The organism is Ignavibacteriota bacterium (assembly GCA_016716225.1).
Classification (GTDB): Bacteria; Bacteroidota; Ignavibacteria; order Ignavibacteriales; family Melioribacteraceae.
Genome location: JADJWT010000001.1, coordinates 3604976 through 3662646 on the forward strand (window position 1 = coordinate 3604976; position 57671 = coordinate 3662646).

Annotated in this window: 54 protein-coding genes (2 of these 54 running past the window's edge); 16 read left to right on the forward strand and 38 right to left on the reverse strand. The window is 28.1% G+C overall.

Going from position 1 to position 57671, the window contains the following annotated elements:
* From IPM32_15620 to IPM32_15705, 18 genes are all read right to left on the reverse strand, one after another.
* On the reverse strand, positions 1–287 hold the 5' end (the start) of the coding sequence (locus IPM32_15620) for a hypothetical protein (protein MBK8946682.1). Its footprint begins 2551 nt before the window's first position; only the first 287 of its 2838 coding nucleotides appear in the window; its start codon is at positions 285–287; its stop codon lies beyond the left edge, outside the window.
* A 337-nt stretch (positions 288–624) separates the two neighbouring features.
* Positions 625–2148, reverse strand: coding sequence for a hypothetical protein (locus IPM32_15625; GenBank protein MBK8946683.1), 1524 nt, complete (start codon positions 2146–2148; stop codon positions 625–627).
* Between the two features lie 313 nt (positions 2149–2461).
* On the reverse strand, positions 2462–3091 hold the full coding sequence (locus IPM32_15630) for a DUF1801 domain-containing protein (GenBank protein MBK8946684.1): 630 nt from the start codon (positions 3089–3091) through the stop codon (positions 2462–2464).
* Between the two features lie 2 nt (positions 3092–3093).
* On the reverse strand, positions 3094–3477 hold the full coding sequence (locus IPM32_15635) for a DoxX family protein (protein MBK8946685.1): 384 nt from the start codon (positions 3475–3477) through the stop codon (positions 3094–3096).
* On the reverse strand, positions 3474–3953 hold the full coding sequence (locus IPM32_15640; protein MBK8946686.1) for an SRPBCC domain-containing protein: 480 nt from the start codon (positions 3951–3953) through the stop codon (positions 3474–3476). The genes IPM32_15635 and IPM32_15640 overlap by 4 nt, the downstream gene beginning before the upstream one ends.
* 14 nt (positions 3954–3967) lie before the next feature.
* A complete protein-coding gene (locus IPM32_15645; GenBank protein MBK8946687.1) occupies positions 3968–4288 on the reverse strand; it encodes a helix-turn-helix transcriptional regulator in 321 nt (106 codons plus the stop codon).
* Positions 4289–4511: 223 nt separating this feature from the next.
* Positions 4512–5201 (reverse strand): DUF4386 domain-containing protein, encoded by a 690-nt coding sequence (locus IPM32_15650; protein ID MBK8946688.1) that lies wholly within the window; start codon positions 5199–5201, stop codon positions 4512–4514.
* 353 nt (positions 5202–5554) lie between these two features.
* Positions 5555–8398 (reverse strand): beta-galactosidase, encoded by a 2844-nt coding sequence (locus IPM32_15655; protein MBK8946689.1) that lies wholly within the window; start codon positions 8396–8398, stop codon positions 5555–5557.
* A gap of 157 nt (positions 8399–8555) precedes the next feature.
* Positions 8556–9641, reverse strand: coding sequence for a response regulator (locus tag IPM32_15660; GenBank protein MBK8946690.1), 1086 nt, complete (start codon positions 9639–9641; stop codon positions 8556–8558).
* A 34-nt stretch (positions 9642–9675) separates the two neighbouring features.
* Positions 9676–13014 (reverse strand): PAS domain S-box protein, encoded by a 3339-nt coding sequence (locus tag IPM32_15665; protein MBK8946691.1) that lies wholly within the window; start codon positions 13012–13014, stop codon positions 9676–9678.
* Positions 13015–13018: 4 nt separating this feature from the next.
* Complete coding sequence (locus IPM32_15670; protein MBK8946692.1) at positions 13019–14290, reverse strand: PAS domain-containing sensor histidine kinase; 1272 nt, start codon at positions 14288–14290, stop codon at positions 13019–13021.
* A 2-nt stretch (positions 14291–14292) separates the two neighbouring features.
* On the reverse strand, positions 14293–17310 hold the full coding sequence (locus IPM32_15675) for a PAS domain-containing protein (protein MBK8946693.1): 3018 nt from the start codon (positions 17308–17310) through the stop codon (positions 14293–14295).
* Between the two features lie 321 nt (positions 17311–17631).
* On the reverse strand, positions 17632–18102 hold the full coding sequence (locus IPM32_15680; protein MBK8946694.1) for a DoxX family membrane protein: 471 nt from the start codon (positions 18100–18102) through the stop codon (positions 17632–17634).
* A gap of 639 nt (positions 18103–18741) precedes the next feature.
* Positions 18742–20583, reverse strand: a complete 1842-nt coding sequence (locus IPM32_15685; protein MBK8946695.1) for a chorismate-binding protein — start codon at positions 20581–20583, stop codon at positions 18742–18744.
* Positions 20584–20671: 88 nt separating this feature from the next.
* Positions 20672–23701 (reverse strand): efflux RND transporter permease subunit, encoded by a 3030-nt coding sequence (locus IPM32_15690; protein MBK8946696.1) that lies wholly within the window; start codon positions 23699–23701, stop codon positions 20672–20674.
* 16 nt (positions 23702–23717) lie between these two features.
* Entirely contained in the window at positions 23718–24752 is a 1035-nt protein-coding gene (locus IPM32_15695) for an efflux RND transporter periplasmic adaptor subunit (GenBank protein MBK8946697.1), read from the reverse strand.
* Positions 24753–24802: 50 nt separating this feature from the next.
* A complete protein-coding gene (locus IPM32_15700) occupies positions 24803–26173 on the reverse strand; it encodes a TolC family protein (protein ID MBK8946698.1) in 1371 nt (456 codons plus the stop codon).
* 57 nt (positions 26174–26230) lie between these two features.
* A complete protein-coding gene (locus IPM32_15705) occupies positions 26231–26866 on the reverse strand; it encodes a TetR/AcrR family transcriptional regulator (GenBank protein MBK8946699.1) in 636 nt (211 codons plus the stop codon).
* A 139-nt stretch (positions 26867–27005) separates the two neighbouring features.
* On the opposite strand from IPM32_15705, the gene IPM32_15710 reads away from it, so the two are divergent.
* Both IPM32_15710 and IPM32_15715 read left to right on the forward strand, forming a co-directional pair.
* Positions 27006–27230, forward strand: coding sequence for a hypothetical protein (locus IPM32_15710; GenBank protein ID MBK8946700.1), 225 nt, complete (start codon positions 27006–27008; stop codon positions 27228–27230).
* Positions 27190–27633: a PIN domain-containing protein gene (locus IPM32_15715; GenBank protein MBK8946701.1), complete on the forward strand. Its 444-nt coding sequence runs from the start codon at positions 27190–27192 to the stop codon at positions 27631–27633. The genes IPM32_15710 and IPM32_15715 overlap by 41 nt, the downstream gene beginning before the upstream one ends.
* Before the next feature lie 30 nt (positions 27634–27663).
* Here IPM32_15715 and IPM32_15720 read toward each other — a convergent pair whose 3' ends face one another.
* Positions 27664–28512: a fructosamine kinase family protein gene (locus IPM32_15720; protein ID MBK8946702.1), complete on the reverse strand. Its 849-nt coding sequence runs from the start codon at positions 28510–28512 to the stop codon at positions 27664–27666.
* Between the two features lie 76 nt (positions 28513–28588).
* On the reverse strand, positions 28589–29074 hold the full coding sequence (locus IPM32_15725) for a low molecular weight phosphotyrosine protein phosphatase (protein ID MBK8946703.1): 486 nt from the start codon (positions 29072–29074) through the stop codon (positions 28589–28591).
* A gap of 87 nt (positions 29075–29161) precedes the next feature.
* Here IPM32_15725 and IPM32_15730 point away from each other — a divergent pair, with 87 nt between their 5' ends.
* The 3 genes from IPM32_15730 to IPM32_15740 are packed head-to-tail and all read left to right on the forward strand — an operon-like array spanning position 29162 to position 30745.
* Positions 29162–29605 carry a hypothetical protein gene (locus tag IPM32_15730; GenBank protein ID MBK8946704.1) on the forward strand — a complete coding sequence of 148 codons (444 nt, stop codon included), beginning with the start codon at positions 29162–29164 and terminating at the stop codon, positions 29603–29605.
* A gap of 9 nt (positions 29606–29614) precedes the next feature.
* Positions 29615–30085: a hypothetical protein gene (locus tag IPM32_15735; protein ID MBK8946705.1), complete on the forward strand. Its 471-nt coding sequence runs from the start codon at positions 29615–29617 to the stop codon at positions 30083–30085.
* Positions 30086–30088: 3 nt separating this feature from the next.
* A complete protein-coding gene (locus IPM32_15740) occupies positions 30089–30745 on the forward strand; it encodes a septal ring lytic transglycosylase RlpA family protein (protein MBK8946706.1) in 657 nt (218 codons plus the stop codon).
* Between the two features lie 63 nt (positions 30746–30808).
* Here the strand turns inward: IPM32_15740 and IPM32_15745 are convergent, their stop codons facing one another.
* The 10 genes from IPM32_15745 to IPM32_15790 are packed head-to-tail and all read right to left on the reverse strand — an operon-like array spanning position 30809 to position 38817.
* Positions 30809–31027 carry a hypothetical protein gene (locus tag IPM32_15745; protein MBK8946707.1) on the reverse strand — a complete coding sequence of 73 codons (219 nt, stop codon included), beginning with the start codon at positions 31025–31027 and terminating at the stop codon, positions 30809–30811.
* Positions 31028–31029: 2 nt separating this feature from the next.
* Positions 31030–32088 carry an FAD:protein FMN transferase gene (locus IPM32_15750; protein MBK8946708.1) on the reverse strand — a complete coding sequence of 353 codons (1059 nt, stop codon included), beginning with the start codon at positions 32086–32088 and terminating at the stop codon, positions 31030–31032.
* Positions 32057–32521, reverse strand: coding sequence for a CBS domain-containing protein (locus tag IPM32_15755; protein MBK8946709.1), 465 nt, complete (start codon positions 32519–32521; stop codon positions 32057–32059). The genes IPM32_15750 and IPM32_15755 overlap by 32 nt, the downstream gene beginning before the upstream one ends.
* A gap of 48 nt (positions 32522–32569) precedes the next feature.
* A complete protein-coding gene (locus tag IPM32_15760; protein MBK8946710.1) occupies positions 32570–32962 on the reverse strand; it encodes a DUF4870 domain-containing protein in 393 nt (130 codons plus the stop codon).
* Positions 32963–32998: 36 nt separating this feature from the next.
* Positions 32999–34234: an NADH:ubiquinone reductase (Na(+)-transporting) subunit F gene (nqrF, locus tag IPM32_15765; protein MBK8946711.1), complete on the reverse strand. Its 1236-nt coding sequence runs from the start codon at positions 34232–34234 to the stop codon at positions 32999–33001.
* 11 nt (positions 34235–34245) lie between these two features.
* A complete protein-coding gene (gene nqrE, locus IPM32_15770; protein ID MBK8946712.1) occupies positions 34246–34857 on the reverse strand; it encodes an NADH:ubiquinone reductase (Na(+)-transporting) subunit E in 612 nt (203 codons plus the stop codon).
* Between the two features lie 5 nt (positions 34858–34862).
* Entirely contained in the window at positions 34863–35483 is a 621-nt protein-coding gene (locus IPM32_15775) for an NADH:ubiquinone reductase (Na(+)-transporting) subunit D (GenBank protein MBK8946713.1), read from the reverse strand.
* A gap of 1 nt (position 35484) precedes the next feature.
* Entirely contained in the window at positions 35485–36276 is a 792-nt protein-coding gene (locus IPM32_15780; protein ID MBK8946714.1) for a Na(+)-translocating NADH-quinone reductase subunit C, read from the reverse strand.
* Positions 36263–37468: an NADH:ubiquinone reductase (Na(+)-transporting) subunit B gene (locus IPM32_15785; GenBank protein ID MBK8946715.1), complete on the reverse strand. Its 1206-nt coding sequence runs from the start codon at positions 37466–37468 to the stop codon at positions 36263–36265. The genes IPM32_15780 and IPM32_15785 overlap by 14 nt, the downstream gene beginning before the upstream one ends.
* Positions 37468–38817, reverse strand: coding sequence for a Na(+)-translocating NADH-quinone reductase subunit A (locus IPM32_15790; GenBank protein ID MBK8946716.1), 1350 nt, complete (start codon positions 38815–38817; stop codon positions 37468–37470). Before IPM32_15790 ends, IPM32_15785 begins: the two co-directional genes overlap by 1 nt.
* A 213-nt stretch (positions 38818–39030) precedes the next feature.
* Between IPM32_15790 and IPM32_15795 the strand changes: the two genes are divergently transcribed.
* Positions 39031–40494, forward strand: coding sequence for an aminotransferase class V-fold PLP-dependent enzyme (locus IPM32_15795; GenBank protein ID MBK8946717.1), 1464 nt, complete (start codon positions 39031–39033; stop codon positions 40492–40494).
* A gap of 6 nt (positions 40495–40500) precedes the next feature.
* Here the strand turns inward: IPM32_15795 and IPM32_15800 are convergent, their stop codons facing one another.
* Complete coding sequence (locus IPM32_15800; protein MBK8946718.1) at positions 40501–41085, reverse strand: hypothetical protein; 585 nt, start codon at positions 41083–41085, stop codon at positions 40501–40503.
* Positions 41086–41184: 99 nt separating this feature from the next.
* Between IPM32_15800 and IPM32_15805 the strand changes: the two genes are divergently transcribed.
* The gene (locus tag IPM32_15805) at positions 41185–41379 is read left to right on the forward strand and encodes a hypothetical protein (GenBank protein MBK8946719.1); all 195 of its coding nucleotides are present in this window, start codon (positions 41185–41187) and stop codon (positions 41377–41379) included.
* Here the strand turns inward: IPM32_15805 and IPM32_15810 are convergent.
* On the reverse strand, positions 41376–41810 hold the full coding sequence (locus IPM32_15810) for an FKBP-type peptidyl-prolyl cis-trans isomerase (GenBank protein ID MBK8946720.1): 435 nt from the start codon (positions 41808–41810) through the stop codon (positions 41376–41378). The two genes, IPM32_15805 and IPM32_15810, sit on opposite strands and share 4 nt — an antisense overlap.
* A gap of 140 nt (positions 41811–41950) precedes the next feature.
* Between IPM32_15810 and IPM32_15815 the strand changes: the two genes are divergently transcribed.
* Positions 41951–43321, forward strand: a complete 1371-nt coding sequence (locus tag IPM32_15815; GenBank protein ID MBK8946721.1) for a tetrathionate reductase family octaheme c-type cytochrome — start codon at positions 41951–41953, stop codon at positions 43319–43321.
* A gap of 26 nt (positions 43322–43347) precedes the next feature.
* Here IPM32_15815 and IPM32_15820 read toward each other — a convergent pair whose 3' ends face one another.
* Complete coding sequence (locus IPM32_15820; GenBank protein MBK8946722.1) at positions 43348–44721, reverse strand: MATE family efflux transporter; 1374 nt, start codon at positions 44719–44721, stop codon at positions 43348–43350.
* A 147-nt stretch (positions 44722–44868) separates the two neighbouring features.
* Here IPM32_15820 and IPM32_15825 point away from each other — a divergent pair, with 147 nt between their 5' ends.
* The 5 genes from IPM32_15825 (at position 44869) to IPM32_15845 (ending at position 49636) form a co-directional block, all read left to right on the forward strand.
* Positions 44869–45483: an FKBP-type peptidyl-prolyl cis-trans isomerase gene (locus IPM32_15825; GenBank protein ID MBK8946723.1), complete on the forward strand. Its 615-nt coding sequence runs from the start codon at positions 44869–44871 to the stop codon at positions 45481–45483.
* Position 45484: 1 nt separating this feature from the next.
* Positions 45485–46084, forward strand: a complete 600-nt coding sequence (locus IPM32_15830; GenBank protein ID MBK8946724.1) for a hypothetical protein — start codon at positions 45485–45487, stop codon at positions 46082–46084.
* Between the two features lie 80 nt (positions 46085–46164).
* A complete protein-coding gene (locus IPM32_15835) occupies positions 46165–47793 on the forward strand; it encodes a T9SS type A sorting domain-containing protein (GenBank protein ID MBK8946725.1) in 1629 nt (542 codons plus the stop codon).
* A 24-nt stretch (positions 47794–47817) separates the two neighbouring features.
* Positions 47818–49188 (forward strand): Si-specific NAD(P)(+) transhydrogenase, encoded by a 1371-nt coding sequence (gene sthA, locus IPM32_15840; GenBank protein MBK8946726.1) that lies wholly within the window; start codon positions 47818–47820, stop codon positions 49186–49188.
* Positions 49189–49198: 10 nt separating this feature from the next.
* A complete protein-coding gene (locus tag IPM32_15845; protein ID MBK8946727.1) occupies positions 49199–49636 on the forward strand; it encodes a DUF1232 domain-containing protein in 438 nt (145 codons plus the stop codon).
* Here IPM32_15845 and IPM32_15850 read toward each other — a convergent pair.
* Positions 49629–50378: a HAMP domain-containing histidine kinase gene (locus tag IPM32_15850; GenBank protein MBK8946728.1), complete on the reverse strand. Its 750-nt coding sequence runs from the start codon at positions 50376–50378 to the stop codon at positions 49629–49631. The genes IPM32_15845 and IPM32_15850 overlap by 8 nt on opposite strands.
* Positions 50379–50550: 172 nt before the next feature.
* Between IPM32_15850 and IPM32_15855 the strand changes: the two genes are divergently transcribed.
* Complete coding sequence (locus IPM32_15855) at positions 50551–50994, forward strand: hypothetical protein (protein MBK8946729.1); 444 nt, start codon at positions 50551–50553, stop codon at positions 50992–50994.
* Positions 50995–50996: 2 nt separating this feature from the next.
* Positions 50997–52370 carry a hypothetical protein gene (locus tag IPM32_15860; protein ID MBK8946730.1) on the forward strand — a complete coding sequence of 458 codons (1374 nt, stop codon included), beginning with the start codon at positions 50997–50999 and terminating at the stop codon, positions 52368–52370.
* A gap of 57 nt (positions 52371–52427) precedes the next feature.
* On the opposite strand, the gene IPM32_15865 is transcribed toward IPM32_15860, so the two are convergent.
* The 3 genes from IPM32_15865 to IPM32_15875 form a co-directional block, all read right to left on the reverse strand.
* Entirely contained in the window at positions 52428–52667 is a 240-nt protein-coding gene (locus IPM32_15865) for a hypothetical protein (protein MBK8946731.1), read from the reverse strand.
* A 139-nt stretch (positions 52668–52806) separates the two neighbouring features.
* The gene (locus IPM32_15870) at positions 52807–53445 is read right to left on the reverse strand and encodes a response regulator transcription factor (protein MBK8946732.1); all 639 of its coding nucleotides are present in this window, start codon (positions 53443–53445) and stop codon (positions 52807–52809) included.
* 1 nt (position 53446) lies between these two features.
* Entirely contained in the window at positions 53447–56617 is a 3171-nt protein-coding gene (locus tag IPM32_15875; GenBank protein MBK8946733.1) for a hypothetical protein, read from the reverse strand.
* 146 nt (positions 56618–56763) lie between these two features.
* Between IPM32_15875 and trxA the strand changes: the two genes are divergently transcribed.
* Positions 56764–57132, forward strand: coding sequence for a thioredoxin (gene trxA, locus IPM32_15880; protein MBK8946734.1), 369 nt, complete (start codon positions 56764–56766; stop codon positions 57130–57132).
* 85 nt (positions 57133–57217) lie between these two features.
* Here trxA and serA read toward each other — a convergent pair whose 3' ends face one another.
* Positions 57218–57671, reverse strand: partial view of a phosphoglycerate dehydrogenase gene (gene serA / locus IPM32_15885; GenBank protein MBK8946735.1) — the end only. Its footprint extends 791 nt past the window's final position; 454 of the gene's 1245 nt are visible here — the last part of the coding sequence; its start codon lies beyond the right edge, outside the window — the gene reads right to left on this strand; its stop codon occupies positions 57218–57220.

Here is a 57671-nt window from a genome sequence, read left to right on the forward strand (position 1 = left end):
CCACCGTAAGCAGCCAAATAAATTGTGCCATCTGGTGATTCCTTAATATCCATAATTTGTGATGCTGGAAGTCCGTTATAAACATTAAGATTTTTAAATTTATTTCCATCCCAAATGCTTAAACCGCCAAGAGTTCCAATCCATATAAATCCTTTGCTATCTTGGAATAAGGATGTAATTTCACCTTGAATTAATCCATCTTCAAGCGAAATTGAATTATGGATTTTTACTTGTGCAAATATTGTTTGAAAATAAATAATTACTAAAAGTATAAATAACTTCTTCATATTTTTATTTGCATGAATTATTTAGAATAAAGTAAATAAAATTATTCTAAATTGCTGTGATTTGACTTTACAAAATGAATAGCATTTCGCAAAAAATTGAGGTTGGGAATTAAGTAATTAACATAATCTGAAAATCACAAAATATTTTTTATGCTTAAAGTACATTTATTTCATCGTTTTTCGATTCTATAAAATCTCCGGTTGCTTGAATTTTATTTTTTGAATTACAATATATTTTTCAATAATATTTTGTCATTTATGATTTAATATTGATTATAATTATAAGAAATAATAAGTAAATTATTTTTTTTTGAAACATAAAAACCTCAATATTAAATTAAAAAGTTGTTAAAGATACACGCTTCCATCCAGCGTTTGTTTTTATATAAAAATAATTATCATCCCAACTTATATCTCCAACATTACCATTTATGTCAGTTGAACTTGTTGGAGTATAAGAATCTCTTAATCTTAATTGATTATATCCAGAAGAACCTTCTATATCTATTTTTGAAGTAGGAATTTTCGTAGATATACCAAGCTTTCCGTGAACTGCTACAAAATCAGTTGTAAAATCACCCCATATTAAAGGAGTATTACTATTCGAATTTTCGATATATAGTAAATTGCTTCCGGTTTCATGATATCCACACTGATATCCAATAAAAATATTTCCACTTTTATTGTGCTGTGCGAATTGTTTTCCAGCTTGATGACCAATAATTGTATTATTAGAACCTTCTTCATTAAAATAATTTGTCTCATTCCCAATACAAACATTGTTTGTACCAATTGTATTTTTATATTGGGATGCAAATCCAAAAGATGTGTTATTATTTCCCGAAGTATTTGAATAAAGTGAAAAAGTTCCACTTGCTGTATTATTTATGCCTATTGTATTAAATTTTAACGAAGCTGATCCGTTTGAAGTATTATAATTCCCACTTGTATTTGAATTTAGCGAGACGTAACCTACAGCTGAATTATGAATACCAATTGTATTGTTTAATAATGCAAAACTACCAATAGCAACATTAAAACCGGCAGTTGAATTAGAATAAAGTGCTTGATAACCAAGAGCAGTATTACTATTTCCAGAAACATTCGAATAAAGGCTTTCAAATCCAACAGCAGTATTTTGACTACCTATATTATTTGAATAAAGTGAACCAAATCCATTTGCTGTATTGTAAATACCGTTAGTATTACTTTTTAAAGAAGATACTCCAGTTGCAGTGTTATGATTTCCAATTGTATTTGAATTTAAGGACTGATAACCAATTGCAGTGTTGTTCCAACCAGATGTATTAGAGTATAAAGATTGAAAACCTAATGCAGAGTTAAAATAACCCGAAGTATTAGCAAAAAGTGAACTAACACCAAAAGAAGCATTATAGTTATCGCCATCATCACTATTACCTGAATTCAATCCAATAAATAAGCTATAATTGTCAGATTTTGCATCATCCAAATCATTAATTGTTGAAGAACTTCCACTGCCTAATTCCGTACCATTAAAAAATAGTGTACCATTATTGTTATATAGTTTGAAGTACGTATTTGTAGGTATCCCAGAACTCATTTGAAACGAACCAAAAGAACCTTCATCAACAAATCTGAAAAGTAAATTTGAGTTTTCATCTTTTAATACAACAGCATCACCGATTGCAGTTGGTAAATTTAATTTATCTGAATTTATTTTTTCTTCTATTTTATTTTTCTTCTCTTCTTGAGCTGAAATTTGAACGAATGAAAAAATAAGAATTATCAAAATTAAAATTGAGAAAGTAATAGTGTGATCATATTTAATTGATTCTTTTTTTCGAGTTATATAATATTTTAGTTTGAGATTTTGGCTCACTTCAACCTCTGATAAATTTATCAATTTTATTGATAAATTTATGTTTGAAAAAGACTCAACTCAACTACACAAAGGGGTAATATTAATTTCGATGTATTTTTAGATTGATTAACAAAAATTCGTTTGCATTGGTTGTGTTTAAAGATTGTTTTTATAAGAGAAATAATATTAAGAAGTACATATCGTTGAATTTTTCTTAAGTACAAATGGATTAAACATTATTTTAATTTCTAGAATTTTAGAAATATAATTTCAAACTTATTAATTTTTTAGAATTTAAAAAAATTTTCCTAAATAATTACAAAAGTTATAATTATTTGTAATTATCGTTTAATCCTTTTCCATTAAAAATATTTGGAGTACTTTTATCAATTCTTGATAATTTAGATTTAGCTTTTTTTGGTTGAGAAAAATAAATTAAATAACCACGTTGTCTACCGGGAGTTAACGAATAGAATGCATCTTTAAAACCGATAATTTCGTTAAATTTTTGTTGTAATTCTTCCGGAATTTTAAAATCAGAAGTTTGTTTAAATGTAACTTTTAAACCAGCTTTTTCGCATTCAATTGCTTCATAAATATATTCTTTTATTGTTGATTCAAGATTTACAATTTCTGTATAATTTGTAAATCTTATCTGTCTGGCGGTTTGGCTATTTTCTGTTTGCTGAATTAAAATTTTCCTTTTGTCTTTCAGTAAAACTCCTTTTGGAAATAAAAGAGCACAATAATTGTTAAATACATGCATTAAAACAATATTTTTATTTTCGTAAGTATAACACGGATGCATCCATTTAAAGTCTTCCGTTAGTCCGCATTCAAGTGCAATTTTTCTTAGTAATGTTAATTCACTTTGCCAATTATGAATTTTACATTCCGGTGTTCCGCCCAATTTGCATTGCATACAACCATCAATAAGATATTTATCAACTTTGATATTCATATTTAACCCTTAATTATTTTTATTTTTCGATCCTCAGTTCTGTAATACCAAGAAATTATTGTTAACAGTAATAAAAGAGTTGGACCAAAAAATTCAGCTAAAGTATCACCTACTGCAAAATGTGAAAATATTGCTCCAGACATTACAAAGAAAAATCCCGCATATGCCCATTCTTTAACCAAAGGAAATTTTGGTAACAGAATTGCCAACACTCCAAATATTTTCCATACTCCAATAATTGTTAAAAAATATTCTGAGTATCCTAAATTTTTCATTTTTATTACTTCATCTTCTAAGTGGATTATTTGTACAATTCCGGTTGATAACATTCCCAAACTAAGCCAAATTGTTGCAATCCAAAATATTATTTTGTTTTTATTTTTCATTGATTTGCTTCTTTCATATTGGTGAATAATTTTTCAATTCTATTGTGAGCCATATTTAACCCAAATGCAAATGGAAGTTTGAGAAGATTGTCTCTCTTTTCAACAGATTCAAAAATCGTATGAATTTTAAGTTTGCTTGATTCATTTGATATTTTTTCAAACTCATAAATTTCGAGTTGAACTCCAAACGGCATCGTATCCATTTCAAAAGTTCTTGAAATTTTTTTGTTATGAATAATTTCATGAAATACACCATTAGCTTGAAATGCAACTTTTCCCTTATCATCCAAAGTTTCAATTACATATCCTCCAAACTTTTTACATTCAAAATTTATAACTTTCGTTCCCATCCATTGTTCAATTAATTCTGGTTCAATGTAGGCTTTAAAAAGTAATTCAATCGGAATTTCAAATTCCCTATGGATAAACAATTCTTGTTTTCCATCTTGAGCTTCAATTTTTGTTTTTAATTCCATAATTATTCTTTCATTTATTTTGATTTATAGTTTTTCATTAGGTTTTCTAATTTATTAAATCTATCGTCCCACAATTTTCTAAATGGTTCAATAAAATCAGCTAATTCCTTAATTTTACTTGGATTAAGATGATAATAAATTTCTCTGCCATTTTTCTCATATCCAAGCAACTCACATTCAGTAAGAATTTGTAAATGTTTGGAAACTGTTGGTCTAGCTGTATTAAAATTTATAGCAATTGAACCAGCTGTCATTGTTTGGGTTGTTAACAATAATAATATTGCTCTTCTTGTAGGATCGGCAATTGCTTGAAAAATATCTCTTCGTAAATTCATTTTTTTTGTAAAATATTTATGTAGTTATATGACTACAAATATATATGAAGTTATTTAACTACGCAAGCACAATTTTACATTAAGCATTTTTTGATAATTTTTTTTTAAGAATTGAATGATAAAATAAATAAACGTGTTGTTCTAAAAATTATTTTAAGATATTAATAAATTAAAATTTGTAAATATGTGTATTGATAAGAAATTAATTTTCTTAAAAGTTAGATTAAATATTATCACTAACTTTTTCAATTTGCTTTTCCACATTAAAACCTTTTAAAATCAACCATACCGGGAATAAAAATAATTCCCAAATTCCTCCAATAATATAAAACATACTTCCGCTTCCATTTACAGTATCAATAATTCCCATTAAATCTAAAATTCCGCTTAAGAACAAAAACAAATAACCAATAATTCCCCACACTGATAAAAATCTTGGAATTAATTTTGTTTGGTAAAATAAATAACATAAAAATATGCTTCCCAATCCAAGAATTACCATTGCGATTTGATAAGTTAAATATCTCAATTTTACAAATAGATCAATCAAAATATTTGGATTTACGCTATTGGTGAAAATAACATCTTTACTAAAATTTATAATCAAATAATATATTACTGTTCCGATAAGTAACAGAACACACTCTAATATTCTAAAACTTAAGTAGGTTATAGCAATTACTTCACTGTATTTTTTCAATATTGGAAATAAGAAAATTGCAATGCCAACAATACCTATTGCCATTACTAAAATTAAAAGTGCTCCGAAATGTAAATAATTTTCGTTATCTAAAATATTTTCAAGTGGTGTTTTAAGAAGTGGTGCAACCAAATATGCATCTAACATGCCGGCAATAATTGTGATTATAAATAAAGAGCCAACTATTATTCCAATATTTTTATTTAATATCATAAAATTTCCTAAAATATTATTTAGAAATAAGTAAAAAATTCTATCCTTTCATTAATTATTGTATTTCAAATAAAATTAAATTTATAATTCTATAAAATTTGCATTCAAATAATTTTTTTTTCAAATGTGATAAGTTTTTGTTTTGTACAAATAATAATTAAACATTTCATTTAAATCAAAAATTACATTTTTTAATATTAAGGAATTGTTAATTATATGTTATCCATATGATATATTAACGTATTATTAAGATTAAATTTGTCTAGGAAGGATTTTGGGAAATTCTAATTCTCAATTAAAATTATACGATGATTTTTTTATTACAAATAATATTTTAAAATCTTACTAATTTTTCACTTGTTAAATAACTGTAAAATTTTATTTATTTGAATTTCATTCTTGGGATTAAAAAAATCACTTTTAGCATATTTTAACATACTTATTAATAACTGTTTCGCTTCAATTCTATTTTCCAAATTAGTGAGCAAATCAATGCCGGTAAGAATAATTTTTCCTTTACCAACTTTTGCTTCAACAATAAGTCCCAATGATCTTGCAGTAAACCAATCATCAATAATTCTAACAACGGGTTCAATATTTTTTCCTAGTTCACTTAATAATATTGCATTGGAATTACTCATTGCATCCCACCACTGAAAATTGCTGAAAGATTGCGTTGGAAACTCGTTCAGCAAAGGATGTTTAGGATTACATAAAATTCCTAAAGTGTTAGGAGGTTGATTATTGGTCCACGCTGTATTCCAAAATATGCTGGAAAATCCAACAGCAATATTTCCTCCCTTTTCATTTTTTATACTTCCCTTTTTAGGAGTTATTATAACCGTTCCGCCTTTTTCAATGTGAGTAAAAATTTCTTTATTAATTTCTTGAACAATTTTTATCTCACTATTTAAATCAATATTTTGTTTTTCAGGATAAACCCAAAAGTCCCAAGAATTTACATAATTGGCAACATTCACTTGGAGCTTATAAATTGCTGGCGAACTCAATTTATTAAGCTCATATTCTATTTTTCCAATTCCAAATGAATTTCCAATTTGGATAATATTTTTTTCAAATTTTCCATTTGCAATTTCTTTGTTTTGTAAATCAAGTATTTTCCATGTTGGAATTATATTTTCCAACGCGTTTGGTCCGAAATGAGCAACATCAATAGGAACATTTAAAGTTTCATTTGAAGTAAAAATAAATTTGGGAAATTTAGCAAGCGGTACTGTTGAATTGCAAAACTGGCTATATTCTTTTGATGATACATAACCCTTTTCATTCCAAAACGGATCTAAAACCCCAACCAATGCGGTTCCTTGTCCGGGAAAATCATGTAGATCTAATAACTGAAATCCTCCCATATTTTTAGTACGCAAGGCAGCTTCAATATCTGCTTTATAGCAAAGAGTTTGTAATTTTCCAGAGGCATAAAGAAATTCATCGGAATAATTTGATAAATTATTTTCATCTAAAAAAGATTTGAATATTTCAAAATTCTCGGGATACAAAACTCCATTATATTTTTTAATTTCTTTAAAATTGGGATATACGCACCATTGCCCTATTTCATGACTAATTATTGGTTTACTTTTTGAATTTATAATTTTTTCCCAATCATAATTAGATTTTGGTGGCTCAGAATTAATTATACTACTTAAGCCTGCTCCCCATAATTGAATTCTTGGTTCATAAGAACTTATAAAATCATTTTCTTCAATTTCCGGCCAGCCTGCAGCTCCCGCATAAAGTCTGCGATTATCAAACTTTTTCCAAAACGAAATTAATTTATTTAAATATTCGTTTTGATTATTACCTGCAGGTTCATTTCCGTAAAGTAGAAAACAAAACGATGGATGATTTCCAAACTCGTTTAAAATCCTTTTGCTTTCTTTATAAATATATTCATCAATTGGTTTTCCATCTCCAATTGTTACTCCTTGATTTGCCCAAGATGCAGTTTCAATTTGTAAATAAATGCCAATTTTATCTGCTGCATCAAATGCAGATTCAGGAGGACACCACGAATGAAATCTGATATGATTTAATCCAAAACTTTTGGCAACTTTAAATATTCTTTCCCATTCTTTTAAATCAGTTGGAGGATATCCCGTTATAGGAAAAATTGCACATTCTAAAGTTCCGCGCAAAAAAGTCAAATTTCCGTTAATTCTAAATTGAGTTTTATCTGTTGTAATATTTCTCAAGCCAAAGTTTTCTTCTTTCAAATCTTGAAAACTTTTTCCATCAAGCTTAACTGAAAGATTATAAATGTTTGGAGAAAATTCATCCCAAAGTGAAAGTTTATTCGAATAATTATATTTAGTAATTATTGTATCAGTATTTGGATGGATTACTATATTTGAAGTGAAATCCGCGATTATTTCTTGATCCGTTGAATCATTTACATTGTTGATTTCAAAAATTAATTTGCCTTCAACAGTTTCATTTGTTCCATTTTGTAAAATTGTTTCAATCTTAATTTCTTTGTTTGATAAATCCGAATAAATTTTAATTTGCTCAATACGCACAACACTAATTTTATTGATTGTAATATCGCCAATAATTCCATTCCAGTTAGTCTGAGTATGATCCGAAATACTATGTGAATTAACACCGGGATTTATTTCATGTATTCTATTATCAATTCTAAATGTAATAAAATGTTTACCGACGGTAAGATTTTTTATTTTAAATTTATGCGGTGTACTTAATGAGTTTTCATTTCCGATCAATAAATTATCAACCCAAACAGTTGATTGCCAATGACATCGTTCTAATATAATTTCAATTTCTTGATCTTTCCAATTATTTGGAATATTAATTTCACGTTTGTACCAAGCTGCACCAACGTAATATTTTTTTGGCTGTAACCAAAAAGGAACTTTGTAATTATTTGGATTTCTGAATTTTTCATATTTAGGTAATTTAAAAAATGATGAATCTACAATATCGCCAGTCCACTTTGTTTTTAATGATATTTGTTCACCTTTATTATTTTCTGCCATTGAACCCGGGAGTTCAATTGTATCATTAAATTTTTTTGAATACCAATTTTTTTTTATGCCAATATCCAATGAATCAATTTGAAATTGCCATGTACCGCTTAAATCAATTTTGGTTTGTGCAGATAAATTAATTTGAATGATTGAAACACTAAGTAATACTGAAAAGAGTGGTAACTTAAACATCGTTTGCCCAATAAAAATATTTAATTTATACAAATGTAGTATTTAAAGTTATTACAATTATAAAATAATATTTATTCAATTTTGCAAAATATGAGGGATTTATTTTTTTTGGTTTATAATGAATTAAATCAGTGGAATAAAAAGTTTTAATTTTTTTTTAATTGGCAATTTTTATTTCAAAACTTACTTTTGTTCCCTTATGCGAATTATCTTCAAATTTAATTTTAGTTTCATATTGATCCAGCAAATTTGTAACAATTGCTAATCCGAGTCCGTTACCCAGCTGCTGATTTTGAGCGCGGTTAAATTGAACAAACGGACCAATTTTAGGAATGTATTCTTTTGGTATACCCACTCCTTGATCGTAAATTTCAAATCTATATTTGTCATTTATTATTTTCCCAACAACATTTACTTTTTCACCTTTAACAGAAAATTTAAATGCATTTTCAACAAGTTGTTTAAGTATAGTTGATAGATGAATATTATTAATTTCCAAAATGCTTTCTTCAATTGTTTGATTAAAATCTAGTTTTCTTTCGTTTTCTAAAATAAGTTGATCAAAAACATTTGAAATTAAAAAATCCAAATTAGTAGTTAGAGAATTTTCATCAATATTCTCTTTAAGTTTATTCGAAGTAATATCTGAATAAATTATAAACTTTTCTAATGTATTTAAGAGTCGTTTTCCTCCATAATAAATATTATCAAGTAATTCAAAAATTTGTGTTTTATCTAATTCTTCATAATTTTCTTTTAGCAATTGGGGATAACCAAGAATTGCTACTAATGGAGTCCTTAATTCGTGAGGAACGTATTGGGTAATTCCCTTTAATGTTAAATCAATTTTCTCATCTAAATAAGTTTTCTTTTCAAGGCGAAGTTTAACTGATTTTAATAAATCAGAAGTTTTAAATGGTTTCGAAATAAAATCATCGGCACCTAAATTCATTCCTTCTCTGATATCATCTTTTTCGGATTGTGCAGTAAGAAAAATAAACGGAATATTAAAAAACTCCGGAACAGCTTTAATTTTTTGGAGAAAGTTTAAGCCAGAATATTCCGGCATTATTATATCGGAAATTATCAGATCTGGTTTTACTGATTCTATTTTTTGTAATGCTTCTTTTACATTTGACGCAAGAAGTGTTTGATAATTATTTAATAATAAAATTTCGTTTAAAGATTCTCTAACATCATTATCATCTTCAACAATTAGAATAAAATATTTTTTATTTTGCATTAAAATGTACTTTCTTTATTAACTGAAATTTTTTCTATAAATTAGTTGGAATAATAATTTGGAAACAAACTCCGCCATTTAAATTTGATTCAACATTAATTTCACCTTTATGAATTTCGACAAAACTTTTTACAATACTTAAGCCAAGTCCGGTTCCATCAATATTTGAAGCATTTTCTCCTCTATAAAATGGCTCAAAAATTAATTTCCAATCATTTTTATTAATTCCGTTTCCATTATCACAAACGGTTAGATAAATTTTTTCATCTTTTTCAGAAGCATTTAAGTTTATTGTTGAATTATTATTGGAATATTTTATTGCATTTGTCAATAGATTTGTAAGAACGTGACTAATTATTTTACCATCAATATTATATTCGTTTTTTGAAAGATTATTTTCCAAAATAATATTTTGTTCATTTCTCTTTTTATATTCAGCTTCCGAAATAATATTTTCCAATAAATCCTTAATGTTTGTTAAGGATAAATTTAGTTCGATTTTTGTTTTATCATTTTTACTTAATGTTAATATTTCTCCAAGTAAATCAACCATTTTATCAACTGATTCTTGAATTTTTCTTGTATGCCTAATCACATTTTCTGTATCATTATTGTTAATGTATGTTTCAATCAATTCCGAAGCACTGAATATTGTTGTTAACGGAGTTCTAAATTCATGCGAAGCCATAGACATAAATTGCGATTTTAACCTGTTTAATTCTTTTTCTTTTTCTAAAGCATCTAAAACAATTTTTTCTGCATGTTTTGTTTTCTTAATTTCATTTTCCAATTTGTAATTTGCTTCTTTTAATTGTTCGGTCCTTTCGTTAACCATTTTTTCCAAATTGTTTTTATATAATTCTAACTCAGTTTCAGCTTTTATTTTTTCAGTTATATCTTCAGCTAAAGTTAAGAAAAGATCTTTTCCGGCAATTGTTATTATCTCAATATTATAATTACAAATAAATGATGTTCCATCTTTTCTAAATAAATTGAGTTGTAAGTTTCTAACATTACCTTTTACATCTAGTTCTCTAAATATTTTTTTTCTATCTTCAAGTTTAATTAAACCAATTTCTAAAGCTGTTTTGCCAACTGATTCTTTTTTCGAAAAACCGGTAATTTTTTCAAAGCTTTTGTTCACGTCAATAAATTTATCTGTTTTTATATCTATGATTGTTTTTATCAATGGACTGTTGAAAAATACTTTAGAAAATTTTTCTTCGGATTCAATAATTAATTCTTTTGCAACTTGTTTTTCCGTTATATCTCTCATAAAACATAAAACTGAATTAGGTGTGAATTTTACCATTCTAACTGCAAAATATTGGTAAACATTTTCAACAAAGTTAGAATATTCAAAACTTATCATATTCTCCGAATTGAAAGCTTCATCGATTTTATTTTGTAAAAGCACGGATATTTCTTTTGGTAAAACATCTTTGATATTTTTACCCATAAATTTTTCCGGTGGAAGAAACAGTTTAGAATAATCACTGCAATTATAATTTATGAAAACACCATTATTGCTGAATTCAAAAAGTAAATCAGGTAAAACTCCAACAATAGCTTTATTTTTTTGCTCACTTTTTATAAGAGTTTCTTTTGCAAATTGTTTTTCATAAATAGTCCAAATTACATTTCCAAATAATTCTAATGCAGTTATATCTTGATCAATATAATTCGTAGGTTTATTTCCAACTCCAATAATTGCAACAATTCTTCCTTCTTTAAATACCGGAACAATTAATTGTCTAATTAAATCAGTGTGTCCTTCCGGTAATTCACTTTTGTGATTAATATTTTTATAATCATTTATTACAATTGTTTTTCTATTCTTAATTGAATCAGCCCAAATTCCAGCTTTACTTAAATTTGTATTATGATGTTTTTTATCCACCAAACAATTTTGATCTTTTGTGTTGGTGGACCATTGCTGTAAAAGAACATTTTCTTCATTTTCATCTATATGATGCCAAAATGATACTTTACTATTTGTAAGTTCTTTGGAATAATCGAGTGCTTTTTGCATTACTTCATCAATGGTGTGGTTTGCTGCATATTCAAAAAGTTCAATTCTCTTCTTAAATATATTTTTATTAATAACTTCAATAGTAATATCACGTAAGAAAGCCACAAATACTTTTGATTCACCATTATTAATTGATGAAATACTTATTTCAACATTTACTAAATTTTCATCTTTTCGTACAAGATAGATTTGAAATTTACTTTCAACGGCTTTATTTTTTTGCTCGTTAAAAATTTTATTTAATTCATTTCCTGAGATTATGGAATTTATTTCTTTTCCAATAATTTCTGATTTCGTATAACCAAGCATTTCGCAAGCTGCATTATTCAAATCTTGAATTTTATTATCTATATCAAAAATTAAAAATCCTTCAAGAGATGAATGAATTATTGAGCTGTATAACTCAGCATCTTTCTCAATTTGTTTTATCATTTTTTCATGCTCGGTCATATTTCTTGCAATTGATAAAACAAATTCTTGTTGATCAATTTTTACTAATGTTGCACTAATTTCTAGCGGAATATTAGTGCCATTTTTATTAATTGCGTTACATAGTTGATTTTCAAATCTTTTTAAAATTGGCAAGTCTTTATACTTTTTAATTATTTGATTTTTAAATTGACCGGTAAAAAAATTTGTAAGATTTATTTTGTTAAATTCTTCTTTAGAATAATTACACATTTTACTGGCAATATCGTTACACTCAATAATTTGAAATGATTTAGGATCGCTAATAAAAATTGCATCATTTGCATTGTTGAAAATTTCATGATATTTCAATTCATTTGCGGCAATTTTAGCATGAGCTTTTTCAAGCTCTGTAATATCAACAACGTTAACAAAAAGTACTTGCTGATTTTTATTATCATGAATTATTTCTTGATGTTTTCCAAATATTTGAATCTGTTTTTCTTTTGCTTGAAATCTAAAAACTTTGTTATCTGGTCGTTTAAAAAATGCATGATAAATACTTAAGAATTTATTTGAGTCTCCAGTTGTTAAAAATAAATTGAAAGGTTTATTTTTAATTTCGGATAAATTCAAATTTAGAATATTTTGCATTTCTAAATTTGCATTAAGAATTGTTCCGGAAGAATCTAAAAGGATATAGCCAATCGGAGCATTATTAAATAAGTGATAATAATTTTGTTTGCTTTCTTCCAACTTTTCTTGAGCAATTCTCAATTCTTCATTTTGAATTTCCAACTCAATTTGGTGAACTTTTAATTCGTGAATAATTTCTTTAAAATCTTTTTGACTGAGTAAGTCAAATTCAAAATCTTTTTCACTAAGCTTATTTAAAGCAATTTTTCTTAATTCATCATTTTCGGAATTGGACATTTTCTTAGCCTTTTATTTTTCTTGTTGGAAGAATAATTGTAAATTTTGTTCCCTTTTTACTTTCGCTAAAAACTGAAATTTTTCCAGTCATTTTTTCAACATATTCTTTACAAATCTTTAAACCCAATCCGGATCCAATTTCATTATTGGTTCCTTCTGTTGATTCCACTTTTCTATTTTCAAAAATGCTTTTTAAAACATCATCATTCATTCCAATTCCATTATCTGAAATTGTAATTGAAGCTTGATTATCTTTATATTCGCAATGAATATTAATCTCACCACCGTAATTAGTAAATTTAATTGAATTGGATATTACGTTACGATAAACTGTAGAAATCATGAATTTATCGCAAAGACAGTAAAAATTTTCCTTTCGATGAAAATTGATTGTAATATTTTTTAATATTGCAGCTTTACTTGTAAGATTTAAAACTTCATCTATAATTAAATTTTGATTAAGATTTGTTAACGTAATATTTTCCAAATCAAAATTAATTTTTGATAAGTCAAGAAAATTATCGATAAAATGATATAAATTTTTACTTACAGAATTTATTGAAATAAGACAATCATGTATTTCATTTTCATTTAATTTGTCTTTTTCATCAAGCAAAAATTTTGAATATCCTAAAATTGAGTTAAGCGGATTTCTGATATCATGAGCAATACTTGAAATAAATTTGGATTTGTTCAAAACAAATTCTTGCATTTTCTTTTCAAATATTTTCTGAATTGTAATATCATTAACGATAACTAAAATTTTTTTTGTATTATTTTTTACAAATACAGAATTACTAAAATCACTACCAATAATTCTTCCGTAAAATGTTTTGTTTGACGCACTAATAAATTGGTAATCAAATATTTTATTTTTTGGATGATTAAAGAAAGAGTGATATATACTTAGAAAATCTTCTTTCTCAACAATAAAATTATTTAAAGGCTTATTCAAAATATCCGAAGCAGATAAATCCAAATAATTTTGGAAACAAATATTGCTTTTGTGAATAATTGCTTTGTCATCTAAAACTAAATAACCAACGGGCGCATTGTTATATAAATCAAAGTATTCATTTTTAATAATTTCAATTTCTGATTGAATATTTCTTAATTCTTCATTTTGGTTTTCTAATTCAATTTGCTGAACATATAATTCGTTAATTAGTTTACGAATTTTCTCACCCGTTTTAGTATCAATGTTTCTTAGATTTTTTTCAATTTCAGCATAATCATTAGATATAGAGTTTTTCGCTGAATCAACAGTACTTTCCATTATTACTTCTTTTTTCTCCTTTCACTTTTAGAATTTATTGATCTAATTTTTTCTTTAAAATTTTCATCTAAGTTATTGCTTTCTTGTTGAATTATATCAGATATTTGGTTTACATAAATTTCAGCATCTTCAATCTGTTTCTGGAAGTTTACTAATTCACTAATATCTTGTATTACTCCATATACTCTCATTATTTTATCTTCAACAATTTCTGCTTTGCCAATAACTCGAATATTTTTTTCATTATTTTTTGCTGAAATAATTTTAACATTATGGTCAAAATCTTTACCGAGATTTAAACAATCTGAAAATGCGTTTTTGATAATTTCTTTATCATTTTTAACATAATATTTCAGACTATTTTCCAAATTTATTCTTGAATCTTTTCTCATATCAAAAATATCATAAACTGTATTTGTCCAAAAAATTGAATTATCATTCAGATCAATTTCCCATCCACCAATTTTAGCAAGTTGCGAAGTTTGCAATAACCATTTTTCATTCTTTAGGAATCGATCTTCAATTCCATGAAGTTCAGTAATTTCAACAAGTGTAAGAATTACACCAGATTGTGAATCTTTTGAAATTAAATATGGTCTAACACTAACAATATAATAATGACTGTTTAATGAAAATTCTGTAGTTAAAATTTCGCCGGTAAATTGAACTTGCTCAATTAGTCCGCAGAGATTTGGTTTTTCCCAACGATAAAGAATATCTTCAAAACTTTTGCCTAAATCATTTTCATTTATTCGTAAAATTTCTTGAGCTTTTGGCGTAAACTTTCTTAACTCTAAATTATCATCAAAAAATACAACAGCAAGCTGAAGTCCGTTGATTAAATTTTCAATATCGTTATTTAATTCTGTTAGTTCTAATATTTTTGTTTGATGTTCTGAGTTTACTGTATGCAATTCTTCATTAACCGATTGAAGCTCTTCATTTGTACTTTGTAGTTCTTCATTACTAGCTAAAAGTTCTTCGTTTGCTGCTTGAAGTTCTTCGTTGGAAGTTTCCAATTCTTCAATCGTTGCTTGAAGATTTTCTTTTGTGAATTGAAGCTCTTGTTCAAGATCAGAAATTCTTTGAAGCGCTTGTTCACCGATATCTAAATTATCCAAAACATTTAGATTTTCAGTTTCTTTTGTTTCGGCAAATTTTTCAAAAAATATTGCTCCAATTTGTTCTTGATGTTTTTTCCCTTCAATTAAAATAAATTTGAGCGAATAAATTTCAACATTATCACCAACTTTAATTTTGATATTTTTGTAAATAATTTCTTCTGATTTTATAAATAGTTTTTGAATTGCTGTTGAAATTGGAACTTCTAAATCTTTGTTAATTAATTTTGTAATGTTGTTTGTAAGTTTTCCCGTAGGAAATTTTAAAAACTTTGAAGCATCTCCAATTATGTGTAAAATTTCACTATGTTCATTTACAATAATTGTTAGAGGCAAAAATCTTCCATAAGCACTTTCTAAAAATCTGTTTAAAATTCTCTCTTCATCATGTTGATTTAAATTATTATTTCTACGTGGTTTTTCAGTTAAACCAACTCTATGTGTTTGCATAGGAATACTTAATTTGTGTAAATCAATAATTGATGGTTTACCTTTTGATTTATAAATTTTCCATTTGTGATTTATTGTGTCAAAATATTCTGAATAATCACCAATTGACTCGCTTGAACCCAAGAAAAGAAATCCGCCCTCATTAAGTGAGAAATTAAAAAAATCGAAAACTTTATTTTGTAACGAAGGTTGCAAGTAGATTAAAAGATTTCTGCACGTAATTAAATCAATATTTGGGAATGGCGGATCTTTAATTAAATTGTGTTTTGCAAAAACAACCATCTCTCTAATTTTTCGTGATATTTTAAAACCTACATCTTGCTTAATAAAATATTTACTAATTCTACTTTCATCAATTTCATTAACAATGCTGTCAACAAATAATCCATTACTTGCTTTTATAATTGCTTCATGGTCAACATCGGTTGCAAAAATTTTAATTTGAATTTTATTACCAATTTTTTCTAAAAATTCATAACATAAAATCGCTATTGAATATGCTTCTTCTCCAGTTGAGCAGCCAGCAACCCAAATTCTAATTTCTTTCTTTTGATTTTTCTGAATTAATTGCGGAATTATATCTTTCTGTAAAATTGAAAATGCTTCTTCATCTCTAAAAAAACTTGTAACTCCAATTAAAAGATCGCGGGATAACGTACTTACTTCTCTGGCATTTCCATCTAAATATTTAATATATTCTTGAAGATCATTAATTTGGTTTAAGTACATTCGTCGTTCAATTCTTCTAACCATTGTACTAATTTTATAATTTGAATAATCAATCTTGTGAGTATCTCTAATGATTGAAAATATTCTCAAAATTCCATCTTGTTTTGAAGTAAAAAGTTTTGATTTTTCCTCTAAATCAAACGATAACCCATTTGCGTAACTATTAAGTTTTTCCGCAATTGCGTTTGGTGGAAGAATAAAATCAACCAATTCAGAATTTATTGCACTTCTCGGCATTCCATCAAACTGTGCAGTTTCCGGTTCTTGAACAATTACTAATCCACCGTTTTCTTTAATGTCTTTTAAACCGCTTGTTCCATCGCTCCCAGTTCCGGAAAGGACAACTCCAACTGCCATTTCTCCAGCATCTTTCGCTAAGGATTTAAAGAAAATATCAATTGGAAGATTCAAACCATGTTTATGATTTTGTTCAAATAACATCAATTGATTATGATAAATTGTCATATTCATTTTTGGCGGAATAAGGTAAACACAATTTTGCTTAATAGTCATTTCATTTTCAGCTCTTAAAACTTTCATTTGTGTTTTCTTTGAAAGCAATTCAACCATTAAACTTTTATAATCAGGAGATAAATGCTGAATTACAATAAATGCCATTCCCGTATTTGAAGGCAAACTTGAAAATAATTCTTCAATTGCTTTTAAACCACCCGCTGATGCGCCAATAGCAACAATAAAAAACTTTTCGTTTTCTTGCATATTTTCTCTTCGATAATTTGATAATAAAATATTATCAAGATACAAATAAAAATTTTGGGGTAATTTTTATCAAATTGTATCTTGAATATGAAACTGAAATAAATTTATATATATAATATATTACTTAAATCATCACAGTTTTGAAATGAATACAAAACTACTATAATAGGACAAAAAGTCTTGTATGATAAAATTAGTAAAATATTTTATAAATGTCTAAAAATTTTTAAAAGGTTTGAAATCAATTCTATTAGTAAAATTATAATAAAACATGTTTTAAATATTTGTTTCAAAAAAAAGAAATTGAGAATAAGTAAGAGATTATTTAAAGAATAATTTTCTTTTAACATTTGAACCTAATACAATTCCGGCACTAATTATTACTAAATTTTTAATAATGTATTGACCCTCCAAAGTTGGAGCATATGGTATTTTTGTAAAAACTTCATTTGGGAAAAAGAAAATTGGAGTTAAGGTTCCTAACATTTGCAAAAAAAGTAACAGAAGAGTAAATCTTAAAGCAAACCCAGTAAGAAGACCAATGCCGATTAGCACTTCCCATAAAGCGAGAATAATGATTGAAAATTCTGACGAAATAATTCCGAATGAAATTTGATCTATTGTTCTAACTGCAAGTTCTTGTGCCGGGCTCAACCCCGGGAAAAATTTTAAAATACCAAACCAAAAAAAAATTATGCCTACACTAATTCTTAAAAGAAAAATTCCATTTCTAAACATCCAGTTGATAATAATATTATCTAAATTTTCTATTTTCTTAACAATCATTCCCATTTTTCACCCCTTTCTAAAACTTTATAATAGGAATATGATTATGCAATTAAAGTAAAAATTAAATTCAAAACAAACTGTCTCAAAAAAATATTTACAAAAAAATAGAGAAAAAGTATTCCAATATATTTAATCTTAAGCGGAAAAGAATTTTTTATAAAAATGATTTAAGCTAATTTTTTCTCCTTCAAAATATCTTATGTACAATTTTAAAGTAATCTCAAAAAAGAATTAATTTGCCTTAAATAATTTTAAATCTCCAAATAATCCATAATCCAACATTTGATAATCTTTGTCGGAAGGATAGTATTCTGTTCCACGCCACAATGCCATGGACTAACCAAACTTGATATAGGATTTTTGTGATGAGGTCCATGTAGATTTTTAAACTACCAATAACTTCAACTTCAATTTTATTTTACCTTCAACTAAAAATTTTGAAATATCTAGTTTATCCGTTTCTAATGCAAATATTCCGGCATGTTTTTCATTAATGTTTACAGAAGCAATTGTTCCCTAACAATTTTCTAAAACAAGGTAATAGTAGATTTTATAATTGTATTTTAAAAACTTGAAAATATTTCTTTTTGTAAAAGAATGATTTGATTATAAGATTACTGGTAGGATTTTTTACAAATATTTTTATGAATTGTACTTTTTAAATAGAATATAATTTGAATCATAAATTTCGTTTACAATCATTTCTTTCCTTACAGAATTGCACAAAATAATTTTTTCTGCAAAGTGTAAATCATTAATTGTCAATATTTTTTCTTCACATTTATTTTTATCAATTAAATTCTGTCTGTAACAACCATTTAGAATTCCCAATTTTACTGGAGGTGTAAATAATTTTCCTTTTATTTTAAGAATGATATTCGAAATTGCACCTTCTAATAATTCGTCATTTTCATTTACGTATAATATTTCATCAAAACTCTTTTGTTGATATTTTTTCAATTCATTATCCCAAGGTCTCAGTGTTGTTTTGTGGAATAAATATTTTTCATCAACATTTCTTTTATTTTTACTAAATATTATTTTTGCAAATTTTTTATTTTGTTTAATTTCACCAGAAGTGATTTTCACCTTTCCCCATTTGCTTAAAAGCATTCTTACTTTATATTTTTTATTGCTATCAAAATTATTTTTATATTCTTGTAATTCATTTTCAATTAATTCTTTATCAAATTTGAACAGAAAATATTTTGCAGATTTTTGTAACCTTTTTAAATGATATTCTAGTAAATAATAATTTCCATTTTCGCATAATAATGTTTCCATTAATTCAAAATATTTTGGTTTGGTACTTATAAATTTTCCTTTAAGTAATATTTCCTCATATTCCTTTAATGGATCGCTATCCCAAACAATTCCGCTTCCTAAACCAAGTTCCCCAATTTTTGATTTTTTGCTAATCACAATTGTTCGAATTGGAATATTAAAAATGGAATTTTTGTGTGAAATAATTCCAATTGAACCAGTGTATAATTTTCTTGGTGATTTTTCCAACTCTGCAATAATTTGCATTGATCTAATTTTAGGCGCGCCGGTTATTGAACCGCTTGGAAATATATTTTTTATTATTTCACTTAATTTATTTGTATTTAGTTTGCCAACAACTGTAGATGTAAGCTGATTGAGAGTTTCATATTTTTCAACTTTAAATAACTTTTCAACTTTTACTGAATTTGTTTTTGATATTTTTCCAATATCATTTCTCAACAAATCCACAATCATAACATTTTCGGCTAAATTTTTTTCATCATTTTTTATTTTCTTAACAAGATTTTCATCATCATTTGGATTTACAATTCGCTTTAACGTACCTTTCATTGGTTTACTTATAATATTGTTACTTTCAACTTTGAAAAATAATTCCGGTGAAAAAGAAAGTATAAACTCCTTATCTGTATTGATTAAAACCGAATAGTTTGCAGATTGATTAAATATTCCATTTAAGAAAAGTGAAGTTATTTCTCCAATGAAATTAAACTTTGCTTTCGAAGTAAAATTAATTTGATAAGTATCACCTTTGGCAATATAATTTTTTATTTTTTCTATTTTTTTTACATAATTACTTTTGGAAATATCCATCTTATAATTCTGAATATTTTGTTTCCCAATAAATTTTTGAACTTCATCAAATTGTATTTCATCTGATCTAAAAATTTCTAGATTCTTTTTTTCATAAAAATAAAATTGAATTTCTTCGTGATTTATGTAAGATTTTTTAATCACTTTTGGTTGAAAGTAATAACCAATTTCATACGGAATTGTTGCAAATCCGAAAAGATTTTTCTTTTGAATTAATTGATCAACTTTTTCAAGAATTGCACTTACTTCATTGTGTGTTGCGCCTTTTAAAATTTCTATTGGATTTTTAAAGAAGAAAGATTTTCCATCTTTATAAATATTTGGAGTGTAAAAAAATGCGGAGTTTTTATTTACTTCAACTTGTTGTAAAATTTCTATGATTTGCATAATCCAAATTTACATTTTCAGAAATAAATAAATCAAAATATTTGTTCAGAAATCAAAACAATTTTAAGTAAATAAACTTTTCTCCATATCATTTTGTATATAATTTATAAAGAACGGGAACAACAATTAATGTTAAAATTGTTGAAACTAATAATCCGCCGATAATTGTCCAACCCATTGGAGCCCACATTGTTCCGCCGCTTAATGTTAAAGGAAAAAGTCCGACAATAGTTGTTCCTGTAGTTAATAAAATCGGCATAAATCTAACTTCACATGCAGAAATTAATGCATCAAATATTTTCATTCCTTCTACTCTTAATTGGTTTGTATAATCAACAAGAATGATGGAATTATTTACAACAATTCCTACCAAACTTGTTAAGCCCACAAATGCCGTAAATGAAAATGTATTTCCGGTAATTAGTAAAGCTATTATTGATCCAATTATTGCTAACGGAATTGCAGAGAAAACAATAAACGGTTGTTTGTACGATTTGAATTGTAAAACCAAAATTCCAAAAATTCCTACAATTGCAATAATCATTGCTTTTGCCATTCCTCCAAATGATTCTTGCTGACTTTCTTTTTCACCACCGACGTAAAATGTATAACCTTTTTTTAGCGGAATATTTTCAACATTTTTTATAATTTCATTTGTTACTGTATTTACAGAATAATTTGAAATTACATCTGAAGTTATTGTTACAGTTCGTGAAAGATCAAAATGACTAATAGCCAAAGGAGTTTTGGCAAATTCAATTTTAGCTAATTGTTTAAGGGGAATTTGCTCGCCGGTTACTGATGAAACAAAGATTCTATCAAATTTAGCAAAATCTGAATTTTGTATATTTGGTGCACGCAAAATTATATTAAACTCTTTTCCGTTGTCATCTCTAAAATTTGTAATTGTTAATCCATTTATTGAAGCTCTGACTGTTCTATCAATCTCTGCTATCGGAACTCCTAAAATTGCAGCTTTTTCTTTATTTATTTTAACTGATAAATCCATTTTAGTTGTGTTTAATGGATTATTAATATTTACTGTACCTTTTGTTGACTTAAATATTTTCTCAACTTCCAAAGAAACTTTTCTTAATTCGGAAATATTTTCACCTAAAATTTTAATTGCAATCGGAGCTTCAATTGGCGGACCTTGCTCAAAATCTTTTACTTCAATTTCTGCTCCGGCAATTTGGGAAAATTCGTTTCTTAATTCATTTAAAAAATTATTAAACTTAGAATAATTATATGATTTTAATTCAACATAAATTTGTGAGTGATTTTTAGCATTTCTTTTTCCAACTACATTGTAATAAATTCTTGGATTTCCATTTCCTATATTTGTCGTAAAATTTAGAATCTCATCTTTATTCTTCAAAATATTTTCAACTTTTAAAGCATATTCAGATGTTCTTTCAATACTTGAACCTTCCGGTAAATTAATATTTATCATAAATTGAGGCTTTTCTGCTTTTGGGAAAAAGCTTACTCCAACTAATGGAATTAAGGATAAACTTAACAAAAATATTATGATAGATATTGCGATAATTAATTTTGGATTATTCAAAGCAAATGTTAATCTTTTTTTATACAAATTATGGATTACATGATTTACAACTTTTCGCATTTTCTTTTCATGAGAAATTGATTTAATACTCATCAAGTTTTTTGATAATAATGGAGTTAAAGTTAGAGCTAACATTAATGATGCGAATAATGTATAAGTTACAGTAATCGGCATACTTCTTATAAAATCTCCGGTTACATCTTGCATCAACATCATTGGAATAAAAGCAAATACTGTTGTTAATGTTGAACTGATAACTGGCCAAGTAATTTGTGAAACTCCTTTTACTGCTGCTTCCATATTTGATAATCCAAGTGAAATATATCTTGCAATATTTTCTGTAACAACAATTGAATTATCAACAAGCATTCCTAACGCAATAACCAAGCCGGCAATTGACATTTGCTCCAATCCGTAATTTGATAAATCTAAAAATCCAATACCAATAATAATTGCAATTGGAATTACTGACATAACAATTAAAGCTGTTCTTAAATCAACAAACAAAAACATTACAATTCCGACAAGCAATAAACCTTGTAATAGATTTAGAAAAAATCCGGTCAATCTAATTTCAACACTTTGCGATTGATCAAAAACTGTTTCCAATTTCATTGAACTCGGAAGTGAAGTTTTAAATTCCTCAATTTTTTCTTTCATTCCATTTGAAACATCAAAAATATTTGTTCCCGGTTTTTGATCTGCAGTAATAAACACAGATCTCTTTTGATTAAATTTAGCAATGTAATTTTCATCTTCATAAGTTTTCGAAACTTTTGCAACATCTTTCAAATAAAGAATATTTCCGTTCAAAGCATTAATTATTACGTTTTTAATTTCATTTATATTTTTGAAACTACCGCTTGTTTTAATGCTGAAGTTTTTTCCACCCAAATCAATTTCACCACCGGGAATATTTGCGTTTTCAGATTGCAAAATTTGAATGATTTTGGATAAAGGTATTTTATACTTTGATAATTTTTCTAAATTAATTTCAACTCTAATTTCTTGTTTTGGAAATGCTACGGTTTGTACACTTTTAACTCCATTTACTTTTTTCAAAATATCTTCTAAATGTTCTGCTTCCTTTTCTAATTTAGAATATTCATCAGTCTCTGAAATTAATGCTAACTGTAGAATTTTCACATCGGAAATTGACCATTTTAATAAATCGATATCATAAATTTCTTCTGGTAATTTATTTCTAATACTGTTTACTTTTTGAGTAACATCGGAATATTTTTCATCGGCATCATTTCCGGCAATAAATTCAATATCAACTACACCGTATCCATCGCGAGCATAACTTTTAATATTTTTAATATCATCAAGTTCATTCAGCGCTTCTTCTATTGGATTTATAACCATCTCTTCAACATCGCTTGGAGTTGCTCCAGGATAAACTACAATTACAGATGTTGCCGGAGGTGATACTTGTGGATCTTCCGATCTCGGCATTGTAAAAAATGAAACAATTCCGAGTAACAAAAAAATTAGAATTATTATTATTGAAAATTGGTGATTCTCTATTGTTAATTTTGATAAGTTCATTAGATATTCCTAACACTTATTTTATAATTTTTACTTTTATTCCATCTTTCAAATATTCTGCACCATCAGTAATAATTTCATGAATACTTTTGTCTTCAATTTTTACTAAAACATATTCACTAAATATCTCACCGATTTCAATTTCCTTCTTAACAGCTTTGTTATTCTGAATAATGAAGATATTACCAGTTTTTCCTTCCGTATCGACTAATGACTTCATTGGGATTTTTTTAAAATTATTTTTCTCAGACGAAAAAATATCCACACTTGAAATCATTCCAGATACAAATTGTTTGTGAGAGTTTTTTAATGATAATTCAATTTCGAATAAGCCGTTCATCGGATTTGCAGCTCCGGCAATTTGTGTGACTTCTCCAGAAAATTCCTCTTCAAACGAATCAAATTTTATTTTTGCATTATTGCCTATTTTAATTTTATGAAAATCAATCTCCGTAATTCCACAAACAATTATCCACTGTGAATCTTTTGAACCCATTATGAATATTGGTGTTCCGGGTGAAACCATTTCATTTGCATCAATTAATTTCTTATAAATTTTTCCGGAGAAAGGAGCAGTAATTGTTGAATATTTTAAATTAAATTTCGCAATATTTAAACCGGAACTCGCAGCTTCCAATCCAGATTTGGCATTTTGATATTGCTCCAAAGTTACAACACTATCAATGTATAAATTTTCAACTCGATTAAAATCACGTAACACTTTCTCGTAATTAATTTTTGCTTGATTAAACTGAGCATCAATTTCATCTAATTTTAATTTTGCTAAAATTTGTCCTTCTTTAACAAATTCGCCTTCATCAACAAAAATATTTAAAATTATTCCGCCGGTTTTAAATGCAAGTGAAATTTCTTTTTCCGCCTTTAATATTCCGCTTGTATGAATTGGTAATGAAAATTCTTCCTCAATAATTTGTTCAACTTTAACCGGAATTATTTCCTCCGATTTAATTTCTGGTTTATCTTCACTGCAATTTGTAAATGTGATTATTCCCAATAAAATTAAGCTCATAACACTTATTTTATTTTTCATATTTATTCCTAAAATTTGATAATTGATTTTTCATTTTTTACTTCCAAAATTTATTTTTCTAAGAAATCTTTCAATTCAATTAAAGCAGAAGTTTTTTCTAACTCCGATATTTTTTGTTGTAAATCATATTTGGTAATTATTTCATTTATTTCTGTCTGCAAAAGTTTATTTCTCGAATCAAGATATTCCACAAAATTTATCATTCCTTCTTTATACTTTTTATCAACAATTCTAAAAGATATTTTCATACTATTAAGCATTTCTTGTACTGATTTTATTGACTTTTCCGCTAATTCATAATTTTTGTAACTCTGCAAAACTTGAAGCGAAATTTGTTTTTTTATTTCTTCAATTTGAGTTTCAACTTTTTTCTTTTCTAATTCAGCTTGCTCACTTTTTGATGCATCTTGAAATCCGTTGAATAAATTCCAATGTAAAACCAAAGACGCCATCCAGTAATCATCTTTATCGGTGAATTTATAATCTTCTCCTTGAAAGCCGTAATCTGCGGCAAAAATTAGCGATGGGAAATAATTTGCGTTTGATATTGATTTTTTATTTTCATAAACATTAGCTAGAAAATTCAACTGCAAAATTTCTTCTCTATTGTTTATTGCGCTGGAATGTGTTAGATCAAAATTAAGTTGTGAATTTTTCGCAACTGAATTTGTGTCAAAAATAATTTCACTTTCCAAAGGTTTGTTGAGAAGAAAATTAAAATATGATTGCGCCAACTCCCTATTATTATTGGCTTCCAGAAGTTTTTGCTCAATTTCAGATACTTCAGCTTTTGCACGATAAACAACATCAACGGTAATTTTATCATTTTTGTGCAGACTCTCGCAAACACGTAAATTTTCATTTACCAATTCTAAAGTATTTTCATATATTTTTTTTACACTCTCTGTCTTTAAAAAGTTATAATATGAGTTTTTAATTTGAGCAATTAATGAACGAATATAAATTTGTTTATCAAGCGAAGATATTTCCGCAAGATCATCTTGAATTTTATAATTGAAAAATATTGCCGGTTGAATAATTGGTTGAACCAAACTTATTTTTGTTTCTTGTTCTTGTTCACGAAGAAATGGAATATTTTCATTTTGAATATTTGTGGGAAATAAATTTTGCTGCATTAAATAATTTAAAGAAGCGTGAATTGGATTTACTATATTTCCTATTGGGAAAATAATTTCGCGACCTCCGCCGGCTCTTGTATATCTTGCGTTAATTCCTATTGATGGATAAAACATTCCTTCAGCTTCATTTAACGAGCTTAAACTTTTTTCAAGATCAAACTGTTTTTGCCTTAGTGCAAGATTATTTGCTAATCCAAATTTTACATAATTTTCAATCGTTTCGTTTTGAGGAAAAATTATTGACGAAAAAATTAGAATTGTTAAAATTATTTTTACTTTCATAAAACCTCACTAAACAATAATTATTAAATGACTAACAGTCATTATTTAACAAAATTTTTATGCTTTTAATGCGTTATAAGTAAATTCAAAAAAGTAGGAAATTAATTCTTCAGAAGTACAACTCATTTTATTGCATAAAATGTCACCTTTCAAAGTTACCAATTGCAAAACTCCAAGCGATTCTCCCCAAAGAATTAAAGCTGTTTTTTCCGGATCTAAATCTTTCCTTATTGAACCGTCTTTCATTCCCTCAATTATAGTTTCGACAAAAATTTTATTAGTTTCCATTTTTATTTTAAGAATATTTTCATCTTCCGAATCTGTCTCAATTTCACCGACTTTTTGAGTTTCTTCAAACATTAAAGCATTATAATAATTGGGAAAATCATAATAAAATTTTATATAAGCTTCGCCGATTGCTTTAACTTTTAAGAGTCCGTTAGGTTGATTTTTAGAAAATTCAATAAACATTTCCAACTGTTTTGTAATTCCCCTTTTTACAAAAACCTTAAACAATTCTTCTTTGCTTTTAAAATATAGATATAAAGTGCCTTTGCTCAATTCGGCTTCGGCGGCAATATCGTCCATTGTTGTATTTGCAAATCCTTTTAAGAAAAATACTTTTTCTGCGGCAAGAATTATTTCTTGTCGGCGTTGAATTTTTTCTCTTTCTTTTCTTTCTGAAATCCCCATAAATTGACTTATATTATATTTACTGACTATTAGTTATTATTTGACATAAAGTTATATTATAATTTTAAATTTGTCAAGTTTTTATTGACAAAAATTAATTTACACATTATATTGTACACATAATATGTGGAGAATAAAAATGCCAAACTTAACTTTGTCATTTAATGAAGATTTACTTAACAAAAGTAGAAAATACGCAAAAGAAAAAGGAATTTCTTTAAATACACTTATTCGCGAAATGCTTACAAAAACCGTTCAAAATGATTCAACAAATTGGTTAGATGATTGCTTTAAAGTAATGGATAAAAGTTCAGCAAATTCATATGGTAAAAAATGGAACCGCGAGGATTTATATAATGAGTAAAATTTTTATTGATACAAATATTTTAATTTATTCTTTAGATAATAGTGATGAAACCAAAAAGAATTCCGCAAGAAATATGTTAAAGAATTTAATAAAAAATCATCAATTAGTAATTTCTACTCAAGTTATTCAAGAGTTTTATATAACAGCAACTAAAAAGTTAAATGTTGATGTAATTATTGCCAAAAGTATAATTAATTCATTTCAGAATTTTGAAATTGTTACAGTTAATTTTGATTTCATAAATAACGCAATTGATTGCAGTATTTTAAATATGTTATCTTTTTGGGATTCTCTAATTATAGTTTCGGCACAATTTTCAAAATGCTCGGAAATTTATACGGAAGATTTGAATTCGGGACAAAACATTTTGGGAGTAAAAATTATAAATCCCTTCAAATAAAAATTAACATTTCATTTGTTCATTTAATTTCTACAAAATTCTATAACTTTTTATTAATTCCAAACATTGCGAATAATAGCCCATTCCAAAAAGATTAAGATGATTTAAGATATGATAAAGTTTGTAAATATTTTCTCTATAACTCCAATTTTCAGCAAGCGGAAATTCTTCATTGTAAGCAGAATAAAAAGTTGAATCAAATCCGCCGAATAATTTTGTCATTGCCAAATCTGCTTCCCTATTTCCATAATAAATTGCGGGATCGATCAAACATGGATTTCCGTTTACATCAGAAATATAATTTCCGCTCCACAAATCTCCATGAAGTAATGTAGGAATATTTTCACTTCCTTCTAAAATTTTGTGAATGTTTTTTTCTATTGCAGAAAATTCTTTTCGAAATTCTGAATTTACATAACCATTTTTTTCTGCAAGAATGAATTGAAATTTTAATCTGTTATCTAAATAAAATTCAATCCAATTTTCGCACATCGGTAAGTTTTTTTGTGGAGTTGAACCGCAGAAATTATCTTCATAAAATCCAAATTTATCTGAAGAAAATTTATGCATTTGTGCAAGTTGTCTTCCAAAAATTTCACTAAAGTTTTTCATTCTTGATTTTTGTTCAATATATTCCAAAACTAAAATTGCTTCATTTACAAAAATTACTTTTGGAACTCGGATTGTTTTTGATTTTTCGATTTCTAACAATCCGTTTGCTTCAGCAAAATTTATTTTAGAATTTGAATATTGTTTAACAAAAAACTTTTTACCTTTTTCAAATTTTACAACTTGAGAATTTGCAATACAACCGCCGCCAATATTTTGTGAAGATATAATTTTTTCCTGAAGAAAATTTTCTAAATTATTTTTCCACATTTCATAAATAAAATTTACAAGTTGAATAAAGAATTTTAAAAAGCAGATATCTTATAAAAGATGTCATCTTAATTACTTATTTTTTCACAAGATTGTTATCAGAAATAATTTTGTTTAACAATCCTTCGCAAGAATCTTCTAAAATATCCAAAACTAATTCAAATCCTTCCGGACCGCTATAATACGGATCGGGAACTTCATTATATTTTTTTTCGGAAGAAAAATCAGTCATTTTAAATATTTTATTTGAATTTTTTTTATCAAAATCAAACGAATTTAAATCTCTCAAGTTTTCATTATCCATTGCAATTATGTAATCAAAATTATCAAAATCAATATTTCTAAATTTGCGTGCAATACTTGTCAATCTGTAACCTCGTTTAATTGCATGGCGTTTCATTCGCGCATCAGCTTGTTCGCCTTCGTGATATGCAATTGTTCCCGCAGAATCACAATGAATTTCATTTTCCAAACCGGCTTTTTTAACTAATTTATTCATAACAGCTTCTCCGCTTGGTGATCTGCAAATATTTCCCATACAAACAAAAATTACTTTTATCATAAAATTCCTATTTTCTAAAAAATTATTTTATATTTATAACAAAAATATCAAATTATAAAGATTATGTTTAACTAATTTTATTGAATTATGGCAAAAGAATATCATCCACAAATGCACACGGCAGAACATATTTTAAATCAAACAATGGTTAGAATGTTTGATAAAGGAAGATCATTTTCTGCTCATTTAGAAAAGAAAAAATCCAAGTGTGATTATCATTTTGATAGAAATTTATCTGAATCTGAAAATTTGGAAATTGAACGAAAAGTTAATGAGGTAATAAGTCAGAATATAAATATTACTGAAGAAATTATTGATTTTACTGAAGCTGAACAAAAATTTAATCTAAAAAAATTACCAAATGATGTAACTGAAAAAGTTAGAATTGTGAAAGTTGGTGATTATGATGCATGTCCATGTATTGGACAGCATGTTTCTAACACAAACGAAATTGGGAAATTCAAAATAATTTCTACAAGTTTTGAAAATGAAGTTTTGAGAATTAGATTTAAATTAGAACAAAATAAATAAGGAACTTTTATGAAAATTATAATAAATGTTTTGTTATTATCCGCAATTGTGATTTCAACAAATTTTGCACAAACAAATACTGAAGTTGTGTATGATAGTGTAAAAGCTAAAAAATATGGTGCAGATGATTATGGAATGAAAAAATATGTAATGGCATTTTTGAAACGAGGACCAAACAGAAATTTGGATTCTGCAAAATCTGCTGAACTTCAAATGGCGCATTTGCAAAATATTTTTAGATTAGCAAATGAAGGAAAATTAGTTTTAGCTGGACCTTTTTTTGGAGAAAGTGAAATTAGAGGTATATATATTTTTGATGTTGAAAATGTTGATGATGCAAAAAAATTAACCGAGACTGATCCGGCAATTCAGCAAGGAAGTTTAGTTATGGAATTAATTCCTTGGTATGGAACTGCAGCACTTATGGAAATTAATCAAATAAGTAAAACTCTTACAAAAAAATCAATTCTTGGGAATTAAATTATGCTGCAGAAATTTTTACAGATATTTTATATTATCTTATTTTCACTTAATTTAATTTCGTGTTCGTCATCAAGAGAATTTTCTGAATATGATAATGTAGAAGGAATTTTGATTGAAGACGGAATTGCAAGCTGGTACGGAATTGAATTTCATGGCAAATCAACTGCAAATGGTGAAACATATAACAAAAATGATTTTACTGCAGCACATAGAACTTTACCATTTGGAAGCATTGTCCGAGTTACAAATTTAGATAATGGAAAATATGTAATTGTAAGAATAAATGATCGTGGCCCATTTGCAAAAAATAGAATTATTGATTTATCCCAAAAAGCAGCTCAGAAAATTGAAATGATTAGTAATGGTTCAGCAAAAGTTGAGTTACAACTTTTAAATAAATCACCAAATTCTAAAATGCCAAATGATATAAAAGTTCCACATTTTTCTGTACAAGTAGGCTCGTTCAAAAATAAAAATGATGCAATAAAAGTAAGCTCTGAAATTGAGAATTCCAGAGTTGAAGAAGCAATTGTAAACGGCGAAAAATATTTTCGAATTTATGTTGGATTATTTACTGATAAAGATGAAGCTACAAATCTAAGAGATGAATTAAAGATTAAGGGAATTGAAGGATTTGTTAAACAAGTTGAAAATTAACAATTGAGTTTTTAAAGTAGAAAAGTCCAATTTTTTTTGGACTTTTCAAAATATTATAAAACATTATTTAACTTTTAATTCACCGGATTTAATTTTCTCATAGTTATCTACAAATTCTGATTTTGAAGAATAACATGTATGATGATTTCCACCGGAATCACAATGTCCTCCACCACAACATCCAGCATTTTCCCTTTTCTTATATTTGCTAAATTGAAGACCAACTGCAAAAATTAAAATTGCCAAACTAAAAAATCCAATCATAATTAATAACTGATACATTACTATTTTTCCTTTCTAACAAATTCCTCAAACTGAGGCGTCATTTTTTCAATAAAGTTTTCATTTTCTCTAACAATCATAAATACCGGAAGTTTCAATTTCAATGCAAAATCATATCCGGCTTCCGGTCCTAAAACATCAATAGCAGTAGCATATGCATCAGCATTTTCACAATTTTTATGTATTACTGTAACACTCGCTAATTTATGTGTAATTGGTTTCCCGGTTTTGGGATCAATTGTATGAGAATATCTAATTCCTTTTTCTTCAAAATAATTAAAATAATCTCCTGATGTTGCAACTGAATAATTTGAAATTTCTAAAACTTTCTGTAATCCATCTGATGCTGGAGAAGAAATTCCAATTTTCCAATTTTCATTATTTTTATTTTTTCCTTTTGTTCTTACTTCCCCGCCGATTTCAATCATATATTCATTCAATCCAACTTTTTCTAAAAATAACCCAACTTTATCAACTCCGTAACCTTTTGCAATAGCAGATAAATCACAATATACATTTACATTATTTTTCATAACTCTATTATTATCAATATCAATTTGGATTTTATCCATTCCAACATTTTTAAGAGTTTCAATAATTTGTTCTTCGCTAGGAATTAAACTATCTTTTTTAGCTGGACCAAATCCCCAAAGGTTTACAAGTGGACCAACTGTAATATCAAAACTTCCATTACTTTCTTGTGAAATTCTTTTTGCAGTACTAAAAACATGGTACAAATCGGGAGAAAAATTGATCCAATCGGTTAATTGAGATTGATTAAATAAAGATAATTCAGAAGTTTTAATGTAAGTTGACATTTTATTATTAACATCAACTAAAACACTATCAATTTTTTTATCAAGGCGAATTAACTTTTTAGATTCTTGCGGTTCAATAACTTTGAGAGAATATGTTGTTCCCATTGTTGTACCGGCAAGAGAATAAACATCTCTTTGAATTGGAGAACTGCAACTAACAAGTATTAGCGAAAATAATAGACTTGCGAAAAAGTTTAACTTAATAAATTTTTTACTGATTTTTATTCCATTTCCAATTTTCATAATAATCCCAATCAGCCATTTTATTAAGTTCTTCTAAGTCTTTAGATTTTTGAATTAAATTTGCCCGAGTTAAATCTCCGGCAGAAAGTAATCCAATAAATTTTCCATCTTTCTCAATCAGCAAATGTCTTAAACGCATTCCTAAACATTTATCCATTAGCTGATAGAGTGAATCATTGTGAGCGGCAAAAATTAAATTTGTTGACATAACATCTTTAATCTTTGTAGTTTTGGAGTAAAAACCTTCAGTTATTACATTTTTCATTAAATCTCTTTCGGTCCAAATTCCTTTAATTTCTTCACCATCTTTTACAAGAATTGCACCTATTCTTTTTTCAATCATTATATGTAATGCTTCAGCAACAGTCGATTCAATATTTACCGAAACAAGTTTTCCACCTTTATTTTCTAATATTTCAGCGGCTGTAATCATTTTTTACTCCTTTATTAAAATATCCTTTAATATGTAATTATTAAATTTTTATTTAATCAATCTAATGGTCATAGGATATCTATAAGCTTTACCATCATAAGAGTTTATTGATGCAATTATAATAAAAATAAGTGCAAAAATTCCCAATGCAATAAGTAATGCAATACCAATTAACAATATTATAAGAACAATGCAAATGAAGGCATAAATTGTTACACTAATTTGGAAATTCAGCGCTTCTTTCCCTTGATCATTAATAAATGCGGATTCTTCTTTTTTGAGAATCCAAATAAGTAGTGGTGCAATTACGTTTCCGAATGGGATTACGAACCCAACAACTGCACTTAAATGAGCAATCATTGCCCACATTCTTTCATCTTTTGTGTAACCGGAATTTTGAGGAAGATCTTGATTTAAACTTGAACCAGAAAAGTTATCCATTTGACCCCCTAAATTTAGTTATAATTTATATTCAGTTTAACCGCCAAAATCGTCAAGCATAATATTTTCTCTTTCGACGCCAAGATTTTCTAACATTTGAATTACAGCGTTATTCATCATTGGCGGACCGCACATATAATATTCACAATCTTCTGGAGCTGGATGATTTTTGAGATAATTTTCAAATAAAACTTGGTGAATAAATCCGGTGTAACCTTTCCAATTATCTTCAGGTAAAGGTTCAGACAAAGCTAAATGCCATTTAAAGTTTGGATGTTCAGCTGCAAGTTTATCAAATTCTTCATTATAGAATGCTTCTCTCATACTTCTTGCACCATACCAGAATGACATTCTTCTATTCGTATTAATTCTTTTTAACTGATCAAAAATATGTGAACGCATTGGCGCCATTCCTGCACCGCCGCCAATGAATACCATTTCAGCATTTGTATCTTTTGCAAAGAATTCGCCATACGGACCAGATATTGTAACTTTATCACCCGGTTTTAAATTAAAAATGAATGATGACATTTGCCCAGGAGGCACATCAGGCATTCTTGGAGGAGGTGAAGCAATTCTAACGTTAAGCATAATTAATCCTTTTTCTTCGGGATAATTAGCCATTGAATATGCTCTTAAAACCGGTTCAGTAACTTTGGATACAAATTTCCACATATTGAATTTATCCCAATCGCCGCGATATTCATCCTCAATAATAAAGTCAGAATATTTAACAACGTGAGGCGGAGCTTCAATTTGAATATAACCGCCGGCTCTAAAATCAACACTTTCACCTTCCGGTAATTGAAGTTTTAATTCTTTTATAAATGTTGCAACGTTAACATTTGAAATTACAGTACAAATCCATTTTTTAATTTCAAATACTTCTTCTGGAACAAGAATTTTCAAATTGTTCTTAACTGGAACTTGACAAGATAATCTGTAATGATCTCTAATTTGTTTTCTATTTAATTTAGAAGTTTCTGTGGGAAGCACATCACCGCCGCCTTCTAAAACTCTGCACTTACATTCTCCGCAAGTTCCACCGCCACCACATGCTGAAGGTAAAAAAATATTATTTGAAGCTAAAACGTTTAATAACTTTCCACCAATAGGAACTGATATTGAATGTTTTTTACTATCATTAATATTTATATTTACTGAACCGCTTGCCACAAGTTTTGATTTGGCAAATAATATTATTACTACTAAAAGCAGTACAATAAGCGTAAACATTATTACGCCTAATATTATCAGATTTAATCCGCTCATCTAAAAAACCTCTATAATTGAATTCCAGAAAACAGCATGAATGCAATTGCCATTAATCCGGCTGTTAAAAATGTAATACCTAGACCTCTCAATCCTTTTGGAACGTTACTATATTTCATTTTTTCTCTTATTCCAGCTAAAGAAATAATTGCTAAAGCCCAGCCGGTTCCGGAACCAAATCCATAAACTACGCTTTCAGCAAAATTATAATTTCTTTCAACCATAAAAAGCGAACCTGCTAAAACAACGCAGTTTACTGTAATTAATGGAAGGAAAATTCCTAATGAATTATAAAGTGATGGAACATATTTATCTAAAGTCATTTCAAGAATTTGAACAATAGCTGCAATAACACCAATGTAAGTAATCAAACCGAGAAAGGTTAAATCAACACTTCCTAAGCCAGCCCAGCTTAAGGCGCCTTCTTTCAAAACGTGTTGATATAAAAAATTATTAGCGGGAACTGTTATCGCTTGAACACCAATCACCGCAATTCCTAATCCAACCGCAGTTTCAACTTTTTTAGAAACAGCTAGGAAAGTACACATTCCAAGAAAGAATGCCAAGGCCATATTTTCAATAAAGATTGATTTTACAAATAAACTTAAATAATGTTCTAACATAAATTTTAACCCTCCTCAACTTGATCTGGTTTCCAAGTTCTAATTGCCCAAATTAGAAGTCCAATAAGGAAAAAAGCACTTGGAGCAAGTAGAAATAAACCATTAGGCACATACCATCCACCCTCAGTATTCAAAGTAAATATTGTAAATCCTAATAATTTTCCGGAACCAATTAATTCTCTTACAAATCCAACAGCTAAAAGTACAAATGAATATCCCAATCCATTTCCTATTCCATCGAGAAAACTTGCTACCGGAGGATTCTGCAATGCATAAGCTTCTGCTCTACCCATCAAAATACAATTTGTTATAATTAACCCAACATAAACCGAAAGTTGTTTGCTAACATCGTAAGCAAAAGCTTTAATTAGTTGATCTGCAACTATTACAAGAGACGCAATAATTGTCATTTCTACAATAATTCTGATACTACTTGGAATATGTTTTCTAATTAAGCTGACTGAAAAATTAGAAAATGCCGTTACAAGAGTTACAGCTAAAGACATTACAATTGCTGTTTCTAATTTTGATGTAACTGCCAAAGCAGAACAAATCCCAAGAACTTGAAGTGCAATTGGATTATTCTTAAAAATTGGATCAAATAATACTTCTTTATATTTATTCATATTAAATATCCTTCCTTAAATTTCCCAAGAAATTAGCATAGCCATCATCACCCATCCAATATTTTATCAAATTATCCACTCCGCGGGTAGTAAGCGTTGCTCCGGAAAGTCCATCAATCTGACTGTTTTTATTCGGATCATTTGGATCAACTTTACTTTTCAAAACTTCCAAAATTGCATCACCATTTTGATCAAATAGTTGTTTCCCTTTCCAACTTGCTTTCCAATTTTGATTATCAACTTCACCACCTAAACCAGGAGTTTCTCCATGTTCGTAAAATGTAATTCCTTCAACTGTTTTTAAATCTTTACCAATTGCTAAAAAACCATACATTGTTGACCAAAGTCCTTTACCAAAAACTGGGAATATATATTTTTCAATTTCTTTGTTTTCATTCATAACTTCGTAACTGAGCATAAATTTAGGACGTTTTTTAATATTTCCTAAATCTTTTTCTGGAGAAATTTCTGTTCCAAAATTTTTACTTTCACTTAGAGATTTTATATTGAATGCGTCGGGATTTAATTCATCAGTATATTTCGATTTGTCAATTACTGATCCATTTTCCAAATCGATAATTATTGGAACAATTTTTTCTTTAAATATTTCTTCAGCATTGTTTGTGCTAAATGACAAATTGCCAGCTTGAAGAATATTTTTCATTTTATCTAATTTTTTATTCTGCTTTTGAATTGAATCCAACGCAACAGTTGCCGAGGAAACAAAAACCGAGCAAACTAAACAAACTCCTAATGCAACTGATATTGTTTTTTTTGTACTATCGGATGACATTTCTTGCAATCCTCCTCTTTATATTTGCATTGATAAAAATCTTATCAATGGTTGGAGCTAACATATTTGAAAATAAAATTGAAAGCATCATTCCTTCCGGAAATGCTGGATTTACAACTCTAACTAAAACAACTAAAACACCAATCAAAAGTCCGTAAACTATTTTTCCGTTTTCAGTCATTGCAGCACTTACCGGATCAGTTGCCATAAAAACTGTTCCAAACGCAAACCCGCCTAAAACCAAATGCCAATATGGAGAAACTCCAAACATTGGATTTGTTGAGCTTCCAATCAAATTAAATATTGATGACATTATGACCATTCCCAATACAACATTAAACATAATTCTCCAAGAACCAATTCCGGTTGCAATTAAAATTACTGCTCCAATTAAACAAGCTAAGGTTGATGTTTCGCCCATTGAGCCAGGAATTAAACCAACGAAAGAATCCCACCAACTAACAGAAATCTGCATTGTTGCATCTTTTAATTCTGCTAAAGGTGTTGCTTTACTGATTCCATCAACTGCAATCCAAACTTTATCCCCTGAAATTTCTGCGGGATATGCAAAAAATAAAAATGCACGTGCAGTAAGTGCTGGATTCAGAACATTCATTCCAACACCACCAAAAACTTCTTTACCAATCACAACACCAAATGAAATTCCTATTGCAACTTGCCAATAAGGAATATCCGGAGGAAGTATTAATGGAAACAATAAACTTGTAACTAAAAATCCTTCTGCAATTTCATGTTTTCTTACAGATGCAAAAATCGCTTCCCAAGTTCCGCCAACTGCAAGTGTGATTATGTAAACCGGAAAGAAATATAAAGCCCCGTGAATTATATTTGCAAAAATACTATTCGGATTAAAACCAACACCAAGTGCATTTAAAACAAATTGCTGCCAGTTTGTCATTTCAAAATTGGTGAGTTTTGAAATTGCTAAATTTGCCTGGTAACCGGTGTTATATAATGCCATAAGTACAACTGGAATTAAAGCAAAAACTACTGTTACCATCATTCTTTTTAAATCAAGAGCATCTCTAACATGAGAGCCTTGTTTTGTTCTTGTAAGCGGAGTGAAAAGAAATGTATCACCAGCTTCATAAAGTGGAAAAAACTTTTCTAACTTTCCCCCTTTGTGAAAATGCTTTTCAGAACTATCTAAAATTTTTCTAAGAAATTTCACTATCCTTCCTTATCTATTAAATTTAAATTTCTTCTTAAGTTTTGTGCATGATCAATTTTTGACGGACAAACAAAAGTACAAAGTGCTAAATCTTCTTCATCCAATTCCAAACATCCTAATTTTTCTGAATCCTCAATATCATCAACAGCTAAAGCTCTTAGTAAAAAAGTTGGTAAAATATCGAGCGGCATTACTTTTTCATAACTTCCACTTGGCACAATTGCTCTTTCTCCGCCATTTAGCGATGTAGAAAAATTATATTTCAAACTTTTACTTAAACTTGTAAACATTACATTCTTAACTGAAAATTGTTTTTGTGCGGGGTTCATCCATCCTAAAAAATCTCTACTATTGTGTTCTTCAATTACGGAAATTTGTTGATGATATCTTCCCAAAAAATTTTCTTCTTTTGTATTTTTTCTTCCGGAAAATACTGACCCCGAAATAATTCTATTTTCTTTTTCGTCCAATTCATTATTACAAATTTCAGAAATTGATGCGCCAATTCTTGTTTTAATATATCTTGGATTTTTTACAGAATGTCCGGCTAAAGTTATAATTCGTTCTGTATCAATTTTGCCAGTGGTAAATAAATTTCCAATTGCGGTAACATCTTGAGCATTTATATACCAAACTTTTTTCGCTCTGCTAACCGGATCTAAAAAATGAATATGAGTTCCAGCTAAACCTTTTGGGTGCAATCCTGAAAATTCTTGCTCTGTTAAATTTGGTAATTGTACGGATGGAATTTCACTATTCTCTTCTTTGCATAAAAATAATTTGCCATCGGTCAATTTGCTTAAAACACGCAAACCATTTTTAAATGAATTTTCTTTTCCTTTGAGAATAAATGAAACATTAGGTGCAAGCGGATTTGAATCAATTGCAGTAATGAAAATTGAACTTGGAACAATTTCCGGATTTGCAATTTTACTCATCGGTCGTTCACGCAAAGAAATCCACATTCCGGAATTTAATAATTGTTCTTTTACTTCATCACGTGTTAATGATGGAATTTGAGTTTCTGAATAATTCTTAAAAACTTCTTCATCATTTCCTTCAATATCAATTACAATTGATTGAAAAACTCTTTTTTCACCTCTATTGATTTCCGAAACTGTTCCAGATGCTGGTGATGTAAATTTAATACTTTCATTTTTTTTATCGGAAAATAATACTTGTCCTAATTTTACCTTTTCACCAACTGCTACAGAAAAAGTTGGTTTTAATCCAACAAAATCATTTCCTAAAATTCCAACCTTGCTAACTTTCTTAGTTGAATCGATAAAATCTGCGGGCTCACCGTTGATCGGCAGATTTAATCCCTTTTTTATCTTAATTACACCCATAATGCGTTTCTCTTAAAATTTATTGAAAGATTTGAATGGTATGTAGAAAACAAATTAAAATGTCTTTTTATTTTTGTAAAATATGAATGTTAAATTAAGACATAGAGAACGAAATATCAAACAAATTTTATTTTTTGATTTATACTGTAAAATAGTTAATTGGTAAAATCAATTCTAATGTATAATTTTAAAACAATATTTTAAGTGAATTAAATGACAGAACTGGAAAAATATTTTACAAAATTTCGAGAAAAAATAATAGGAATTGACCAAGAATTTGAATCTTCTTATGGAATTAAGAAAATTATTTATGCAGATTGGATCGCAAGCGGAAGATTGTATTCAGATATTGAAGATAAAATTGTGAAAACTTTTGGCCCATTTGTTGGGAATACGCATTCCGAATCCAGCATTACCGGAACTTTGATGACGAATTCTTATCACAAAGCTCAGCAGATTATAAAAAGACATGTAAATGCAGATAAAAATGACGTAATAATTTCTGCGGGATTTGGAATGACTGCAGTTGTAAATAAATTGCAAAGAATTTTGGGATTAAGAATTACAGAAAAATTTAGAGATCATATAAAATTTTCTTCAGAAGAAAAACCGATAGTTTTTATTACTCACATGGAACATCATTCAAATCAAACTTCTTGGTTAGAAACAATTGCTGATGTAAAAATAGTTGAGCCAAATGAATTGGGTTTGGTAAATTATGATAATTTGGAAAAATTACTACAAGAAAATAAACATAAGAAAACAAAAATTGGGGCATTTACCGCGGCTTCAAATGTTACGGGAATAAGAACAGATTATCACAAACTTGCAAAAATTATGCATGAAAACGGCGGATTGTGTTTTGTTGATTTTGCAGCTTCAGCACCCTATGTTGATATAAATATGCATCCGGAAAATCCTCTTGAAAAACTTGATGCAATTTATTTTTCTCCACACAAATTTTTGGGCGGACCTGGAACATCCGGAGTTTTAATTTTTGATAAAAATTTGTATAATACAAAAGTTCCGGATCATCCCGGCGGTGGAACAGTAGATTGGACAAACCCTTGGGGTGAACACAAGTATATAAATGATATTGAATTAAGGGAAGATGGAGGAACTCCGGGATTTCTTCAAACAATTAAAACTGCACTTTGTATTCAGCTTAAAGAAAAAATGTGTGTAGAAAAAATTCTAAAGCGTGAAGAAGAACTTTTAGAAATTGCTTTTGAAGAAATTAACAAAATTCCGCAAATACATATTCTTGCTTCGGAAATTCAAAATAGATTAGGAGTTTTATCATTTTATATTGAAGATATTCATTATAATTTAATTGTAAAAATTCTTAATGATAAATTCGGAATTCAAGTTCGCGGCGGCTGTTCTTGTGCTGGAACTTACGGACATTATTTGCTTCATGTTGATCCAACTCGTTCTCACAGAATTACACAAAAAATTTCGCAAGGTGATCTTTCCGAAAAACCTGGTTGGGTGAGAATGTCTTTGCACCCTACAATGACAAATGATGAACTTTACTTAATTATTAATTCACTAAAATTAATTATTAAAAATATTTCTGATTGGGAAAAAGATTATTCTTATAATCCATCGACAAATGAATTTTATAATAAAAATGAAAAAGGTATTGTTAATTTAGTAGAAACTTGGTTTGAATAATTTGAATTATAATTTCACAAAATTTAAAATAATATTTGCAGCAATTTCCGGATTTTGTTCAAAATCCATTTCAACAGAAAAATAATTTTTGTGTTCGCAAGTTAATGAATAGGATTTTTCACCAAAAATTATTTTTGATGAGTTAAATTCGCATTCGTTCATTCTGAAATTCTTATCGAATTTTATTTCTGAATTGTTAAAATTTTCATTTAACAATTTTGAATCAGAATTAACAAAAACTTTACCGGTTACAAAATTTTGTTTTATTATGTTTTCAGAATTTGAATTTACATCTAGCTGAAAAAAACCTAAACCACATTTATATTTATCTAAAATTTCGTCACACATTAAGCAAAATCCATCATTTATTCCAAGAATTGGTTTTTTCAATAATCTTAAAAAACTAAATAAATTCATCATTTGCATTCTTTTGTAAGCAGAATTAAAATTCTGTGGATTAGGAAGTATAATTTTATCTGCAGAAGTAATTAAATTTTCACTTAACGAATATTTGAATTCAACATCATTTTCTAAAAGAATTTTATTTAATAAAACGTCTTCTGAATTATTGTAACCAAGAATTGTTAGCATTATTTTTTATAAAAGTGAATATTATTTATTTGCAAATTAGTAAATTTTCTAATAATTTAATATAAATTTATTTACGAACAATTTTGCCGGAGAAACTTTATGTCAGATCAAAAAATTACCGCAACTGTTGGCGAATACAAAGGAAATGCAATTATTTCTTTACCCGTTGCCGGAAGTACAAAATATCCATTTACATTTGGTTTGAACAAAGCAAAAGCTATTTTGGAATATTTAGACGATATTAAAAAATTTGTTGAAGATAATGACAAAAAAGAAGAAACTGAGAATAATTAATTTTCTATTTCTACTAAAGTTATTTTAAAAGTTAAATTTTTTCCGGCAAGCGGATGATTTCCGTCAAGTTCGATAGTATCTCCCGATATATTTGTAACTTTTACAATCATTGATTCACCACTTTCTGTTGGGACTTTATATTTTTGGTTTAATTTTATTTTTAACGTGCTGGGGAAATTATTTTTATCAACATTAACAATTAATTCTTTGACTTTTGGTCCGTAAGCTTTATCACTATTTATATTAACTATTTTTTCTTGATTTAATTTCATTCCAATAACAGCTTCATCAAAACCTTGAATAACTTCACCGGCACCAACTTTAAATTTGAGAGGATTTCTGTTTACAGAAGAATCAAAAATACTACCGTCATCCAAAGTTCCGGTAAAATGAACCTTTATAGTATCGCCATATTTTACAAATCTTTCCAAAATTTCCCCTTAAAATTTTTTAAAAATAATCATTTTTAATGAAAGCCTCAATTTAAGATATTTTTTTACTAATATTTTATTGAGAATTGATTCTTTTAAAAGAATATATTAAGTTGTAAATATCTTATTAAGAGGAACACATGAAAAAAATAATCATCCTTCTAATCATACTTTATTTTGTAAGTAAATTAAATGCTCAAGAAGATCATACGGAACATATTGAAGGACCTTTTAATTCTCCGCAAGAAGTGACGGCAACATGTCTTGAATGCCATGAAGGTGTTGATGCGGAAATAATGGAAACACGACATTGGAATTGGCTTGGTAATGAATTTGTAAACAAGCGTGGTGAGAAAGTAAAATTTGGGAAACGAAATATTATAAATAATTTTTGTATAGCTGTGCCATCAAATTGGCCGAGATGCACAAGTTGTCATATAAGTTATGGTTGGAAAGATGATACTTTTGATTTTACAAATGGCGATAATATTGATTGTTTAGTTTGTCATGATCAATCCGGAACTTATGTAAAAACACCAACTGGTGCTGGAATGCCTGATGCAAAAGTTGATTTAGTTGTTGCTGCTCAAAGTGTTGGAAAAACTTCAAAGAAGAATTGTGGAACTTGTCATTTTAATGGGGGTGGCGGAACTGGTGTAAAACATGGTGATTTAGATGAAAGTTTATTAAATCCTTCTGCAGAGCTTGATATTCATATGGGTGGAAATGGTTTTGAATGTTCTGAATGTCATGCTGGAGAAAATCATAAAATTCTTGGTGCAAGTCACGGCTCAATGATGGAAAATACGAATCACTTAAATTGTATTGATTGCCATAAAGAAACTCCTCACAGCAAAAAAATTCTTAATTCACACTCTTCTTCAGTTGCATGCGAAACTTGCCACATTCCAACATTTGCAAGAGAAATGCCAACCAAAACTTGGTGGGATTGGTCAACTGCCGGAAAAGATAAACCAGCAGAAAAAGATGAATTTGGAATGTCAAAATACGAAAAAATGAAAGGTGATTTTATTTGGCAGAAAAATGTTGTTCCAGAATATAGCTGGCATAACGGACAAATGAATTATTATCAAATTGGTGATAAAATAAATTCCAAAGAAATCGTAAAATTAAATTCATTAAACGGAAATATTAAAGATTCAAAATCTAAAATTGCACCTTTTAAAGTTATGAAAGGAAAGCAAATTTTTGATTCTGAGAATAATTATTTAGCAGTTCCTAAATTATTTGGAGAAGGCGGATATTGGAAAACATTTGATTGGAATTCAGCAACTGCTACTGGAATGAAAAGTGTAAATTTAGCTTACTCCGGAAAATTTGATTTTGTTGAAACTGAAATGTATTGGCCAATAAATCATATGGTTGTAAGCGGAGAAAATGCTTTATCTTGTACAGATTGCCATGGAACAAAAGGTACAAAAAGATTAAATTGGAAAAAATTAGGGTATAATGGTGATCCAATGAAAAACGGAGGAAGATTTAAAAAATAGTAGTGAATGCATAAATCAGATGGAGTTTATTCTCCATCTGATTTGAGTATTATTAGTTTCTTCATAAATCTAAATACAAATAACAATGCCGCAACGGTTAATCCGATTGAAAGTCCAATCCAAATACCGATAATATCATATTTCAAAATGAATGCAAAAAAATATCCGGCTGGTAATGCAATAATCCAATATGCAATTAATGTAATTACCATTGGAATTTTTACATCGGCTAAACCTTTTAAAGCTCCCATACCAACAGCTTGTATTCCATCGGAAAGCTGAAAAAAAGCTGCAATAATTATAAGTGATGAAGCAACTTTTACTACTTCAGAATTTTTTATATAAAGTGTTGGAAGAATATTATTAAATAAAACAAATGTAATTCCGGCTAATCCCATAAAACACATTCCCAAAAATATTGCGGAAAACCCTGCGCGCTTTACATTTAACAAATCTTTTCTTCCTAAGTAATTGCCAACTCTAATAGTTGCTGCAGAGGAAATTCCCAAAACAACCATGTAAGAAATTGAAGCCAAATTTAACGCAATTTGATGTGCAGCTAATGCTATACTTCCCAGCCATCCAATTATAATTGCTGCAAATGCAAATGCTCCTACTTCAAATGAATATGTAATTCCGCTTGGGAAGCCAATATCAAATATCTTTTTAATTAATTTAAAATCAATATTTTTGAAATTTAATTTTGTATCATACACTTTATATTTTGTAGAATTCAAGACAAATATCATCATTGTAAGAGCCATAAATATTCTTGTAGAAAGAGTTGCAATTCCAGCTCCATTTAAGCCTAATGCTGGAAAACCTAAATTGCCGTATATTAAAATCCAGTTTCCAATAAAATTAACAAGATTAGCAATTATTGCAATATACATGGGTGGTTTTGTATTTGATAATCCTTCAACAAATTGGCGGTATGTTTGGAAAACCATAAATGGTAATATAGATATTGCTAAAATTGATAAATATGATTTTGTTAAATCTGCAACTACTTTTTCTTGATTTAAATATTCAATCAAATTTGCAGCAATTAAAACAAGAATTGTTAAAATAATGCTGAACGCAATGTTAAGAATTAAAGCTTGTTTTAAAATAACTCCGCAATATTTAGTTTTATTTTCTCCTTTTGCAATTGCAACTAAAACTGTAATTGCATGACTCATTCCAATTCCCAAAACCATAATTAGAAAAAACAATCCATTTGCTAAAGCTGCGGCGGCAAGTGGTTCAGCTCCTAATCTTCCTACCATAAAACTATCAACAACACCAAGCATAATATGCCCAAGTTGACCAATAGAAACCGGTACCGCAAGTTTTATTGTTTCAACAAAATGCAGTTTTAGATTATTTTTCTGGGAAATATTTTCTATAAAAGTTTTCATTCTACGCAAATAAACGGTAACTTATCGTTCAATTTTTTTAAAAAATGATAATAATTATAAGGATTAAAAATGAAAAAAATCTTAATATTTTCTTTAGTTGTTTTCTTTTCAATTACGGCTTGCAGTCAAACTGATAAAAATGCAAAGATGGAAAATTTAGCTGATTCTGTAAGCTATAGCATTGGTTATGATATTGGTACAAATTTAAAACAACAAGAAATAACAATCACACCGGAAGTTTTTTTATCCGGAATAAAAGATGGACTTGCTGATACATGCAGTTTGACAAATGAAGAATTACAAAAAGTTATGCAAAAATTTCAAACTGAAATGGTTTTAAAACAGCAATCTAAACAAAAAGAAGTTGGTGATAAAAATAAAGTTGCAGCAGAAACATTTTTTGCCGAAAATAAAAATAAAGAAGGTGTAAAAACTTTGCCAAGCGGATTGCAGTATAAGGTTTTAAAAAGTGGTAATGGTGAATCCCCTACTTTGAACAGTACAGTTCAGGCTCATTATGCTGGTAGATTATTAGATGGAACCGAATTTGATAATTCTTACAAACGCGGACAACCATTAGAAATTGGAGTATCAGGAGTTATAAAAGGTTGGACAGAAATTTTACAACTTATGAAAGTTGGTGATAAATATGAAGTTTATATTCCATCTGAATTAGGTTATGGTGAAAGAGGAAGTGGTCCTACAATTGGTCCAAATGCAGCTTTAATTTTTGAAATTGAATTAATGGGTATCGTAAAATAGTTTGAAAAAGTTTCTTAAAATAATTAGTCCGATAATTTTAATTATCGGACTTTATTTTTTATTCAAATCTGATGAAATAAAACAACCTCCCGGAATTTTAGCTCCAAATCCTCCAATTCAAAAAAACTTATCTCAAAAAGAAATATGGCTTTACAATGATTATGTTTTAACATCAATAGCAGAGTTTGAAATAACTTGCAAGGTTTTGCAGCTAAAAAATTATAATAATGATAAAATGAGTAACTTCTCCCCGATTGATATTGCTGTTGGCTGGGGAAAAATGTCTGATCAAAATATTGTTGATAAGTTAGATATTAAACAACAACACAGATGGTATGTTTGGCGAACAAAACAATTCCCTATTCCAAGAAAAGAAATTGAAATCAGCAGTTCAAATATTCATATAATTCCCGTAAATGATGAAGTTGAGGATCAAATTGAAGAATTTAAAATTGGGAATATAATTTTGCTTAAAGGATTTCTTGTAAACGTTAAAGACAAAGATTCAAATTTTACCTGGAAAACTTCTTTAAAAAGAAACGATACCGGAAACGGAGCTTGTGAAATTCTTTGGGTAACTGAATCTGAAATACTCAAATAAATTTTGTGAACATAATTTTTTTTTAATATATTCAAATTCAACTCAAACATATTTCACAAATTATAATTAAAAGGATTGTTATGAAAAGAACTAAACGTTTTTTTTATTCAATATTTGTTTTGATTATTTCCTCAAAAATATTTTTTTCTCAAACAGATAAATTTAATAGAATTGATAGCATCCTAGTGCCGGAAATAGAAAACTGTGGATTTGGCGAAGTAATTGCCGGAGTTGATTTTGATAGCGATGGTAAAGTTGAAATTTATGCTGTAAATAACATGAATGATATTGGCGGAAATGAATTAATTCCAAGAATTTATAAATATGAACATGACGGATCTCAATGGCAAATTGTTTGGGATGAAAACAGTCGCGATATTCTTCAGCAAAATAGCTGGGCTCCAACAACCCATGGCGATTGGGACAAAGATGGGAAACATGAAATTATTTGGGCGCCATCAAATAATTTTACAGAAGGAAATGAAAATCCGGTTAGAATTATGGTTTGGGAAGCAAACGGAAATGATAAATTAGGGAAACTTAATTTTGGATATGAAACTCCCAGCGCAAAATGGACGATTACAGACCAAGATAATTTTGAAGTTCGTCCGTTTAGATTTTTCCTTTTTGATATTGATGAAGACGGAAAGGAAGAATTGATTTTTGCCGATAGAGAAGTTAATTACAGATTTGGGATAATTTCAGTTTCAACGATTCCGGATAACGGAAATGGAAGCGAAGTTTGGGAAATGGAATTTTCTGGTTTGGGAACAACTTTAGCAGAAAGTACAATTTATGATATTGCAAAAATTGGAAAAACAATTTATTTATTTCATTCGGATGGAAGTGTTACTCCAGTAAAATATGATAACGGAAATTATACAATTTTAGAAAATGTAAAAAATATAATCCCTGGCGGATCTTGGAAATCTTCAAATACAGTTGACTTAGATAATAACGGAAAAGAAGAAATTGTAATCGGCGGATGGCAGTTAGACAGCACAAATATTCAAAATAAAGTTTTATTAATTCAAGAAAATGAATCACAAGAATTAACAACAACCATAATTGCAAATTTTGGAAATTTAATTACAAATGATGGAAGAATTAATGGCGGACATGATGCGTTTGGAGATATTGATAATGATGGAAATTTAGACTTTGTTTTCGGAACAAGAAGTGCAAATCCAGCAGTTTCAATTTTGCGTGTGGAATATCAAGGCGGTGAAATTTCCGATTCAAATAATTATCAAATTTCCGTAATTGATTCTCTTTATCCTACTGCAAATCCCGGAAGATATGATATTGTTTATTTAGCAAATTTAGATTCTGATCCCGATTTAGAAGTTCTCTACACAAATGGAAGTACTTGCGAACAATTTCCAATTGTTATTCTTGATTTGGAAAGAACCGGAGTTTCTGTTGAAGATGATAAAATTATTAATAATTTTTACTTAGAGCAAAATTATCCGAATCCGTTTAATCCAACTACAAATATTTCTTTCAATCTTACTAAACAAAGTAATGTTGATTTAAGAATTTATAATACATTGGGAGAAGAAAGCGGAGTTGTATTAAATAAAACAACTTTAAATAGTGGTTTTCATAGTTTTAAGTTTGATGCATCTAAACTTGTTAGTGGTGTTTATATTTATACTTTAAAAACAGATTTCGGAAGTATTTCGAAAAAAATGATGATAATGAAATAACAAATAAAAGTACTAATTTAGAATATGACAAATCATTTTGATTTAATAGTAATTGGAAGCGGTCCCGGTGGCGAAGGTGCTGCAATGAAAGCAACTAAAGAAGGAAAAAAAGTTGCAATTTGTGATAAGTTTTCAAACATTGGCGGAAGCTGCACTCACAAAGGTACAATACCCAGTAAGGCTTTGCGACATGCAAGTCAAATAATTTCTGATACAGAATCACTTAAGGATATTTCATACCAGATTATTTTGAAATCAACTGAAAAAGTTGTTAACCAACAATATGTTTTGAGAAAAAGTTTTTATGAAAGAAATCGTGTTGAAATTCTTGATGGAACTGCAACTTTTATCGATGAACATACAATTCAAGTAATAAATGATTCAGGTTCGAAAAAGAAATATTCATCAGATTATTTTGTAATAGCAACTGGATCGAGACCATATCATCCTCCGGATATTGATTTTTCGCATCCAAGAATTTTAGACAGCGATTCTATCTTAAATATTGAAGATAATCCGAGAAGCATTACTATTTACGGTGCCGGTGTTGTTGGTTGTGAATATGCATCAATTTTTAGAGGATTGATGATAAAAGTAAATTTAATCAATACAAGAAATCAATTACTAACTTTTTTGGATGATGAAATAATTGATGCTCTCGCCTATCATTTAAGAGAAAACGGAGTTTTAATTCGCCACAATGAAGAATATGAAAAAGTTGAAGCCGATGAAAAAGGTGTAACTGTTTATTTAAAATCTAATAAACAAATTAGAACTGATTATTTATTGTGGGCGCAAGGAAGAACAGGAAACTCAGATTTAATTGGTTTGGAAAATATTGGAATTAAAGGAAATATTCGCGGTTCAATTGAAGTGAATGAAAATTTTCAAACAATTCATCCGCACATTTACGCAGTTGGAGATGTAATTGGTTACCCAAGTTTAGCAAGCGCTGCTTACGATCAAGGAAGATTTGCGGCAACACATTTGGTTTACGGATTTTGCGAACATAAGCTTGTAGAATTTATTCCAACCGGAATTTATACAATACCGGAAATAAGTTCAGTTGGTTTAACAGAAAAGGAATTAACCGAGAAAAAAATTCCATACGAAGTCGGTCATTCGCTTTTTAAACATTTAGCAAGAGCGCAAATTACCGGAAGAACAACCGGCATGTTAAAACTTTTATTCCATAGAGAAACCTTGGAAATTCTTGGAGTTCATTGTTTTGGTTACGGCGCTGCAGAAATTGTACATATCGGACAAGCAATTTTAGCTCAAGAAGGAAAAGCAAATACTTTAATGTATTTTATAAATACGACTTTTAATTATCCAACAATGGCAGAAGCTTATAGAGTTGCAGCATTAAATGGATTAAACAGAATCTCTAAATAAATTTTTATAAATGGAAAAAGAACAAAAATATTATATTAAACTTCGCTCAAACATCACTAAGTGGTTGGATAAAAAAGCAAACATCAATCACAAGTTTAGAGAATTTATTATTCTTGCTCCGGATATTTTTTATTTATTGATAAAACTTGTACAAGACTCCGAAGTTCCGCAAGGTAAAAAAGTAAAATTAGTTTCTGCAATTGCATATTTTATTTCACCAATTGATTTATTGCCTGAAATTTTTCTTGGACCAATCGGTTATATGGATGATATTGCAATTGCCGCATATATTTTGAATGAAATGATAAATTCTATTGATCCGCAAATTATAAAAAAAAATTGGGCTGGCGATTTAGATATTTTGATTGTGATAAAAAAAATTCTAATAAATGTTGATAATTTAATTGGCAAAGGAATTTGGGATAAATTAAAAGGTAAATTTAATTAATCACTGGAATCTTAATTGTAAAAATTGTTCCTTTATGCAAAGTACTCTTTACTGATAAATCACCATTCATAATTTCTATAAATTTTTTAGATACGGATAATCCCAAACCTATTCCTTGATAAAGTCTATTCATACCTTCGCTAACTTGACGAAATGCTTCAAATATTAACGATAATTTTTCTTCGGCAATTCCAATTCCAGTATCTTCAACATCAACAACATAGTTTTGCTTTTCATTATCTAATTTTAACGAAATTGAAATGTAACCTTTCTCGGTAAATTTTATTGCGTTATTTAATAGATTTGTCATCACTTTAGTAAACATTTTTTTATCAAGTTTACATTTTGCATTTTCAAAATTATAATTAAATTTTATTTGAAGTTCCTTATCTTCTACAACGGGTTTGTACACATTTACAGTTTCTTTTAGTAAGTCGAAAAGGTTTTCTTCCTTTAATTCAACTTTTAATCTTTCAGATTCCACATCAGATTGATCAAGAAGTAAATTCAGCGCTTCGGTAAGTCTGTTGCTGCTTTTAAGAATTATTTCTGCCATTTCTTTCAAATCGGGATCTTTCAATTCCTCATAAAGAATTCCGGCATAACCTAAAATTACTGTAATCGGCGTGCGCAATTCATGACTCATATTATCTAAAAATATTGTTTTGAGTCGTTTTGCTTCTTCCAAAACAAGTAATTTATCTAAAGAATCATCTTGTATTTTATTTTCGCTATTTTTCAAAATATCAAATTTTAATTCAGAAACCGTAATTATGCTTTATATTATCGTAAAAATTGAAAAACTATTAACACATTTTTAACTTTGTTTATTAATATAATACAATTAAATTTAACTGTTAATAAACTTTTAAATTTATTGAATTAAAAATTTTTACTAACATTTTTGGAACATTATGAAAAAATTCGGAATTCTAATTTTATTTGTTTTTCTTTTCGGCTGTTCACAAATTGTTTTGGAGCCGGTTGATTTTTCTTGGCCAATTGAAAGCGTATTGGATGTTTCAGATGATGGAATTGTAAACGAAGCCAGATTCTCATTTTCTGCAAATGTAAAAGCTTTATTTTTTGAAGAATTTAATGATTCAACTTCTTATAAAAAAGAATCTGTTAGAATTATTAGGGATTCCAAAGGATATTATTTTATGATCGGATCCGGATTTAAAAATGTTTATGTATTTAATGCAAATAACGGAACTTTTTCACTTGAAAATAAAATTGAAGTTGCAGAATTTGGATTGGATCTTCCGGCATTTAATCAGCGAGTTCCTTATGTAGAATTGCTTGAAGGCGAAAAACATGTTGCTTATTTAACATCAGAAGGAAAAAAAGGAGAATGAAATTGGCTAAATATTTAGCTTTTTGCTTTTTTATAACTTTTGTAACAATAAATCTTTTTGGTCAATCTGATTTCAGAATTACTCAAGAATTTAAAAGTCGACAAAGATCTTTTGAAATTGCAATTGAATACGCTAAAACTCCGGATGAATTAAATAAAATTCAAAAGGAAATTGAAGAATTTAAAAGTGAATTTAGAGGAAATAAAGAGCTTTTAAATAGAGCTTTGTATCCAAGCAATTTTGAATCATCTTTTACATCTTTGGACAAAAAAATTGAGTTTTCAAGAAAAAAAATTGATGAGATCACAAATTTAAACACACAAGTAACAACACTTCAGACAAATTATCAACAAGTTTCTGATGAGCTTGCAAAATTAACTGCGGAAATTAATGCTCTCAGAAATACAAATGTAAAATTAATGGCTGAATTAAGATCAATAAGATCTGGTTATGGAACATACAAAAATAAAATTGATTCTTTAAGCAAAGTAATTACTCAACTTAGACAAGGAATTGCTCAGCGCGATACTTTAATTAAAGAAATTATGGATAACATTTTCATGTCGGCTGAACACAAATTGGAAACCTTAAATGACGCAGAACTTAAAGGAATTAGAACAAAATTAACAAATACAAGTTTAATTGATAATATTAGCAATCTCGCTTCTGATAATATCGATTTTCTTAATGCAAGTTTATTAACCGCTGATGATTTAAATGTTCTGCGAAGTGAATATAATCAGTTTGATGATAGATGGGAACATTTTGGACCAAAACTATTTGATATTTATGCTTCTGATACGGCAAATAAAGATAAATTGGTTCAAATTGATTCGCTTATGGTAAATTGGAATAGAGCGTTAGATAAATCAATTTTTAGATCAATACACGAAGAATTCAAATCTAATAATATTAAAATTCCGGAATTCTTAAATGGAAAAGAATTTGAATCATACATAATTTCATATATTGATGAGAAAATAAAAAATGCAAGCAAACTTGGTGTGCAAGACGATAGTGAATTTATTTTCTTTTCAGAAAACGTATGGAATTCTTTAGTAAAAACTAAATGGGTTCCAATTTTGTTGAATAATAATCTTATAAAAAATGATCAAATAAATAATATTGATAAAAAAATTGCAGAATGGCGAAATACAATTGGAGGAACAAAATCATTATTTATTTATGGATTAATTGCGCTTCTTGCAGTAATTATATTAGTTAGTGTTTATATCATTTTCAAAAAGAATAAAAAAGTTAAAGAATTATCAAATCTTACAAAAGTTGAACCCGCAAAAGAAACCACCGAAAAAACTATTCCTGAAATTTATGATGGTTTAGATGATGAAATTAAGGATGATTTAGATAAGTCGTAAAAATTTGTGGTCACATTTAACTACTGTGACCACATTCCCAATGTACAAACGCAAACTTTATGATTGATAAACAATTTTTCGTATAGTATCAAATTGCAGATAAGGATATTCTTCGCGGAGATAATCTATTGCTTCACTAGCTCTAACTTTCAAATCTCGCATATCCTTAAATCTTCTTTTTATAATATAATCTCTTACAGATTTCTCATCTATCAATCCCCTACTATTTAATAAATGGTAAGTTTCATCATTAATTAGTTCGGGTATTGGATTTGCTTTAGAATTATATTCAAACATTTTACCTCCTAATTAGAATAGATTTAGAAATTCTGATAGATAAATAAACATTTCGGATTGTGAATTCAACCGCACATTTATGCGGTTTTTTATGAAGAACGATTAAGATGCAAAAATTTTTGCACTATTTATGTAGTTTTTAGATAACTCCTTTGCGGATAGCTTTTGCAACTGCTTCCGATTGCGAATGTACATGAAGCTTTTTATAAATATTTCTTATATGATGTCTAACCGTATCAACACTAATAAAAAGTGAATCTGCAATTTGCTGATAATTATCTCCTTCAGATAATTTTAAAAGAACTTCCTTTTCCCTATCAGAAAGTCCGTAATCTTCCGTAAATTTTGTTACTTGTGTATTTTGCTGAAATACTGAAATTACTTGTCGAGCAATCATGCTGCTCATTGGTGAACCGCCTTCATAAACTTCTTTGATTGCATCTAATAATCTGCTTGGCGGCGTATTTTTAACTAAATAACCGCAAGCTCCGGCGCACAATGCTTCAAAAACAACTTTACTTTCTTTATAGATTGTTAGCATTAAAATATTTAAATCGGGCTTTATTTCTCGTGCTTTTTTTACTCCTTCAATTCCATTTATTCCCGGAAGTCCAATATCCATTAATGCAACATCAATTTCTAACTTTGGTAGTTCATTTAAAAAATTTTCACAATTACCAAATGAACCAACACATTTATATCCGTTTGTTCCGTTTATTAAAGCTGATAATCCATCTCTAATTATTACGTTATCTTCAATTATTGCCACATTTATCATTTTAAATTTTTCCTTCAAGAATAACATTTGTACCGGTTCCGATTTCAGATTTTATCGAAACTTTCCATCCAATTTTATCGGAACGCTGTTTAATGTTTGCCAGACCGTTTCCATGAATTTCAGAATTTAAATTAAAACCTTTTCCATCATCAAGAACTTTAATTAGCATGTTTTTTCCGGTAAAATTAATTTCCAAATTAATATTTTTACAATTGCTGTGTTTAATACAATTATTTATTGATTCTTTTAAAATTAAATAAAGATTTTGCCTAATATCCATCGGCATTTTAATATTTACAAGTTTTTCTAAATCTGAAGATTGTAAAGTAATTCCAAGTTCGTACAAAAGTTCCGAATAAGAATCTTTAAGTCTTACAATTAAATCATATAATGAATCTCTATTTGGATTTACTACCCAAACAATATCACTCATAGATTCAACCAACTGCCGAGAAAGTTCGCTTATTTTTGTTAAATTTTTTGTTGCATTTGAAGTATCTGAAACTTCGGTTGCAGTTATCTCACTTAAGATAGAAATTTCCGTTAAACCGGCTCCAACATTATCATGCAAATCTGCTGAAAGTTTTGATTTCAGTTTATCCATTGCAATTAAGTATTTAATTCTTTGGTTAATAAAAAATGTAATAATTCCGCCAATCAATAAAATTAGAAATGAAATAAACCACCATTGCATCCAGAACGGAGCAAGTATTGTAATTTTTACTGATGCAAATTGCGAACTCCAAATTCCGTCATTATTTGTTCCGGTTACAATAAATTTATATTCACCGGGAGCAAGATTTGTGTAATAAACTTTTCTATTTTCAGAATTTGTAAAAGTCCATTGTTCATCCAAACCTTCCAAAATATATTTGTATTTATTTTTGCCAGATTTTTTATAATCCAAAGAAGCAAATTCAAAAGAAAAATAATTTTCGTCTTTTTCAAAAACTAATTCTTTTTTCTCACCTTTTAATTCTTTATCAAACAGCTTAATTTTTGTTATCACAATAGGTGCAGAATAATTATCAATCCGGATTTCATTAGGATCAAAATAATTTATACCATTTATTCCGCCAAAATAAATAGAGCCGGATTTTGAATGAAAATAAGAACCACCGTTAAACTCCAAACTTTGTAATCCATCTAATAAACCATAACGAACAAAAGTTTTTAGATTATAATTTAATTTATAAATTCCGTTATTTGTGCTAAGCCAATAACCACTATTGTTGTCATCGATTATTCCATAAACATCATTACAATCTAAGTTTGCAATTTTATTAATATTTATAAAAGCCTTTTCCTTTGGATTAAACAAACTCAATCCTTCACCAAAAGTTCCAATAAGAAAATTACCATCTTTTGTTTCCGTAATTTTCATAATTCGGAAGTTGTTTGGTTGATTTTTTTCACCTCTAAAATTTGTAAAAATTTCTTTATTTCTATCAAAACGATTAATTCCACCACCGTGAGTTCCAATCCAAATTTGATTTTTTTTATCAGAGTAAATACAGTAAACTCTATCATCGCTTAAACTGAAAATATCCGATGGATTATGTTTAAAAGTTCGAAATTCCGGAATTATATTCTTATAATAATCAGTTAATGAAAGCTGACTTAAGCCGCCACCAAAAGTCCCAATAAATAAAGTTGAATCCTTATCAAGGAATAATGATTGAATTTGATTTGATTGTAAATCTTTATTTCCCTCACCCATTTTATAATTTTTAAATATATTTTTATTTTCATCAATAAAAGTTAAACCGTTTGAAAAAGTACCGATCCAAAAATTTCCATTATAGTCTTCAACTATCGATCGTATATGAAGATCACCGGTTTTTTTATCACTAAAATATTTATAAATATTTTTTTGTAAATCAATTTTATTTAAACCGCCGCGATAAGTTCCAACCCATAAATAATTTTTGCTGTCTTCGTAGATTGACCAAATTATATTATCGTTAATAGAATTATTTTCATTTGATAAAACCGGAATTGTTTTAAAATAATTTTTGTTCGATTCAACTTTGTTTATTCCTTTACCAAGTTGAGTTCCAACCCAAATAATACCGGATTTATCAATATAAATTGATTGAATTTCATTTTCACTTAACGAGTTTTGATTTTTTGATGATAAAAATTGTAGTATTGTTTTATTTTTTTCATCATATCTCAGAAGTCCATTCCCATAAGTTCCAATCCATAAATTATTTTCCAAATCACAACAAACGGTCATAATATTTCGCGAATTATTTGTAAAACTTTTCCCAAAATTTATTTGAGAAATTATCCAACGATTCGGCATAAGATCTTTTGATGAAGATGTTATTTTGTAAACTCCGTTTGAATAATCTGCAACAATTAAATTTTTATTTTCATCTTCAGAAATGGAAGTAATTTTTTCTCCAATTTTAGTAAAGTTAATTGGATAAATATTTTTGTTGAAAATTTTAATTTGCGAATTTTCTAAGTTAACAATTTTATTTAAACCTCCTCCAAAAGTGCCAACCCAAATAATTCCTTTTGAATCAGCATAAACTTTTACAATTTTATTTGAACTTAAAGAATTTATTCTATTCGGGAAGTGATAAAAATATTTCTTCAAATTTGTTTTAGGATGGAATTTTATTAATCCTTTTCCCCAAGTTCCAATCCATAAATTGCCTTCATTATCTTGATCTATTGTTGTAATTGTACTGTTCTGATTTCTAGAAAGCGTTAACGGATAATTATAAAATTTTTCTTCATCAATTAAATACCAATCACTTGAGCTTGCAATATCAAAATGTTCAAACTTTTCGGTTTTGGGATTAAATTTGTTTAACATTCCTTTCGAAGTTCCAATCCATAAAAATCCTTCACGATCCTCAAGCATTGAAGTAATTTCATTATCAGAAATTGAATTTGAATCTTCTGAAATATTATTATAAACTACAAATTCATAACCATCAAATCTATTTAAACCATTTGCGGTTCCAAACCACATATAGCCTTTTTTATCTTGTAATATTGATAAAACAGATGATTGTGATAAGCCTTCTTCAATACCAATTTTGATAAAACGGAAATCATTTACAGATAAATTTTTATTTTGAGGAAAAATAATTATAGAATTGTTAAATGATAAAAATGTAAATATGATGAAAATATAGATAATGAATTTTATCATTTGCGTTTTAGATTAAATTGATTTTATTCCAAGCAAAAATAATAATAAATATTTCAACAAAATATTTTTAAGTATAGGTATATTATTTAAATAGAATGAATCCTTTTATTTTTATTTACATCTTATGATTTAAAAAAAGGAGAAATATGACTGAGCACTTAACCAAACAAACTTTTTTGGAAAAAGTTTTTAACTATGAACAAAATAAAGAATGGAATTATGCTGGTGAACTTCCATGTATTATAGATTTTTATGCTGATTGGTGCGGGCCGTGTAAAATGGTAGCTCCAATTTTAGAAGAATTAGGTAAAGAATATGCTGGTAAAATAAACGTTTATAAAGTTGATACTGAAGTTGAACAAGAATTAGCTGCTGTATTTGGAATTAGAAGTATTCCTTCATTGCTATTTTGTCCAAAAGATGAAAGACCACAAATGGCTCAAGGTGCATTACCAAAAGCGTCCTTAATTGAAGCAATTAATAATGTTTTGCTAAAAACAGAAGTTCCATCTTAATTTGATTTTTAGTTTATAAAGACCGTTGTATATTACAGCGGTTTTTATTTTCTTTTAAAACTTCTCTTAAAAAAAAATTCTTAATCTATAACAGCACTCTTGCTTTTATAGTTTCGGGAATTGCTTTCAGTTCTCTAATAATATCATCTGAATAATTCTTACTATCAATATCAATAATAACATAACCAATATAAGGATCGGTTTGTAAATATTGTGATGCAATATTCAAATTTCGTGATGTAAATACATTTGTAATTTTATTTAAAACACCCGGTTGATTCTTATGAATATGTAAATATCTCTGACGATCAACATTTGGAGTTAATGAAATCTGTACAAAATTAGTTGCTCCAATTGAAGAACCAACATCGCAATAATGAACTAATTTATCAGAAACTTCCAGAGCAATATTTGCTTGTGCTTCTAAAGTGCTTCCTCCAATGTGAGGTGTAAGAATCACATTCTGAAATTTTTGCAGCGGATTAATAAACGGAACTTTGTTTGATGTTGGTTCATCCGGATATACATCAAGCGCAGCA

What these genes read in the sequence shown, in the direction of transcription:
- nqrE (MBK8946712.1), bottom strand. Translation starts at nt 34,857, where the DNA reads ATGTTAGAACATTATTTAAGTTTATTTGTAAAATCAATCTTTATTGAA.
- IPM32_15745 (MBK8946707.1), bottom strand. Translation starts at nt 31,027, where the DNA reads ATGTATCAGTTATTAATTATGATTGGATTTTTTAGTTTGGCAATTTTA.
- IPM32_15780 (MBK8946714.1), bottom strand. Translation starts at nt 36,276, where the DNA reads ATGTCATCCGATAGTACAAAAAAAACAATATCAGTTGCATTAGGAGTT.
- IPM32_15825 (MBK8946723.1), top strand. Translation starts at nt 44,869, where the DNA reads ATGGAAAATTTAGCTGATTCTGTAAGCTATAGCATTGGTTATGATATT.
- IPM32_15690 (MBK8946696.1), bottom strand. Translation starts at nt 23,701, where the DNA reads ATGAACTTATCAAAATTAACAATAGAGAATCACCAATTTTCAATAATA.
- IPM32_15630 (MBK8946684.1), bottom strand. Translation starts at nt 3,091, where the DNA reads ATGAATATCAAAGTTGATAAATATCTTATTGATGGTTGTATGCAATGC.
- IPM32_15705 (MBK8946699.1), bottom strand. Translation starts at nt 26,866, where the DNA reads ATGGGGATTTCAGAAAGAAAAGAAAGAGAAAAAATTCAACGCCGACAA.
- IPM32_15635 (MBK8946685.1), bottom strand. Translation starts at nt 3,477, where the DNA reads ATGAAAAATAAAAACAAAATAATATTTTGGATTGCAACAATTTGGCTT.
- IPM32_15685 (MBK8946695.1), bottom strand. Translation starts at nt 20,583, where the DNA reads ATGCAAATCATAGAAATTTTACAACAAGTTGAAGTAAATAAAAACTCC.
- IPM32_15650 (MBK8946688.1), bottom strand. Translation starts at nt 5,201, where the DNA reads ATGATATTAAATAAAAATATTGGAATAATAGTTGGCTCTTTATTTATA.
- IPM32_15815 (MBK8946721.1), top strand. Translation starts at nt 41,951, where the DNA reads ATGAAAAAAATAATCATCCTTCTAATCATACTTTATTTTGTAAGTAAA.
- IPM32_15680 (MBK8946694.1), bottom strand. Translation starts at nt 18,102, where the DNA reads ATGGGAATGATTGTTAAGAAAATAGAAAATTTAGATAATATTATTATC.
- IPM32_15760 (MBK8946710.1), bottom strand. Translation starts at nt 32,962, where the DNA reads ATGGATAACTTTTCTGGTTCAAGTTTAAATCAAGATCTTCCTCAAAAT.
- IPM32_15670 (MBK8946692.1), bottom strand. Translation starts at nt 14,290, where the DNA reads ATGGAAAGTACTGTTGATTCAGCGAAAAACTCTATATCTAATGATTAT.
- IPM32_15715 (MBK8946701.1), top strand. Translation starts at nt 27,190, where the DNA reads ATGGTAAAAAATGGAACCGCGAGGATTTATATAATGAGTAAAATTTTT.
- IPM32_15865 (MBK8946731.1), bottom strand. Translation starts at nt 52,667, where the DNA reads ATGTTTGAATATAATTCTAAAGCAAATCCAATACCCGAACTAATTAAT.
- sthA (MBK8946726.1), top strand. Translation starts at nt 47,818, where the DNA reads ATGACAAATCATTTTGATTTAATAGTAATTGGAAGCGGTCCCGGTGGC.
- IPM32_15790 (MBK8946716.1), bottom strand. Translation starts at nt 38,817, where the DNA reads ATGGGTGTAATTAAGATAAAAAAGGGATTAAATCTGCCGATCAACGGT.
- IPM32_15735 (MBK8946705.1), top strand. Translation starts at nt 29,615, where the DNA reads ATGAAAATTATAATAAATGTTTTGTTATTATCCGCAATTGTGATTTCA.
- IPM32_15870 (MBK8946732.1), bottom strand. Translation starts at nt 53,445, where the DNA reads ATGATAAATGTGGCAATAATTGAAGATAACGTAATAATTAGAGATGGA.
- IPM32_15710 (MBK8946700.1), top strand. Translation starts at nt 27,006, where the DNA reads ATGCCAAACTTAACTTTGTCATTTAATGAAGATTTACTTAACAAAAGT.
- IPM32_15700 (MBK8946698.1), bottom strand. Translation starts at nt 26,173, where the DNA reads ATGAAAGTAAAAATAATTTTAACAATTCTAATTTTTTCGTCAATAATT.
- IPM32_15750 (MBK8946708.1), bottom strand. Translation starts at nt 32,088, where the DNA reads ATGAAAATTGGAAATGGAATAAAAATCAGTAAAAAATTTATTAAGTTA.
- IPM32_15855 (MBK8946729.1), top strand. Translation starts at nt 50,551, where the DNA reads ATGAAAAAATTCGGAATTCTAATTTTATTTGTTTTTCTTTTCGGCTGT.
- IPM32_15645 (MBK8946687.1), bottom strand. Translation starts at nt 4,288, where the DNA reads ATGAATTTACGAAGAGATATTTTTCAAGCAATTGCCGATCCTACAAGA.
- IPM32_15665 (MBK8946691.1), bottom strand. Translation starts at nt 13,014, where the DNA reads ATGTCCAATTCCGAAAATGATGAATTAAGAAAAATTGCTTTAAATAAG.
- IPM32_15805 (MBK8946719.1), top strand. Translation starts at nt 41,185, where the DNA reads ATGTCAGATCAAAAAATTACCGCAACTGTTGGCGAATACAAAGGAAAT.
- IPM32_15640 (MBK8946686.1), bottom strand. Translation starts at nt 3,953, where the DNA reads ATGGAATTAAAAACAAAAATTGAAGCTCAAGATGGAAAACAAGAATTG.
- IPM32_15755 (MBK8946709.1), bottom strand. Translation starts at nt 32,521, where the DNA reads ATGATTACAGCCGCTGAAATATTAGAAAATAAAGGTGGAAAACTTGTT.
- IPM32_15775 (MBK8946713.1), bottom strand. Translation starts at nt 35,483, where the DNA reads ATGAATAAATATAAAGAAGTATTATTTGATCCAATTTTTAAGAATAAT.
- IPM32_15660 (MBK8946690.1), bottom strand. Translation starts at nt 9,641, where the DNA reads ATGCAAAATAAAAAATATTTTATTCTAATTGTTGAAGATGATAATGAT.
- IPM32_15800 (MBK8946718.1), bottom strand. Translation starts at nt 41,085, where the DNA reads ATGCTAACAATTCTTGGTTACAATAATTCAGAAGACGTTTTATTAAAT.
- IPM32_15720 (MBK8946702.1), bottom strand. Translation starts at nt 28,512, where the DNA reads ATGTGGAAAAATAATTTAGAAAATTTTCTTCAGGAAAAAATTATATCT.
- IPM32_15655 (MBK8946689.1), bottom strand. Translation starts at nt 8,398, where the DNA reads ATGTTTAAGTTACCACTCTTTTCAGTATTACTTAGTGTTTCAATCATT.
- IPM32_15695 (MBK8946697.1), bottom strand. Translation starts at nt 24,752, where the DNA reads ATGAAAAATAAAATAAGTGTTATGAGCTTAATTTTATTGGGAATAATC.
- IPM32_15725 (MBK8946703.1), bottom strand. Translation starts at nt 29,074, where the DNA reads ATGATAAAAGTAATTTTTGTTTGTATGGGAAATATTTGCAGATCACCA.
- IPM32_15845 (MBK8946727.1), top strand. Translation starts at nt 49,199, where the DNA reads ATGGAAAAAGAACAAAAATATTATATTAAACTTCGCTCAAACATCACT.
- IPM32_15795 (MBK8946717.1), top strand. Translation starts at nt 39,031, where the DNA reads ATGACAGAACTGGAAAAATATTTTACAAAATTTCGAGAAAAAATAATA.
- IPM32_15835 (MBK8946725.1), top strand. Translation starts at nt 46,165, where the DNA reads ATGAAAAGAACTAAACGTTTTTTTTATTCAATATTTGTTTTGATTATT.
- IPM32_15820 (MBK8946722.1), bottom strand. Translation starts at nt 44,721, where the DNA reads ATGAAAACTTTTATAGAAAATATTTCCCAGAAAAATAATCTAAAACTG.
- IPM32_15740 (MBK8946706.1), top strand. Translation starts at nt 30,089, where the DNA reads ATGCTGCAGAAATTTTTACAGATATTTTATATTATCTTATTTTCACTT.
- trxA (MBK8946734.1), top strand. Translation starts at nt 56,764, where the DNA reads ATGACTGAGCACTTAACCAAACAAACTTTTTTGGAAAAAGTTTTTAAC.
- IPM32_15875 (MBK8946733.1), bottom strand. Translation starts at nt 56,617, where the DNA reads ATGATAAAATTCATTATCTATATTTTCATCATATTTACATTTTTATCA.
- IPM32_15730 (MBK8946704.1), top strand. Translation starts at nt 29,162, where the DNA reads ATGGCAAAAGAATATCATCCACAAATGCACACGGCAGAACATATTTTA.
- nqrF (MBK8946711.1), bottom strand. Translation starts at nt 34,234, where the DNA reads ATGAGCGGATTAAATCTGATAATATTAGGCGTAATAATGTTTACGCTT.
- IPM32_15675 (MBK8946693.1), bottom strand. Translation starts at nt 17,310, where the DNA reads ATGCAAGAAAACGAAAAGTTTTTTATTGTTGCTATTGGCGCATCAGCG.